Genomic DNA, 57671 nt, shown 5'->3' with positions numbered 1-57671 from the left:
AACCTCGACTCCCGCAACAGCCGCGACATCATGGCGCTTCTGCGCAGCTCGAACAAACAGCTCGGGCAGACGCTCGTGGTAATCACCCACGATGAAGACATCGCCCTGACCGCCGATCGCATCGTTGCCATAGAAGATGGCCGCATCGTGCGCGACGAAAGGATCCGCAAATGAGCGTCATGAGCAATTTCACGCTGCGCTCGCTTGCCAAGAACCGCGTGCGCACCATCGTCTCCGTCATCGGAATCGCGCTTTCCTGCGCGCTCATCACCGCCATCTTTACGACACTGACCAGCCTGAACGCTGGCCTCTACCAACGCACGCTCGAATCCGAGGGCTCGTGGCAAATTTATGCAAGCAACGTATCGGACGATTCGCTGGCCGCACTCGAGCAAAACGACGACGTAGCCGATTTGGCCACAAGTTATGAGCTGGGTTCGGCCGCTTTTAGCGAGCATGAACAAGAGCTGTTCGGCGGATACCTCACCGTGAAGACCGCCCCCTTTGCCGCCAAGGGCTCCTTCGACGCGGGCGGCGCGCCGCTGACCCTCGTGCCTGCCGTCACGGAAGGCCGCGCGGCCGAGACGCCTGATGAAATCGTGCTACCTAGCATGCTCCAAGGCGAAACCCTCGGCGAAACGAACACAGAGAAAGGCTCGAATCCCGGGGATGAACCATTCGACGCACAAGACGAGAACGCATCCGGCCCCTCCGGCGTGCAGGGCAAGAACATCCAAATAGGAAGCACTGTGACCCTAGACCTCGGCGAGCGCGTGCGCGCTGATGCCGAGTCCGGCGAAGACATGCGTCTGGATTGCGGCACTTCGTACACGAGCCCCGATGACGCCCAAAAGATAGGCATCCCGGAAGAGCGCCTTGCGCATACGCAGTCGCGCACCTTCACGGTCGTGGGATTCTATAGCGACCTCGGCTCATTCTACGGCAACGACTTCGTAGCCACCGGTGCCGGGCTCATCGGCATCACCGCGCCCGCCACCGACGCACAAGCCGCCGCATCCGGCACGCAAGAGGCGAACGCCTCGAACGGCACAGGCGCAGCGGGCGCCGCCGCAATCAAATCCGGCCCCACGCCCATCGTAAGCGCCTATCTCGCCACGCAGAACCTCAGCTCGCGCGCCGACCTCGAGGCCCTTGCCGCCAACGCCGGCCTTGGCAACGACCCGCTCCTCCATACCAACTTACTACGCTACCAGGGCATGCCCGAAGATCGCGCCGTGTTCGATTCGCTCTTTATCATCGCCGCCACGCTTGCCGTGGTAGTGGCAGCCGCCGGCGTGTCGCTCATTTACAACTCGTTCTCCATCAGCGTGGCCGAGCGCACGCGCCAATTTGGCATGCTCTCCTCTATCGGCGCATCCAAGCGCCAGCTGCGACGCTCGGTGCTGTTCGAGGCTCTCGCGCTGGGAATCATCGGCATCCCGGTGGGCATCGCGCTGGGCGTTGTAGGCGTGGCCGTCACGCTCCACTTCACCTCCGACGCGCTGGGCAGCGCCATCGCCCTCGAAGGAGGCATCCCCTTCACGGTGAGCCCCGCAGCACTCGTAGGCTGCGCCCTGTTCTCGCTGGTCATCCTGCTGGTGAGCGCCTGGATTCCCGCCCTTCGCGCCTCCCGCGTGAGCGCCGTGGACGCCATCCACCAAACGCAGGACGTGCGCCTGACGCGGCGCGCGTTGCGACGCCAGCGCAAGGAGGTTAACGAGGTGCGCAGCCTTGCGCAACAGCAGGGCATGCAAGCGGCGTACGCCGGTGCCGGCTCGTTCGCCCTACACCGCGGCATCGCAGGACGTCTCTTCGGGCTGCCGGGCGTGCTCGCTAAGCGCAGCCGCGAACGCGCCTCGAGCCGGGGCCGCGTGGTGGTAGCGTCGCTTGCCATGAGCATGCTGCTGCTCATCGTGTGCGGAAGCGTGAAGCTCTACATGGACCCCTTCGTCGGGCAGGCAAAGGCCACCAACGGCTCGGGCAACGATGCCGACATCCTGGCCACCTTCAGCTACAACGGCTCCCCTACCTGGAGTTTGACGCCTGAGGCGTTCGACTCTTATCTCAGCTCTATGGACAATTTCAAGCAGGAAGCCGCCAAGGTGGAAGGCACCGAGCTGGCGGGTGTCGTGAAGCAGGGCGAAGCACAGGGTTTCGTGCCCGCCAGCATGCTGGACCCCGAGGCGCGCGAGGTGTACGACTCCAAATTCGACACCACAAGCGCCAATTGGGTGCCCTCCGCCTACACGAAGGCCGGCGACTACGTGCAGAACCTGACCACCTTCTACCTGGACGATGCGACCTTCGACGCGCTGGCCGAGCGCGTGGGCGTTGACCCCGCTCAGTTCGACGACGCCGAGCATCCGAAAGCCCTGGGGCTTGACGCCTATCGCGGCCAATCCGAGGACGGACGCTACCTTGACATGCGAGCCATTTCCAACACGGGCACGGTCACGCTCTACGATCTGATCGATGATAACCCCGACGACACCTGGAACACCTGGGGTCTCGTGGAAGGCCAAGACGGCGAGCTGGAGACGCTCTACCTCAACACCGAGACGGGCGAGACCGAGGCGCGCGAGCTGCCCGCCGACACGCCCACGCTCCAGGTGGACGTGGTGGGCACGGTAAGCGAGGAGCAGATTCCTTCCAGCATGTACTCCATCAACGCCCTGGCGCACTACCCCGTACTCATCATGCCCGAAAGTGTCTAAGACGCGTCGGCCGCTAACGGCTTGCAGCGCATGCTCGGCTTCACGTTCGCGAACGTGCTGCTCAACGCAAACGACCATGCAACCGCCACGCAGGCACTCCGCAAGATAGCCGCTCAAAAGCAGGGCGAGGATATACGCATTGACGTGTTCGACAGCGCCGCATCGGGCGAAAACATGCGCATGCTCGCCCAGGCCATCCAGCTGTTCGTGCTGCTGTTCAGTCTGATCACCGCGCTCGTAGCCGTGGCCAATGTATTCAACACGCTTACGAACTCAATCATCCTGCGCACGCGCGAATTCGCAGTGCTCAAAAGCGTTGGCATGGGCAAGCGTGACTTCGCGAAGATGCTCGTGTGCGAATGCGCCGGGTTCGCCGTGAAGGGCTTCCTCATCGGGTTCGTGCTGGCGGCTACCGTCACCTACGTGATCTACTACGGCTCGAGCTTCAGCTTCTCGTCGCTCGCGTTCACCATGCCGTGGGCCTACGTAGCGGCAGCGTTCGCGGTCACGCTCACCATCTTGGGGATAAGCGTCGCGTTCGCCCTCCGCAAAGCGCAGGCCGGAAGCATCGTAGACGCCCTGAGAGCCGAAGCCGTGTAGCGAAAGCACGGCCGCGCGCATGACGACCGCTGATTATACGCCGAGGGGCTGGCCGGTTATGGGAGACGGCCAGCCCCTCGGCGAGGCGCCCCGTCAGCGTACACCCATTCTATCGGGGTTGAAGCGCAACAAACGCGTATCCCACCGACCCCTGCTTGAATTGAGCGTCGATTTCATATCGCCACCCCGGTTCGATAGCGAACGACGCACGCCCATCTGCCAGCTGTACATCCACCGATTCGCTTGCGACGGACGCTTCGTCGACGCCCTGCGCCGAGCCAGCTTCCTGGGCCGCCTTCTCGACAGCCACCTCTTCCCATCTGACCACGCTTACGTCCATAGGCGTGATATCGAAGGAGACCGTCGCATTTAAGGACGATTCGATGCGCGCGTCGGGAAGATCATCGACCGCATATTGCACAGGGGTCGCAGCGTCCACGCTGACCGTAGACACCTCGCCGTCTTTCTCATAGCTCCATTCGTAGCCGCACGTCAAAGGGAACAGCGCGACAGCGGCAAGATCGGTCGCGTACTCGAGAGTCGCATGCGCAGGCTCCGTAGGATCGCGCGGCTGCCAGATCTGCGCGATGACTTCATCGTAGCGGTCGGCATCGGAGGGGCTCCCCTCTTCGATGACCTCCACTTTCGTGATGCCCGGGTACTGCCCCGGATAGCTCTCGAGCATGATGCCGTCGCCCGTCACGCGCACGATGTTGCCGGACGTCAAATCCTGCGGGCGCATGGGCGCTCCGTCGAGCCCGATGATTTCAGCGTTTTCGAGACCGGGAGCATAGGGGCCGTCGTTCTCCTGATCGAAGAAGAGCAGATCCCCGTCGCCATACGCGACCACCATGGCCGTGGATTCGAATTCGGTCCCCGACGAGGCGCCGCCGTCGGCGGAGTCAGCGGAAGAAGATTCTTGAGCGGGGGACGACGAGCACGCGGCGAGGGCGCAGCCGCAGGCAAAAACGACGACAAGCAGTAAAACGAGATGCGGGAATGGCTTTTTCATCAAGGTCCTTTCATGGCGGAGCGCAACGCGAGGCCATGGTACCAGACTCGTCGCGAACCTGAAACGAACACCGCGCACGATATTTCCGCCATATCGCAAAAATGCCCGCCCCTCGATTCCAACAGCCTTCTGACCTGGCCTTTGCAACCGCAAGGCGCCTCAAAGTTGCCGATATTGAAGCCTCAAGTTGGTGGATTGGCCTCCGGAGCTACCGCATAATTCAAGCTGCCGGCAGGGAAAACGACCGAGGCAAGCGATGCCGAAGCCAATCAAACGTTGCGATTCGCCAAACCGTTTTCCCGTACAATGACATCCGACCCTTGTCGATCTTTGCACGCCATCGATAAGGCAGCACGAAAGGACCAGCCGTGAGCTTCCGCAACAACCTGCAGCACCTGCGCGCCGAGCGCAATATGACGCAAGAGCAGCTTGCCATGCTTCTGGGCGTATCCCGCCAGTCCGTAACAAAGTGGGAGGCCGAGCGCTCCTACCCCGAGATGGACAAGCTCCTCAAGATGTGCCAGCTCTTCGACTGCACGCTCGACGACCTGGTGCAGGGCGACCTCACAAGCCGCGCTTCGCAGCCCGACTCCCCCGACGGGCCTAGAGACGCCGCCCGCCATGCAGCCATCCCCGTTCCGCCGGGCCCGCCGCAGGATATCTGCGGCTACGACGAGCACCAGCGCAAGCTCGCCTACCGCGTACCCAGCGGCATCGCGCTCATTCTCATCTTCATCGGCATCGGGCTGTTCCTGGAAGGCCAATGGACCGTCTTCGCCGGCAGCGACGCCGGCGCGCTTATGGTCATCTGCGTGTTCATCGGCATTGCCCTAGGGCTCGCGTTCCTCATACCTGCGGGCATGGAGCATTCCGCATTCGTAAAAGCGCATCCCTACATCGAAGACTTCTACACCGAGGAGCAGAAGCGCAAGGCACGCAGCGATTTCTCACGCGGAATCTTGCTGGGCATCTGCGCCATTTTCGTAGGCATCGCCTTCATCGTTCTTTTGGGCGAAACGGAGCACGAAAAGCTCGGCTTGCTCCTGCTCATGGAGTTCATCGCACTGGGCGTGTGGCTCATCGTTCATTTCTGCATGATGCTAGGGCGCACCAACATCGCCGAATACAACAAGGACGCCGCCGATGAGCTGGAGATGGAAGACATCGTGAACGCCCAGCTTGACCAGCGAATCAAAGACACCCTGATAAGCCGCAAAGCCAAGTCCAACAAGGTGGGAGCGCTCTGCGGCGCCATCATGCTCATGGCCACCATCGTCGCACTCGCGTTGCTGTTCATGCCCATGGGGCAAGCAGGCACCTGGGATTGGGGCGAGTTCAACCCCGAAGGAACGAGCGCCATGTGGTTCTGGATCGCCTGGCCCATAGGCGGCCTGCTGTGCGGTGTCGTCGCGCTGATCGTGAACGCATTCGACGACTAGATATCCACGCCGCCCAGGCATTCGCAGTGCACTCCTTGAGGACTTTATTAATCAGGGCTTTTATGGATACCAGCGCCGAACAGACATCCCCATTGCACACAATGGCATAACGAAACGGCCCGACTCTCGCCTTCGCACAACGAAACAGCCTGGTCTCGCCCACGCATAATGAAACAGCCTGACTTTCGCCCACGCATAACGCGGCCCCGCCTTGAGACGGGGTCGCTTCTTTGCGCTATCATGCTCCGGTTGAGCAATAGCCGCACCTAAGACCGCCATGAGATAAGGGGGCATCATGATCCAAGACGACATTCTTGCGTACAACCGTTCGTTCGTCGAACGCGGCGAATACGAGCGCTACCGCACCGACAAGTTCCCCGACAAGAAGCTCGCCATCGTGTCGTGCATGGACACGCGCCTCTCCGAGCTGCTCATAGCGTCGCTCGGACTCAAAAACGGCGATGCGAAGATCATCAAAGTGGCAGGAGCCGAAGTGGCGAGCCCCTTCGGCAGCGTCATGCGCTCAATCATCATCGCGGTGTGCGAGCTGGGCGTGGAAGATGTCATGGTAGTGGCCCACACCAACTGCGGAGCGCAGCACATGAACGGCGCAGAGATGGTGGAGCACATGAAGCGCCTAGGCGTGTCGGAGGCGCGCATTGATTTCGCCCGTCACTGCGGCGTCGATTTCGACCGCTGGCTGGCCGGCTTCGGCGACACCGAAGAGGCTGTGCGCAAAAGCGTGGATACCATCGCGCACCACCCCGTCATGCCGCCGCATGTGCGCATCGGCGGCTACATCATGGACTCCGAGACGGGCGAGCTCAACCGCGTGTGCTAGGCCGTCCGGGGACCGTCGCGAGGGCAGCCAGAACGTCCGTCCGCGCCTTCGCCCTTGAACCACGCAGCAAAAGAGCCTCCGACGCGAACCGCACCCTGCTCCCCGAACATGGGGTTGAGGGCGGTTGGCGAAGGAGGCTCCTGCATGCAGCCTACCGTACGTCCGGCCTCAAGCGCACGAGACGCTATCCTACGATGAACATCACGAGGAATGCGAGCGCGGCCACCCACATGAGGGGCTTGACCTCGCCCGGCTTGCCCTGCACGATCTTGATCACGCAGTAAGAGATGAACCCGAAGCCGATGCCGTTGGTGATGGAGTAGGTCATCGGAATGCCCAGGATAGTGATGAACGCAGGAAACGCGAACTCAATCTTAGACCAATCGACATTCACCACGTCAGAAAGCATCAGGTAGCCCACAACGACCAGCGCGCCGCAGGTGGCAGCGCTCGTCACCATGGCGATGACCGGCGAAAAGAACGCGAACACGAAAAACAGCACGCCCACGACCACGCAGGAAAGGCCGGTGCGTGCGCCAGCCGCAGCACCCGACGTAGATTCCACGAAGCTGGTAATAGAGCTGGCGCCGAAGAAACCGCCTGCGGCGGCCGCCACGGAGTCGACCGTCAGAATGGGCTGGATGTCTTCGACGTTGCCGTCTTTGTCAACGAAATTCGCCTGCTCGCCCACGGCCACCACGGTACCCATGGTATCGAAGAAGTCGCTCATCAGCAGCGAGAACACGAACAGCAGCAGAGCGGGCTGCAAGAACACCTGCACGAGCGCCATGGTGTCGGTGCCGGGAACCGTCTGGAACGGAGCCGCGAACGTGCTGAAGTCGAGACCGAAGCTCCATTCGCTTGGAAGAGCAGTGACGCCCAGCGGAATGCCCGCAATCGTGGCCGCCACGATAGAGATGAGCAGCGCGCCTTTCACGTTCATCACCTGCAGCGCCACGGCCACCAGAATGGCGATGAGCGACACGATCGCCGTGGGCGAAGTAAGATCGCCCAGCGCGAGCATGGTGGATTCATCGGATACGATGATCCCGCCGCCCTTCAGGCCGATAAAGGCAATAAACAGGCCGATGCCGATGCCGATCGCATGGCGCAGGCTGGCAGGAATAGCATCCATGACCGCCTTGCGCAGGCCGCACAGCACCAAGATCAGGATGACGATGCCCTCGAGGAAGATGATCGCCATGGCAACGCGCCAGTCGACCGCCGTTTCTCCCAGGCAGAGCGTGTACGCCACGATGGCGTTGATGCCCATTCCCGAGGCAAGCGCTATGGGGCGGTTCGCGACGAGGCCCATGGCGATGGTCATGACCGCAGCACCCACGCACGTCGCGGTAAGCGCCGCATCGAACGGAATACCCGCCGTTTGCAAAAGCGACGGATTGACCGCGATGATATAGGCCATAGCCAAAAACGTGGTCAGGCCGCCGATCACCTCGTTGCCCACAGTGCTATTGCGGGCCGAGATTTTGAAGAACGAATCCACTTCGTCCCCCTTTCGAATCGAGGTCCGCGCGTCTCGCCGAAGGCATGACTTTCGTGCCTCCCGCGAGACGTGGGACATGAAGCCGTTTCCGGCACAACAGGAGCCGGCGCAAGGCCGACCGATGCATCCTATCATATATATGAGCAAGGGGGCGCAGTGCCCCTAGATAAGTTTGCCTCGATAGAGGCCGACGCGTCGCCTTTTGCGGCCGAGTGCATGCAGTACTCAATTTGCATGACAGCATAATGAGCCCTTTTCCAGGCATTTCATCACTCTGCACGATAGGCGCATGACACGCTCGGACGTATTCTTTCCTTCGTTGCCAAGGGCGAGCAAACCCTAACGCAGCAGTACGCGACACCCGTCGCACGAACCATTCCGACATACATTACGGAGGCGACTCATGAAAATCTTCGGACTCGGCATGCCTGAACTACTGATCATCCTTGGCGTGGCTCTGCTCATCTTCGGCCCCAAGCATCTTCCTAAGCTTGGCGCTTCGTTGGGTAAGACCATCAAGAACCTGCGCGACGGCATCTCTGGCGGCGATTCCTCAAAAGCGGCTGAAGCCGAAGAGGAAGAGGCCGAGCCCGCTCCTAAGCGCAAGAAGAAGCTCGCCGCCGCATCCACCACGTCTTCCACGGAGTCTTCCGTTGAAGAGGCCGCAACGGTTCAGGGCTAATCCTCCCTCCCTTCTGCCCGCCCCGCGGCCACGAAACGCCCCGGCCTGCCACGTGCAAGCCGGGGCGTTTCGCTTTTCACGTCAATCTCGCAAAGCGTCGCTTAGCGTTTGCTATCATTCATCAAGAAGAAAGGAAGCAACGTGAGCGAAGCGCAACACAGCGGCCCCTCCTGGATGAGAATTCTGGGGTTCGCCTGCCATCAAGGATGCATATTCTCCCTGTTCTATATGGGATCGAACCGCGGCCTCGAGCTCGGCGGCGCGCTGTTCGAGCGCATCGATCTATTCTTCGTGCTCGCGTTCATGTGCCTCACCCTCGCGCTAGGACGAACGGCAATCGTTCGCCTGCTGGGGTCGAATGGGGCCGTCCCCGCAATCGTCACCTCAGCAATCCTTCTGGCGCTGGGATCGCTTGCACCGCAGATTCCTCATGATATACAGCTATTCGCCCTGGTCATTGAGGGATTGCTTGTAGGGTGCTCGCTCGCACTGCTCTATCTCGCCTGGGCGACCGTTTTGGGGGCAGGCTCCCCGCGAGCCATCGCCTGCGAGGTGTTCGCGGCCACGGGCTTTGCTGCCGCCATATGTTTCGCCTGCGCATTTCTGCCGTCGGCGGTGGCGCTGGCCATTCCCGCCCTGTGCGCGCTAGCGAGCGCGGGAGTCGCAACTGCGTGCCTTATGGAGCACAGGAAGGCTCATGCCGACGGTCAAGCGAGTCATACGCCCGCTCAGGGGCACATGCGTTTGCGTGCTTCAGGCAAACCCGCTTTCAGCGACGCCGATGCGCACCAGGCCCATGCCCAGGCCCCCGCCCAGGCAAATGCCGACCCGTCGCCGACCCCGCTACGCGACGACCGCAAGGCGGCCAAGCCGTCTCTTTCCTCCGCATTCAAGGCGGCCGGGGTCGGCGCGATGAGCACGCGCATGATCGCCGGCGCCGCCACGTTCGGCATTGCGGCCGGCTTTATGGAAAGCTACCGAAGCGATCCCGGCATGCTCTCCACGCCCGACTTCCCCGCAACGCTGCTTATCCTTGCCCTGTTTTGCATCGCCGTGCTGCAGTCGCTCTTCGTTGAGAAGCCCACCGAGGGAGAATCGCTCGGCAGCATGTACCGTATCGCCATGCTCGTTATCATGTCAGGCTTTCTGTTTTCTCCTCTGTTGCAGAACAGCGGCGTTCCCGGCGAAGCCATCGTGTTGGCAGGATACCTCGGCCTGGTAGCGTCGTTCATGTCGTTTTTCCTGGTCATGGCCCGCTTCTCTCAGACGCCTCCTGCAATCACGTTCGCAGGAGGACTGTTCGCTCTCTATATCGGAGAGGCCTTCGGCATAGCTGCAGCCAACCTCTACGACACCATCATGCCCGACACATCATTCTCGTACGGCATCATGGCATGCGCAGGGCTTGCGATCCTGTTCGCCTACCTGTTTCTGTTCACCGAGCGAGATTTCAGGGCGCTCTCTGAAATCGTTGACACGTCGGACGAACAAGAGCGCGCCTGCGCACAGCTCGTCGAGCGCTTCGGGCTTTCGGCGCGCGAAGCCGAAGTGCTCACGCTCGCCCTCAAGGGCCGCAGCAATGAGCGCATTGCCCAGGAGCTATTCGTGGCAAAGAGCACAGCCGATACCCACATGCGTCGCATCTACGCAAAATGCGGCGTCAAAGGCCGTCAGGAGCTAATCGACCTCGGAGAGCGCACAAAAACCGAGCTTCGAGAAGCGTATCACCGCGCACGCTGATCAACGAACGGCGATTTGCCGCAGCACAAACGTCGTTTCGCAGCCGCGTAAATAGTCACCCAGAACCAAACGCCAGTTTGCTGCCGTATAAGCGTCGTTCCACAAATAAACGCCGATTTGCTGCCGCCAAACGTCGCCCCGCAACCGCGCGAACGTCGTTTCGCAACCGCGTAAAAGTCGCCCACGCAAACAAACGGCAATTTGTTGCATTATAGACGTCGCTCTGCAACCGCGCAAAGGTCGCCCTCGCAAACAAACGCCGATTTGCTGCAGTTTTCGAGGGGTGCCCCAAGTACACTGCCGTTGGGCTCGTCGTTTCCCCATGTCAGAGCGTCGTGCCGATTGGGCTACTCGAAGGGGTGTCCGAAAACTGCAGCAAATCGGCGTTCGTTTCGGAGCAACGGTTGCAATGCAGCAAATCGCCGTTTGTTGCAGCAGAACCGCAAATACAAGCGGTAAAAGCTAACGCATCAATGATTGCAATCATTGATTACGAGGCATCGCTAACGTCGCATCGAATGCAGGAACGACTTCTAGCGCGCGAATACCGCCGATGCGACCATGCGGCCCAACACCACACCAGCCAAACACGCGGCCAGACTTAGCGCCACATTCAGCGCAGCAATACCCCAAGCGCCATCTTGGAACAACGCGACCGTCTCGAGGCTGAAGGTTGAGAACGTGGTGAAACCGCCCATTATGCCTGTGATGGCAAACAGCCGGGCCTGATCCTTGCCCAAAAACGGGCCGTCGAACGCAACCGAGAGAAACCCGATCGCAAAGCATCCGACAACGTTAGCGATAAAAGTAGAGAGCGGAAAGACGCCCCAAAACGTAGCCTCTGCGCCCACGCTTCCAACCAGCACTCCTACGAGATAGCGTCCCACGGCCCCAAGAGCGCCTCCAAGAGCAACGGCAAGAATATTCACAAGCATGGTTGACCCTTTCAAACATTCGACCCAGGAGCGACAACCCTTCAACCCCAGTATGAGCACGACAGCCTCGCCCGTTGGACAGCCGCACACGGCGTGCGCCCGGGCCCAGCACGCATAGGATAGCTGATAGTTCCTCGCAAAGGAGGCATAGGGAGTGCAGCGCTATTCCAAATCCGACATGACGGGAAAGCCGAGACCCCGCATCATCCTGAAACGCAAAAGCTTGCGTTGGACAGAAATCTTACCCCTGCGATAATGCGCTTGCCGCCCAAACGCAGAATTCTTGACCGAACACCATGCCTCTCACGCCACCTGACGCGGTGCGCTACAATGGCCTTTCGAAAAAACGCGCTCGCATGCGTCATGTGTGCGCAATTACGCATCCTACGAAGAAGGCCGCCCTTGAAAGACACTACCTACGAACGCTTCACGCCCCGCATGGCGCTTCAACTTGCGGCGCCCCATACCTGGCCCGCCGCCATCCTTCCCTCTCTGGTCGCGATGTGCGCCGCCGCCGTCATAGCGCCGCCCACATCCGCCTCCATGGCGTGCATTCTGCTCATAATCTGCGTGCTTATGCAGGCCGCGGTCAACACATTCAACGACTACTATGATTTTGTGAAAGGAGCCGACTCCGCAGACGATAACGTGGAAGAGTCGGACGCTACGCTCATCTACAACAACGTGAACCCCAAAAGCGCCCTTCGCCTTGCTATCGGTTTTCTGATCGCGGCATTCGCGCTGGGCGCATACGTCATCTACGTCGCGGGATGGATCCCTTTGGCCATCGGCGTAATAGGCGCTGTATTCGTAGTGCTCTACTCCGCAGGCAAAACCCCCGTCTCCTACCTTCCCATTGGAGAGCTCGTGAGCGGAGTGGTAATGGGCGGACTCATACCGCTCGCCTGCTATCAGGCTCTTTCGGGAATGCTCGACCTACGTGCCCTCCTGTGGGCCATCCCTACCATTATCGGCGTAGGACTCATCATGTTCACCAACAACACGTGCGACGTCGAGAAGGATATACCCGTCGGTCGCAAGACGCTCTCGGTGCTTCTGGGGCGCGACCGCGCGCGCACGCTGTACCATGCGCTCGTCTACCTGTGGGTCATTGCCATAATCGTGCTGGTCGGCCTGTTCTTTACGCCGGGCCTCATCGTGATTCCGTTTATGCTCCTGGCAGCGTACCCTCTGATCAAGGCGCTGCTGTCAAACCCGCTCGCACCCCAGTCGCGTATCGGCGCAATGGCGCAAATCTGCAGCGTCAATGTGGCGCTCGGGGCGTTCTACGCCGCCGCCATCCTTGCGGCTGGAGGCATAACCTTGGTCATATAGTTCGCGGCACTGCAATCCATCGTATTTCTGGCAATGAGATTGCCTGCTGCCTCATACTTCGTGAACCCGTCCGAGCGCTCTCTGAAAGGTTGCCTCGAGAGCAAGGGGGCGGCGCAGATACTCTTATCGCCACAAATGGAGGGCATTGCAAAGCGCCTAGTGCCAACGAATCTGAACCTTATCGGGAAGATGCTTCGCGAACGTATTCAGGTCAAATGACGCAAGGAGCTCCTCGGGCATCACGGGATCGCACGTTGGAGCAATTCCGGTAATTCCGGCGATATGCCCGATGATACCCGCAGGCGATCCGAACCGCGCGAGCAGCGCATCGAGCGCAGCATCGTGGTCGCGCTTCGATAGACGGCGCCCCTCCTCTGCAACAAGCAGCGGCACATGCGCGTACTCCGCATGAGGATAACCCAACAGATTCTGAAGATACATCTGCTGCGGCGTTGAGCAAAGCAGATCGACGCCGCGCACAATGGAATTGACGCCCTGCGCGGCATCATCCACCACGACGGCAAGCTGATACGCGAACGCGCCATCCGAGCGGCGGATGAGAAAATCTCCGCATTCAAAAGCGAGGTTTTGAGAATAGGGGCCTTGAATTGCATCGACCAGCTCGATGCAATCATCGGGCACCATCAAGCGCGATGCAGGAGGACGTGATTTGGCGCGCTCGGCACGCCGCTCTTCCGTAAGACCGCGGCACGTGCCGGCATAGACGAGTTTCTCGCCATGGTGCGGCGCCGAGGCGGCATGCAAATCAGCCCTCGTGCAAAAACACGGATACACGAGCCCGCGCTCGCAAAGCCGCACGTACGCCGCCTCATAGGCATCAGTTCGGTCATGCTGGAAATAAGGGCCTTCGTCCCAGGTAAGACCAAGTGTTTCGAAATCTCGCTGCACCGCATCGATGAACTGCGGCTTAGACCGCTCCGCATCCAAATCTTCGATGCGCAGAACCATCGACCCGCCCTGCGATTTAGCGACCAACCAAGCCACAAGCGCAGAGAAGACGTTGCCCGCGTGCATTCGTCCCGTAGGAGAAGGGGCGAACCTACCTTTTACGCGGCGAGGCTCAAGCGCAGCTTCTTCTTGAGTCACGTCCCCTCCTCCCATGATTCATAGACGGGCGAGCCGAAATAATCAGATAGCCCCGACAGGCGGACGGGGCTAGGCAGCGCGCGACAGCGCGCACTCAAACCTTCGCAAACAAGGCATCGAATACCACGCACAGCGAGGAAAGCAAGCGGCAGAACAAGAGGCGTTGACGCGCCCGGCCGCACGCCTCGTCACCGCACGCAGCTCGACGCTCAACGCGCGCAGCCTTACCGCGCCCGGCCGCCCGTCTCAGCCGGCGGCCGGGCGAACGTAATTACTTCCTGCGCAAATCCTCAACGTGCTTGGTCTTGCCTTCGCTGCGAGCGATGGTGCCGGGCTGCACGAGCTTCACGCGCGGACGCACGAGCAACGTGTTGGTGAGCGTATCGGCGACGCGCTTGGTGAAGGCCTCCATCTTCTCGAAGCTGTCATGCATGCCTTCGGGCAGCAGTTCAACCGATACGGTCATGCGGTCAAGGCCCGTTTCATTGTCCACCACGATATGGTAGTGCGGGCTCACGCCCTCGATGCCCGCGAGCACGTCCTCGATTTCGGACGGGAACACGTTGGTGCCGCGGATGATGAGCATGTCGTCGGTGCGGGTGCGCACCTTATCCATGCGCGCATGGGTGCGCCCGCAGGCGCACGGCTCGGTAGTGATACGCGTGAGATCGTGCGTACGATACCGCAGAACGGGGAACGCCTCCTTGTCGAGGGGCGTGAGCACGAGCTCGCCCTCTTCGCCCTCGGGGAGGGGTTCGCCGGTCTTGGGGTCCACGATCTCCCAGAGGAAATGGTCTTCGGCGATATGCTGCTGATGGCGCGAGCTCAGGCATTCGCCCGAAACGCCAGGACCCATGACCTCGGTGAGACCGTAGTTGTCAGTGCACACGATATGCATGCGGCTTTCGATCTCGCGCTTGAGCGCCGGCGTGCACGGCTCGCCGCCGAACAGGCCCACGCGCAGCGTGCTCTTGGACCAGTCGATGCCGGCCGCCTCGCCCGCTTCGCAGATGTGCATCGCATAGGAAGGCGTGGCGATGAGCACGGTCGATCCGTAATCGTTGATCATCATCAGCTGACGCTCGGTGTTTCCGGAGCTCGCGGGAATCATCATGCAACCCATATGCTCACAGCCGTAGTGAAGGCCAAAGCCGCCTGTGAACATACCGTAGCCGAACGACATCTGCACGCGATCGCGGGAGGTCACCCCTGCCATGCTGGCTATGCGTGCGATGCACTCGGCCCACACGTCCAGATCACCCTTGGTGTACCCTACAACGATAGGCTTGCCGGTGGTGCCGCTCGAGGCATGAAGCCTCACCACATCATCCAGCGGCACAGCAAAAAGGCCATAGGGGTACGTATCGCGAAGCACGGTCTTATCCGTGAACGGGAGCCTGCGCACGTCGTCGAGCGTCTTGATGTCGTCCGGGGCCACGCCCATCTCATCCATCCGCTCACGGTACCAGGCGACGTTGGCATAGGCATGCTTCACCTGGCGCTGGAGCTTTGCCAGCTGTATCTCGCGAATGCGCTCGCGGCTGGCGCATTCGATGTCGGGGTTCAAAATCGTGTCGTTATTCAAAGAAGTCATTATCGTTCACCAATTCGAAAGATTCGCGTTCCAGCAGCTTCTCGACCGCCTCCAGATCGTCCTTGACCTGGAGGCAGATATACGTCCCCACCAACGAATAGGTGTACTCGAGATTGATGCCGGCCCGCGCGACCACGCCCAGCGCGCGGCTCAATTCGCCGGGGTCGTCCTTCAGATGCACGCATATGACTGGCTTGACCTTGGCGGCAAAGCCGGCATCGGTGAGCGCAGTAAGACCTGCATCGGTATTGTCAACCACGAAGCGCACGATGCCGAAATCGCCCGTATCGGAAGCGCTATAGCCGCGAATGTTGGCACCCGCCGCCGCCATGACGTCGAGCGCCTCTTTCAGCATGCCGGGCTTGCTCTCAATGAAAACGCTAATCTGCGAAATGCTCATGAACAACCCTCTCAAAACACGGCTCGCAACCATGTGCGAGCCCTTTTCGGATGATACGCGCGCTACTCTTCTGTCTTGGGCGCGTGCTCCAACGCCCACGTACGGCCGAGATTGAACGCAGAAAGGTTAATATCCTTGAACTTCTCCGGCACGCGGCGCTCGATGGTGGCGCGCCAGAGGTCTTCGGGATACGGAAGCCGAGTAGACAGGGCGCCCAGAAGCACCACGTTGACCGCTTTCGAGCTTCCCGCCTGCTTTGCAAGAATGCCGGCGGGAATAACGAACGCGCCCAGCTCTTGAAGCGTTTTGCGAGGAGCGCGCGGCATCCTCTCCTTACCCGCGAGCACAGGAAGCGGCTCAATGGATTCGTCGCTCACGAACATGCTGCCGCCTAAAGCAAGATAGGGCAGATTGCGCAACGCCTCGGTGGTCTCGAAAGAGACGAGGCAGTCCACGCAGCCCCGGTCGGCCACCATTGAGGCCACCTGGTCGCCAAGGCGAATGATGGTGGTCACGGCGCCGCCGCGCTGGGCCATGCCATGGATTTCGGACAGCTTGACATCCTGCCCGCACGCCATGGCGCAACGCGCGAGAATATCGGCGGCGAGGAGGGCGCCCTGGCCGCCGACGCCGCACAGCATCACGGTCTTGGTGTTATTCATGACGCTCCCCCTTCTCCTGAACGAAACATCCGAACGGGCACGACTGCGCACACTGGCCACAGCCCACGCATAGCGAGGGATCGACCGACGCCTTGCCCGTCTCAGGGTCGCGCCCGATGGCAGGGCAGCCCAAAAGCGAGCACACGCCGCACGCCCGGCAATCCGGCTTAACGGAATATGCGGGCTTGCGCTCCTTGCTCAGAAGCACGCACGGCGATACGAAGACGATCACGCTGAGCGCGTCGGACTTGGTGGCTTGCGTAAGCGCCTCGCGCGTAGCGGCCAGATCCATCGGGTCAACCGTGCGCACATCCTCCACGCCGAGCGCACGCACGAGCGTAGGCAGGTCGAGCTCGCGCGAGGGACGCTTCTGCAGCGTGATGCCGTTTACCGGGTTGCCCTGATGGCCGGTCATGGCCGTAGTGCGGTTGTCGAGGATGCAAACCGTGCCGCTGCCGCAGTTGTACATCGTATTGAGCAGCGACGTTATGCCGGAATGCGCGAATGTCGAATCGCCGATGACGGCCACCACGGGACGATGCTTTTCCTCGGCGAGGCCCAGCTCGAAGCCGTGTGCCATCGAGATGGAGGCGCCCATATCGACGCACGTGTCCATGGCGGAAAGCGGCGGAAGCGCCCCGAGCGTGTAACATCCGATATCGCCCGTGACAATGGCGCGCATACGCGACAGCTCGCGGAACACCAGACGATGCGGGCAGCCGGGGCACAGCGCAGGCGGCCTGCCGGGAACACCGGCGGGAGCCTCGCGCACCTCGGGCGCCGCCCCACCGAACGCCTGGGCGATAAGGGACGGGCTCAGCTCGCCGTACGCGGGCAAACCGGCAGGCGCGCTTTCCAGCGCGACGCCCAGAGCACGCACCTGCGTCGAGAGGTAGTCGGATGCCTCTTCGATAACGTAGAGCTTATCCACCGAATCGGCGAAGCGACGGATGAGGCCCACAGGCAAAGGCCAGGTAATGCCCAGTTTGAGCACGCTGGCCTCGGGCAGACCTTCGCGTACGTGCTGATAGGTGGCCCCGGCGCAGATTACGCCCACTTCGGACGAGCGCCGCTCGACAACGTTATAGGGGCACTCGTCCACGAAGGCTCGCACGCGCGCGATGCGCTCATCGAGATCGATGCGACGCGGCTTGGCGAACGCGGGCATCATGACCCACTTAGCGGGATTCTTCTCGTACGGCACCACGACGGCCTCCGTGCGCTCCCCCAGCGTAACGGGGCATTTGGTGTGCGACACGCGCACGGTGGAACGCAGCATAATGGGCAAGTCGAAACGCTCTGAAAGCTCGAATGCATCGCGGGTGAAAGACAGCGCCTCTGCGCTGTCGGCCGGCTCCATCATGGGAATGTGCGACGCCATCGCATGGAACCGCGAATCCTGCTCATTCTGAGACGAATGCATGCCCGGATCGTCGGCGGCCAAGATGACCATGCCGCCGCCTACGCCGGTATACGCGGCCGTATACAGCGGGTCGGCGGCCACGTTCACGCCCACATGCTTCATCGTGGAAAGCACGCGCCGTCCCGCAGCAGAAGCGCCAAGGCCAACCTCGACGGCCACCTTCTCGTTCGGACACCACTCGGCATAGACCTCGGGATACTTCGCGAACGATTCCATGGTCTCGGTGGAAGGCGTGCCCGGATACGCCACGCCGATGGTCGCCCCAGCCTCCCACGCACCGCGCGCTATGGCCTCGTTGCCCGAGATGAGTTCTCTTTTCTCCGAGTTTTCAGTCATGCAGGCTCCCCCTTTTCCTCGTTTTTCTACATCTGCGGGGTGGCCTGATACACCAAGCAGAACGTGCCAATCTGAATCACATCGCCGTCTTTGAGCACGGCGTCTTTGACGTTGAGGTTGTTCACCCAAAGCCCGTTGAAGGAATCAGCGTCGACGATTTCATATCCCGCAGGCGTGCGGCGCATCGTGGCATGCATGCGGGAAACCGTCATGTCGTTGAGGAAGATGTCGCACTGCGGGCTGCGGCCGATGGTGAGCGTATCCGTCGATAGACGGAACACGTTTCCCACCTGGGGCCCCTTCACAATGGAAAGCGTGGCTTCGCTCAAAAGCTGAGGCGATGCCATATTGGGCGTCGGGTTCATGGTGATAGGCTTGAACGCCTGCGTCTGTCCGATGAGCTTGAAGCCGCACACAGGACAGGCGGTGTCGGTTTCTGCGAGCTGCGCATTGCACACGGGACACGTAGTCATAGTGAATCCTTTCTCCGAAAGGTACGAAATCGATTGGGATGCGAAAGCCGACCTAGCGGTCCGAAAGCTCCGCCGTATTGTTATAGCACTCCGATTGTGCGACGGTAGGCTGGCCCTGCATATTCCTGAACAGCCTATCCCACCACACGCCTATCTTCTGGAAGAAATCGGGAGCCGGGGCATCCTGTGCGGCAACGAGGTCGCATTCTGCCACGGTCTGGCCATCCTGCGTGAAGGTGAGGCTTCCCACCACGTCGCCCGCACGGACATCCCCTTCGAGCGTCTCGAAGGAAACCTCCTGGCTAACCGCGCCCGCCAATGTGAACAGCTCGACGGAAAGCGACGGGTCGCTCACCGTGGCCGGCACCGTGGAGTCGGGCCAGTCGCTCTGCGCGACCGAGGCCGCGAGCGGCGAGTCGCCGCCTTGGTACTCCACCGTGGAAGGCGTGCTGATAAGCGACACGGTACGAATGGCATCGTAGGTCCAGTCGAGCATGGCGGCAGTGTCGGAGAAGCGCTCGTCGCTTGACGGGGCTCCCAGCACCACCGTGTAGAGCTCGCCCTCATCGCGGCTGCATGCGCCGGCGAAACAATATCCCGCGTCGTCGGTCGTGCCGGTTTTCACGCCGCAAAGGCCCTCGTAGCTCCCCATGAGCTCATCGGTCGACTCGAGCGCGATGGTCCGTGCGACCCCGTTTGCCCCGGTCACCGTAACGGTCGTCGACCCGCCGCCCACAACAGAGCGAAACGTTTCGTTCTGCATCGCATAGGCGACCATGATTGCCACATCGCGCGCGATCGAATGAGCATCGCCCGCCCACTGGTCGTAATCGAGGCCGTGAGGGTTGTCGAACACCGTATCGGTGCAACCCAGCTCTTCTGCCTTTGCGTTCATGGCGGCCACGAAAGCCTCCTGCGCACCTTGCCCATCGGATGCCATCGAAGCACCGAGCGTATTTGCGATGGCGATAGCAGCATCGTTGCCCGAAGGCACGAGCAGCGCATAGAGCGCAGTTTCAAGATCCATGGTATCGCCCTCGAGGAGCCCGGCGGAGGACTGCCCCACCGTAGCCGCCTCATTATCCACCGTGATCTGCGTGTCCAACGATGCGTTTTCCAGCGCGACGATGGCGGTCATGATCTTGGTGAGCGAAGCGATCTTGCAGGGCTCATCGGCGGCGCGCTCGAAATACGTCTCGCCATTCGCATCGACCACGATCGCGCGCGGCGTAGAGATGTCCAGGCACTGATCCTGTGCCAGGCCGCGCTCCTCCACCGTCTTGCCGGCCACCACGTCGGTCTGCTGCACGTCGGCGAAGGCCGGAACCCCTATCGACAGCGCGCAGATAAGCGCCACTGCAGCAGAGCCAATGCGCGGGGAAAGATGGCGCGGGCGGGCGTCTTTCTCCAAAGAGGCAGCAGCCTTGCGAGCATAGCCGAGGCGGAACCCCATGATGGAGCCCCGCCTCGTCGATGCACCCATGATTTCATCGGATGCGTTAATCAAGCTGATAGACTTCCTTTGCTTCAACCACGTCGAAGCCGGCCTCGGCCAGTTTCGACTCGATGGAATCGTCTGCCGCCTTGAGCACGTCGATTGCGGTCTCCTCGCCGCGCGAGAAGCAATAGCCGTACTCGATATTCACGCCCTGTTCGTCGATGAACTCCAACAGTTCGGCCAAACCGCCGGGGCGGTTGGGAACACGAACCGCGAGCACCTCGGTCACGATGGCGCGATAGCCTTTGTCGGTGAGCAGCTTTGCGGCGCGCTTGGGCGTGTCGCAGAAGATGCGCACGATGCCAAAGTCCGACGTATCGGCCACGAAGAGGTCGTGCATGTTCACATCAGCATCGGCGAGGTCGCGGCACAGGCCGGAAAGGCGGCCTTTCTTATTCTCCAACAATACGGTCAGCTGTTCAATCATGGCTGTCTCCGTTCTTCCATAATTCCAAGATGAATCACATGGCGGACGCCGCATGCCTTAGCCGCGGCGCAGGGCGCAGCGGAAGTCTCGATGCCCCGCCGCGCATAAGCCGGACCTATTGGTTGCGCAGGTCGAGGATGCGCTTTGCCTTGCCCTCGCTGCGCTCGATGCTCATAGGCTCCACGAACTTGATCTCCACGGCAATCTGGAGGTTGCTCTTGAGTTCGGCGGCCAGGCGCTTCTTGAGGTCTTCCAACGCGCGGATCTCGTCGAACGGGAAATCGGGCGCGGTTTCCACGCGAAGCTCCACGCGGTCGAGCGGACCCTTGGTGGTGAGCACGATCTGGTAGTGGGTCACCAGCTCGGGGAAGCCCGTAACCACCTGCTCGATCTGGGACGGGAACACGTTCACGCCGCGGATGATCATCATGTCGTCGGTGCGGCCAACGATGCGATCGATCTTGCGGTGCGTTCGACCGCACGGGCACTCCTCCGCGATCACACGGGTAACGTCGCGCGTACGGTAACGCACGAGCGGGCAGCATTCGCGCGTGAGCGTAGTGATCACGAGCTCGCCCCATTCCCCATCGGGCACGGGCTCAAGGGTATCGGGATTGACGATCTCGAAGAAGAACTGGTCCTCGGCTACGTGCAGGCCGTGTGCGGCGGAGCACTCCATGGCGACGCCCGGCCCCATAACCTCGGACAGACCGTACACGTCGCAGTATTGCACGCCGAGCTTCTGACGGATCTCTTCGCGCATGCCCTCGCTCGCAGGCTCGGCGCCCAGGATAACGCCCGAAATCGCGAAATCCTCGGCGGGGTTGTAGCCCATCTCGATAGCCGTGTCGGCAATGAGGAGCGCATAGGACGGCGTGCAGGCAAGGATGTCGGTCTTAAGATCGCGCATCATCTGAATCTGGCGCTTGGTGTTGCCGGAGCTGGTGGGAATAACAGTACAGCCCGCCGCCTCGCCGCCCGAGTGGGCGCCCAGACCGCCGGTGAACAGGCCATAGCCGTAGGAAACCTGAATGGTGGAATCAGAGTTGCCTCCCACCATGTAAATGCCGCGGGCGAAGCAATCTCCCCAATTCTTCAGGTCGTTTGCGGTGTGGCCCACCACGGTTGCCTGGCCGGTGGTGCCAGACGACGCATGAATGCGAGCAACTTCGCTATTGGGCACGGCGAACAGACCGAACGGATACGCATCGCGCATATCCTGCTTCACGATAAAGGGAAATCGCTTGATGTCTTCCAGGGATTCGATTGAATAGGGGTCGACGTCCGCCTCGTCGAAACGCTGTTTATACAGCGGAATGCGTTCGTAGGCATAGGCGACCGACTTTCGCAGTCGCTCAAGCTGCAGCGCCTCAAGATCGGCGCGCGGCATGGTCTCGATTTCCTCCTGGTAGTACATCTTGGTTCCTTTCACACTCGAACCTCGCCCGTCATTGCGCTACGCCCGGGTACGATGCCCTTGGAAACCGCTCAGAAGAAACCCGTTCTTATGCTATGCCGAGCGAAACCGTACCACCACGGCGCATCGCGATGCGGGCCTTTCCCTTATCGCGAAGCAAGCGGGAGCCATGCCCTGCGTCCCGCCCGTTTCGGTACTGTCATACTTTAGTGCGTTAAAGTGTATTCGTAAAGAGAGAAATGTTAAATCGAGGTGAATTGATTCGGAAAGGATCGGACCGGTGAACGCGTAAGCACCTAGGCCGCCTCCAAGGCCTGACCGCGCTTGAGAGCGCGCCAGCCCTTGAACGTATAGACGATGGTTGTGATGGTGGCGAGCACGAGACCCACGTACACGAACCAGATGCCCCATGAGACGGGCTGCGCGTTGAAGCCCGGCAGCCACGCGATGTCGCACACAGCAGCGCCCGGCACCTGTGGAAAGTTGAGAAGCAGGCCCGCGAAACCCACGAACAGAAACGTGGTGGCCACTTTGCCCAGATAGACCACCGGCACGCGCTGCTTCCAGCGGAAGATCAGATACGCGCCGCCTGCCAACAAATACGCATCGCGCACGATGACGAATACGATGATCCACAGCGGCAGGCGCCCCACGATGAGCAGACCCACCACGCCGAACACCATGAGCAGGCGGTCGACCGCCGGGTCGAGAATCTGCCCCAGGCGCGAAACCGTATGCGTGCGACGCGCGATCTGACCGTCAAGGAAATCGGTGGAGGCAGCGACGGCAAACAGCAGAGTCGCCAGCAGGTCGTACCCGTTGAGCAGCAGGACGAAGTACGCAGGAATCATGCACAGGCGTATAAACGTGATCACGTTGGAAATCGTGAATATCTTATTGGTGACTTCTTCGTTGTTGTTGGCCATCACTGCATCCCAACTAGCCATAAATGGAGCAAAAACAAGGCCCGCCACCTCCGGCGGGCCTCGGCGATTGTAGCACCTTTTGTTTCCGACGATGCGCTACCTACGCGAATTGAGGAATACCGTCACCGCGACGTTAACAAAACGTGGGAATGACGGGATGATTGAAGCGGTCGCTCTACCCTTCCTGCTCCTTGGCAGCCTCGCGGGCGGCCTTGGCAGCCTTGGCGGCGGCGATGCGGGCCTCGCGCTCGGCGGCCTTGGCGGCCAGCTCCTCTTCGCTCGGCTGCGGCTTGATCTCGGTATGCGTCTGCTTGGTAAGCGCCGGAGCGGTATAGGTGGGCTCCATGGTCAACGAATGCTTGGGGCACTCGCGCACGCATGCACCGCACTGGATGCAGCGGAACCCGTCCACGGTCCACGTGCCGGACTTCTTATCCACCGCAATGGCCTCCGTGGGACAGCGCTTCTGGCAGATGCCGCACAGGATGCACTCCTCGATATTATTCGACACATGACCCTTGAGGCCTTCCGGCATGGGACGCGTCTGCACGGGATACAGAACGGTCTCGGGCTTGCCGAAAAGCGACCGCAGGGTCATCTTTCCTAATTTGAAGCTACCCATGAGTCCTTACCTTTCGCAGCAGCTGATGCAGGGGTCGATGGTCAGAATGATATTGGGCACGTCGGCCAACTCGCAGCCTTCGAGAGCCTTGACCATGCCTGCGAGGTTTTGGCTGGTAGGCGTGCGCATGCGCATGCGATCGAGGTTCTTGGTGCCATTGCCGCGGGCGAAGTAGTAGCACTCGCCGCGCGGCTGCTCGAGCACGTTGGAGGCCATGGCGCCGTCGGGCGGGGTGAGCTTGCTCTTCTCGCCGATGCCGTCGTGCGGAATCTTGCTCACGAGCTCCTTGATGATGTCGATGGACTGCTCGACCTCGGCGGCGCGCACCTTGACGCGCGCATAGCAATCGCCCTCGTCGGAGAGGATGGGCTGGAAGTTCTCAAGGTCGCCGTAGCCGCCGCGTCCGAGCATGCGGCAGTCGTACGCGACGTTGGACGCGCGAGCGAACGGGCCGACCATGCAGAGGGCTTCGGCCTCTTCCTGCGAGAGGTAGCCCACGCCCACCAGACGACTTGCGACAGAGTAATCGTTTACGAACGCGTTGCAGATCTCGCGATATTCGCCGCGAATGCCCTCAAGCTTGTCCACAATCGCGTAAAGCTCGCTATCCTCGATGTCGCGGTTCACGCCGCCGATATTGACTACCGAAAGAATCACGCGACCGCCCGTAGTGGCCTCGAAGATGTCGAGGATGCGCTCGCGCAAGCGCCAGCAATGCATGAACAGCGCCTCGAAGCCGAAGGCATCGGCACCCAGGCCCATCCAAAGCAGATGCGAATGCATGCGCGAAAGCTCGTGCCAAATCACGCGCAGGTATTGCGCGCGCTTGGGCACCTCGACGCCCATCAGGTCTTCGACCGTTTCGGCGTAGCCCATGGAGTGTCCGAAGCTGCAGATGCCGCAGATGCGCTCCGCGACATAGATGAACTGATGGATGTCACGCTTCTCCACGAGCTTCTCGAGGCCGCGGTGGATGAAGCCGATCTGGGGAATGACCTCGATGACGCGCTCATCCTCCACCACCAGGTCGAGATGGAGAGGCTCCGGCAGCACGGGATGCTGCGGGCCAAAGGGAATCACGGTAGCCTTGCCCATGCTACTCACCGCCTTTCTGCGCCGCATCGCGCGCGACCTTGGCTTCGAACGCCGCACGGACCTTTGCGGCCTTCTCGGGGTCCATATCTTTGATGCGCTCTTCCATCTGGGCGCGCTTCGCCTCGATATCATCTGCGGGTGCGGCAGGGGCGGGCGTGACCTCTGCGGTCGTGGCATTCGCCTGCGCCGCCTCCTCCATGCGCTTCTTGAGCTTCACCTCGAAGGCGGCACGCATACGTTCGGCCTTCTCGGGATCGAGACCCGCGATCTTCGCCTCGAACGCAGCGCGTTCAGCCTCGGGGTCGATAGGCGCAGGAGCGGCAGCCGCAGGCTTAGAGGTGCCCTCGCTCTTGGCGGGCTCGCCGGCGGCCTCCCCCGCAGCGGCCTTGGCCTTGGCCTCTTTGGCGGCCTTCGCCGCAGCGATGCGTGCGGCCTTCTCGCGGGCGGCTTTCTGCTCGGGCGAGATAACCGCCATAGGCGCGTCCATGGCCACCTGATAGAAACGACCCGCAAAGTCGATCTTGTTGCCCTCGACCTTCACGCCAAACAGGTCGTGGGCCTCGTTCTCGAACGGAAAAGCCGAGAGGAAATAGCCGGTCACCGAAGGTACGGTCTGAGCCTGAGGGTCGAATCCCGCGATAACGTAGTTTTCAAGCTGCCATGTGCCTTCGTCATCCTGCTTCATGAAGCTATACACCAGATCGACGCCCTCATTGGCCATCGCGCACAGCATCTGTGCGAAGCGGTAGCCCGCGTCGTGCTTGGCGCGCGTCAGGTTCAGAAGGTCGCCGAGCTCGATCGGCGTAAACGTGCTTTGGAACGCCATGCCTTACGCCCCCTTCTTCTTGGCCGCGGCCAACGCGGCGGATTTCTGCTCGAGAATGCCGATGCCCTGCACCACGGCGTCGATGATGGCCTCCGGACGCACCGCGCAGCCGGGCGCGTACACGTCTACGGGAATCGCCTTATCCACGCCACCCACGACGTTATAGCAATCGTGGAAGATGCCGCCGGAGCAGGCGCATACGCCGCACGCCACAACCACCTTGGGCTCTACCATCTGGTCGTAGATCTCTTTGATGACGGCAATGTTCTGCTCGTTCACCGAGCCGGTGACCAGAAAGATATCGGCATGCTTGGGGTTGCCGGTGTTGATGATACCGAATCGCTCCACGTCGTAGAGCGGCGTCAGCGCAGCCAGCACCTCGATGTCGCAGCCGTTGCAGCTGGAGCCATCGTAGTGGATGACCCAGGGAGATTTGGAAACACTGCTCATATTCTCACTCCTACACAAGCACGAGGAAGATATATGCCACCAGGCCGCCAATGTTGGCGATGCCTGCGACGAGCCCCACGATCCAGGACAGCTTCAGGCACGTTTGCCACTTCACGCGCGCAAAGTTGTTGTCGATCCAGATCTCGAGGAAGAACGTCGCCAGCGCCACAATAACCGCGAGCGCGATGGAGACGGGGTTGTTCCACACGAAGAACATGGCGATCCATCCCAGGAACAGAACGCTTTCGCACCAGTGCATGATCTCCACCTTCGCGAGCGTCTTGCCGCTCATCTCGGTAGTGATGCCCTTGACGAGCTCCTGGTGCGCGTGGTGGCTATACGACAGGTCGAACGGCGACTTGCGCAGCTTGATGGTCAGGATGAACAGCAGCCCGAGGAACGCCGGGACGCACGCCACGATCAACGGCAGAGGCGTATTGGCCACGCCCGCCACGTCGAAGGTGGGCAAGCCACCCAAGACGCCCAGACCCAAGAACATGCTCACCGCGACGACGAGAACCATGGGCTCGTAAGCCATAACCTGCAGCGTCTCGCGATCGGCGCCCACCTCGGAATACACCGAGCGCGCGGAGTAGGCAGCCAGAATGAAGAACAGCGCCGAGAGCGTGACCAGGAACACGCACAAAAGGAAGTTGCCGCCCGCGAAGAACACGCCGCCCGCGATGAGGGTGAACACGAGCGCGAAGGTAATGTAGGTTCCCTCCACGGTGTTCACGCTCACGTCGTCTTTGGCGATGAGTTTACGCACGTCGTAGTAGGGCTGAAGAAGCGGCGGACCCACGCGACCCTGCATGCGCGCGGTGATCTTGCGGTCGATGCCGGCGAGCAGGCAGCCCACAATCGGGCCCAAGATCACGAACGCAATGATCCCGATGATAGTGGCGAGCCAGTTCTCATTGAGCGACGTGAGCTGGGCATACATAGGCAACGAGACCTCGCCCGACACGCCGGGGGCAGCAAACGCGCTGATGGCAAGCCCCGCCACCATGACGACGGCCGTGATAACGGTGGCAGGCCCGTCCAGCACCTTCTCGCCGAATACGTTCTCAAGGTACCAGTTGCGCGAGGTGGCCTCGCGCTCTCCGCCCAGGGCGCCCTTGAACACGCGGCGATTGGAATCCACCGTGATGCCCGCCATGTAAGGCGCGACGATCTTCTTCTTGGATTTGCCAAGCGTGCCGAACATGACCACCACGATGAAGGCCACGATGATCGACATCAGAAGCAGATTGTCCATGCCGATGGTGGCACCGAAGCTGCCGAACACGCTGAGGAGGTACGGCTCCACGAACATGCTCGAAATGCTAGGGAAGAACACGCAGCACACCACCACGAGTAGCGCCATGAGCACGATAGCAACCCACTCGGTGCGGTGCACGGTGAGCTCCTCGCTCTCGCGGTGCGCGGCGATGCCCGCCAGCTTGCCCAGCCACTTGCCCCAGAACATGAAGGTGGCAGCGCTGCCAAAGGCCAGCAGAATCAGCAGCACCACTTGGCCGGTGGAGCTAAACGACACGAGCGTCGCCCACTTGGACACGAGCATGCCGAACGGCGCGATGAACATGCACATGATGCCCAGCATCATAAAGCGGGCCAAACGAGGCATGCGCTCGAAGAGCTCGTCCATGTCCTCGATGTTGCGGCTGCCGATATGATGCTCGGCCGTGCCCACGCACAGGAAGAGCAGGCTCTTGGCCACAGCGTGGAAGATGACCAGGAAGATGGCCGCCCATACCGTCTCAGGCGTACCGACGCCGGCGCAGGCGGTGATGAGGCCCAGGTTTGCGATGGTCGAGTACGCAAGCACGCGCTTGGCGTTGCTCTGCGAGATAGCGAGGAACGAGCAGAACGCGAAGGTGAGACCGCCCACCAGCACCACCATGACGCTCGCAGCCGGGAACACAAGGAACAGCGGGGAAAGCTTGACCAGCAAGAACACGCCCGCTTTCACCATGGTGGACGAATGCAGCAGCGCGCTCGTGGGCGTAGGGGCAACCATGGCGCCCAACAGCCAGGTATGGAACGGCATCTGCGCGGCTTTCGTCATGCCGGCGAAAGCGAGCAGCGCAACGGGCACGGCAAAGAGCGCGGCACCCGAGGCCGAGCCCGCCGTGAGAAACTCGCTGAACAGCAGCGGCAGCCCGTTGAGAGCCGCATACACGATGGCGATCTGAAACGCGATGCCGCCGAGCATGTTCATCACGATCTGGCGGAAAGCATTGTTCAGGGCCTCGTCGGTCTTGGTGAAGCCGATGAGCAGGAACGAGCAAAGCGTGGTGACTTCCCATGCGGTGTAGATCCACGCCATATTGTCAGAGAGAACGATGTTGAACATGGCGGAGAGGAACGCGAACATGATGGCGAAAAACCACGGGCGGCGATCCTTCTGCTCTGGATGATGGGCCTGGAAGTCCTTCATATATCCCAGGCCGTATACACAGATGCCCGAGCCAACGATGCCGATGATCAGCGCCATGATGACGGTTAGCTGATCGACGCGCATCTGGCTCTCAAAGTGCACGCCATGCTGCACGGTAAGCTCGAACCACAGGCACACGCCGATTTGGATGAGCGCCAAAACCAGCGGCAACAGACGGCGATAGCGCACCGCATAGCACACGACGAACACGCCCACCGTAAGGTCGATCGCCACATTGACGGCACTGAGGAAGCCGCTCCATTCATGAGGCAATTCGAAATACACGGGGCTTGCGCCTAGATACATGCCGGCGAACACAATAGACAGCAGGCCGATAAGGGCCGCGAAGCCTATTGCGATCGCGTCACGAGCCTTGTCGTTGCGAACCGCGAGCATGAGCAGCGCGGCCACGCAAGGCACCATGATGAGGGCGACGATCATCTCCATTCTGAATGTTCCCCCTTTGCCTTACTCGTTCCGAAACATTCGCATAACAAAAGCGGCGAGGATTACTCGCCAGTGAGCACTTTAGCAAAGTGGATTGCCGTTCGCCGGGAATTGGTACTGAATCACTTGCGTTTCGGGGTAAGCGCTTCGGTGAGCGGAGGCTGACACACGCACAGATAGCTGGCATGCGTTCCGATTTGGACACAAACGCGCACAAGCGCCTCGCGGCCACTTCCTCGATGTAGCAGACGTCAGGGTTGCCGCGCGTTCCCACACAAGCGCCTCGCGGCCACATCGCCAATGAAGCCGTCACAATGCGGCCCGCACCAATGCCGCGGTATAAAAAAGTCATTATTTGCGATGTTTCAGGGGGCGCGGTATAAAAACGGCGTTATTTGTGCGAGCAAACCGAGCCGGATTCGCCGAAGCTCGGTCCCATGCCATGGCCGATTAGTGAAACCCCAGGTCAGAATTCCGCTCCCATCCATGGGCCCTCCCCATGGACCGACGCGCTCCCACACATAACGCCGTTTTTGGAAATGACCTCCAAAAAGTGCGCAGATAACGCGATTTTTATACCCGAGCTCAACCCGACCGCATACTGATGCAGTAGCAATGCCGTCTCCGCCCATTATGGTAGATGCTAACCCGAGTGGGTCGTGAACGAGAAGCCCGACGGATCCAATCTGGCATGCGAGCAGCCGGCCTTTACCCAATAATCGACATGGCCCACAGAGCTGCTGGCCGGCCGCCCATTACGGTTTGAGTCGGCCCTCGGGTCGACTCCTCTTGTTTTCCAATGGAAGAGAAATGTGCTTGGAACCAGCCCCGAGGAGCCACCGAACGGCCGCCCCTACCGGGATTCGATGGTGCGACGTGCTTTGGCTTTCATCGCGAATTACCAGGATAGGGGCTTCAACATGCACGCGAATATGAGCTTTCCGCCAGCTGCGCCGGTCACCTTGGCCGAATTTTCTTGACATCCGGGTAAATACAAGACGCGAACCAATCGAAACGCCACTTCTCGGCACACGTGCGAATACGAAATAGCCAATCGAAATACGGCCTCTCAGCATAGCGTGAACATCCGTCACTCGCCGTCATTCCTGGCTGCGCCCAGCTCGGCTTCTTGGCGGGCACGAATGTCGGACACACGACGATCGAGCAGGTAATCCCTTTGGAGCATGTTTCTTAACTCTATGCCCTTTTGCTCAAAGTCTTTCACGCTCGTCTGGAACTTTCGGTGCACATCAAGACGAATTCGGTGCGCGAACTCGGGAAATTTCAAGGCAGACATCGTGTCGATAGTGGCGACATAATATTTGAACCCTTCGCCCAGCAAGATATTGGCCTTGCGCGCATCTTTCGCCGCGCCTTCGCGCGTGAAATGCCCGCCATCTCCGTGGTATTCGACAATCACCCGCTCGTCGCCCCACACGAGATCACATTCAAAGTATGGCAATCCGCGTGAATCCCAACGCACGCCGCCCGCAAGATTGTCGCATCTCCCAAGATAGACTGAAGCGTTCAGCGTCGGATTCGGGAGAGCAAAGCCTCCGAGCTTGCAGGGCAGACAGAGCGCCATGGTTAACGCCGATTCCATGGGAGAACGGCTTCGATCCACCACAAACGGTAAGGCTCTCGTTGCGGCGCGAATACCTTTCAGGCCCTTTCCGCCAATGTCAGTCAACCTTTCTACGTAATCGCGGAGCTCGCTTGCAGACGTAAGAGCAGCGCGCTTTCGAAGCCGCCTTTTGCGCCATGGGGAAGATGCAGCACGAGGCTCGCCACTTGTTTGGAGAAACTGACGCGGCGAAGACTCGCCATTCGTTTGGCGAGACAAACCCGGTACAGGTTCGCCATTTGCTTGCTGAGGAGGTACAGACACAGGTCTATCGATCGCTTGAGGAGGAAAGTCCGGCGCACACTCACCGCTTGCTTGCCGAGCAAGTTCCGGCGCAAGTTCACCGCTCGCCTGCCAGGGCAGTCTTGACGCGGAGCCGCCGATTGCCTGCCGGAGCGCAAAAGAAGCCGATTGAGCATCCGCCCATTCAAGAGCAACCGGATCGCGGCGATATAGACCGCATAACATCATGCCGAAATGAATGAGATGCTCCAAAGAAAGCCATCGCGCAGCCTGAACGAACGCGAGCTCAGGAGCTGCAACAAAAATATCATCCCCAAGCGCAAAAAACGATCCCAGAGGGAGCTCTTTCGTGCAACAATGGGTCACAAAACCGGGGCATCGACGCCTACCTCGCGAAGACCCGACAAAAAGATGAAGGGGCTCGCAGCTCCCTAACGCAAGCAGACGCCGCGCATGCCCCACCTCATGCGCAGACGGAGAGCCGAAGCTTTGAGGGGACATAACACGACGAGGCGCTTGGGCGCCTTCGAGGGACCAGCACTCCCAAAAGAGCGCCGCGGATATGTCGGAGAGTACAATCGTCATGCCCGTAGGCTAGCAAGCGCAGAGGCGAAAGAGAGCTGCAGAAGCGAAATCCATAGCTCATCACAGAATTGTTACTCTCTTGTAATACCTGTTCAGATGCATATTGTTGCCAGGTGTATCTCCGTATGAAATGCGAATGAAACACAGGTGAAACCAGGGCAAAACCTGAATGAAAATCGGCAAGGTTTCGGTCAGAAACAAAATGAGATACGGAAAGATTCAAGACCATGGGTCACGCCCTCGCGCAGAACACCTCGCGGCTCGCGCAGCGCATGCACTACGGCGCCCTTTTTCGAGTCCTCACGTAGAACGCCTCACGGCTCGCAGCTTCACACGAGATGTGGCAAGATAAAACGCCCCATGAGCTCACCCGCGAGGCGCAATGCGCTTGATGTAGACGGTAAGCTGCGACACGTTGAACAGCTCCCCGTCGCTTTTCCGGTACTGCTCGACCTTCCACACCTGCGTACGCCCACCCTGCCGAATGGGATTCGCGACCGTCCTGATGGTATCACCCACATGCACGGGCAAAAGATGCGTGCTCGTCAGATCAAGACCTACCGCGGTGTGCGTGAGCAAGTCGATGCTCTCACGCGCGCCTTGGCTTGCCGCCTCCTCGGCCAAAAGCGCGCTCAGCCCGCCGTGCAGAATCCCATCCGGCTGGGTAACCTCGGCAGTGACGGGAGTCTCCAGCACGTAGCCATCGGCCGTCATGCCCAAGCGCTTCATTCCGAAAAACTCAAGCATATGCATTCGCACATCACCTCATTACGCAACGAAACAATCCGCTACAAGTGTGACAGTCGGCCACGAATTTACAAGGGACAGAAAGCGGCAAGCTGTGAGAAATCGAGGGAGCCCGGTCGATCGGAGAATCGCGCGAATCGAATACGCGCTTCAGCACCCGGCGGATGCGAACATCCTGCTGGACGATGAGGCGAATCCGTTCTGGAATCTGCTCCATGAATCGCTTCATTTCGCCATCCAGAAGCATCCGATCAATAGAAGGACCCCCTCCGAACGCATTCTAAGCCCATCCCCGATGACGAGAGCTACCTCGTGTGAGCAGGTTTGCCGCCCCAGTAGAATTCGGCGAAGTGTCGTCTGCTCGAGCAATCGCGCGAAACCAGATCAAACGTAGCCGAGGCAACATCGTGGGCGGCGTTGGGCCTGCGCAGCGCCTCGCCGTTCACGAGCATGGCCTTGATGCTCGACGGATATGTGTGCAAGTGGCGCAGGGTTCCCAAGAGCTCGCGTGGCGTGGTGGCGTGCATGCTGGCGCCGAGCGATGTGAGCAGCGTGGTGTTCACCTTCTCCTGGCCGTACGAGCGGCCCAAAAGCACCATAGGAAGCCGCGCGCAAAGGCATTCGGTCACGGTCAGCCCGCCTGACTTGCATATAGCCAAATCGCTTACCGCCATAAGGGCCGGCATGTCATCCACGTACCCCATCACGGTCATGTTCTCGATCGCCATATCGTCCTTCGAACGCCTTAAGTGAAGCGCGTACTCCTCGTCACGCCCCGGAAGAAACACGAAATGCATGTCGGAAAGCCCCTTGAGGTACGGCAGGGTCTGATCCATTGTGGCGCGGAAACGCACATAGGGCTGCGGCAGGTGCGCGCCCGCCATCACCAACACCACCGTCTTATCCTGCGGAAGGCCCAGCCGCTCGCGCACGGCGTCGCGATCGTATTCGACCCCCGCCGCGCCGCGCACAGGAATGCCCGTGATCAGCATTTTTCGCTCGGGAACGCGCCGCGGGCGCAACGTTTCGGCCATGCCCTCGGTGGCAACGCAAAAAAGATCGCACTCCTTATGCGGCCACCAGCCCTCGATCTCGTAATCGGTGGGTACGCACACGATGGGAAACGCCTGACCGGTAAGCATGCGGGCGCCCACTGCGGCGTTGGCGGCGGTGATGTGCGTGCACACGATGGCAAGCGGCGAGCGCTCCTCGACGTACTCGGTAAACTTCTTGAACATGATGCGCGCCCACGACGTGCCGCCGCCCCACAGAAGGCGGCCGGTCAGCGTGAAGCGCCAGGTAATATCGTAGACAGGACGCGTGGGGCCTGTAAAAGCCGAGGCGGTTTTATCGCCGTCGAACTTGATGCGGCCGTAATCGAGGATGTCGAGCACCTGCACTTCGGTATCGGCCGGAACACGCTCATCCCCTGCGGCAATCAGGCGCTCCAGAGCCTCGGCGGCGGCGATGGCCGCGCTTCGATGCCCCGATCCGACCGAAGCGTGCGTCACTATAATACAGGGGCGCTGAGCGGGAATGACCATGGCGCCCTCTTGGGTGGAGTCAATCGCTCGACCCTTATCGGATGCGGCCGCGCACTCGAACGTCGCCTCGCTGCATGCGAGCTCGCATGGCGCATCCGCGTCAGCGCAGGAAACAGGCTGCGACCTTGGGGCGGCATCGGACTCAAGCACGATGTCCTCTTTCGAAATCGCGTCGCTACGCGTGTCGCCCTGGGCAACGGATATCGGTTTGAGCTCTGAAGCCATTGATCCCCCTTGATGTCTTGTCGAACCAGCATAGCCCAAATTGGAACCCTCCGAGTTGGTTCGTTTCCGTTTCGGCGAAAATCCTTCGCATATGCCCCATGAGAACGCACGTCAACGCCCGACTCCCGCCCATCTCCGCCGCCCGTTCGCACCCAAGACGCCCCGCTATGTCATATACTGGCGGGTATGGCTTTTTACGACACCAACATCCATCCCACAGGCAACGCTATGGAGGCTCGACGCAGCGCCCTCGCGAACGCTGCGCTCGAGGCGTGCAATCCGCGCACGGCACAGCGCGCGATCGGCATCGCCCAAACAGGCGGCGCAATCACATCTCGCAAATGCCGCCGCGCAGAAAACAACACCGTGCTCACCGCATTCGTCGAATCGAGCACCGGCTGGGGCGGCTCGTACCGCGTATCGGCAACGGTAGACGAAGCGGCGGCGCGTCTGGTGGATTACGCATGCACATGCCCGGCATCCTACCAGTTCGAAGGGCCGTGCAAGCACTGCGCCGCCCTCACGCTCGCCTTCGCCCAGGACCCAACGTCATTCGAAGGCTATGCGGAAAGCCGTCGCAACGCCACCTCGCCCGCGCTCGCCGACTATCTGCGACGCGCCGAGCGCGCCATGACGCTCACCGAACCCGGCACCGTTGACTTCGAGGTGGAGCTCACGCACGCCTATGGGCAATGGGCCGCCCGCTTCAAGATTGCGGGGCCGCTTGGCTCCTATGTGCTCAAAGACCTTGCGGAATTCCTGCAGCGCATGCAGCAAGGCGTCACGTACTCGTATGGCAAGAAGCTCGCGTTTGCCCATGTAGACGAGGCCTTCTCGCACCGTGGGCGCGCAATTGTCGCGTTTCTCGTCCAGGCGGACGCCGTACGGCGCGAAAGCTCGAAGGCCGTTTGGTACGCCTCGCAGCCCGGCATCAAGGGCCGTGAGCTTCCCCTTGCCGAGGAAGAGGTGGTTGCGCTCATTGCCGCGCTTGACGAGGGCGCCGATCCCGTCGTTTTCGTGGAGGGCGCGGATGTGTCCAGCCGTCGCAGGTCGGTAGCGTCCATCCTCGACGGCAATCCTCCCCTCTCGGTTTCCATGAGCCGCAAAAGCGGCGGGTTCGCCGTTTCCACATCGCATCCGGCTCAGGTGTTCGCCTCCAAAGACGGCATTGTCATCTGGACTGACGAAACGTTCTTCTGCTGCGACGAGAGCCTTGCATCCTGCCTGGACATCCTGCAAGCGCTGTTCGAGTCCAACGCCGAAAGCCTCTTCGTAAGCGATGCGGATATGCCGCTCTTCTGCGCGACCGCACTCCCTCTTCTTGAGGGAAACATCCAGGTGCTGGCCGACCCCGCGATCGACGCCTTCAGGCCCATCCCCTGCGCGCTCGAGTTCTACTTCGACAAAAACGCGCGTTTTGTCACCTGCGACGCATTCGCCGTCTACGGAGAAAGACGATGGCGCATCGTTGACGACGCGCTCGCCGCGCCCCTCTCACGCCCCCGTTCTCCCCGAGCCGAGGACGATAGCCCCGCTCCGCTGAGGGATGCTCGCGCAGAGGCCAAGGGATGCGCCCTCCTGCAGCGTTACTTCACCGTAGAGTACGTCAACGACTCCGAGCGCCTGGATATCGTTGCGCGCATTCCCGCCACGGGCGACGACGCGCTGGCCAACCTTTTATTTGGCGGTCTCGCGAAGTTTCGAGAAGCGGGCGAGGTGTTTACCACACCCGCATTCGACAGGCTGATTTCCGATCGCAAGCCGCGCATCACCATGGGCGTATCCCTTGCCGGCAACCTCATAGACCTCGATGTTTCGGCCGACGACCTCCCCACCGAGGAACTCTCACTGGTGCTGGGAAGCTACCGAAGGCGCCGGCGATACCATCGCCTCAAGAGCGGCGCGTTCATCGACCTGGCCGACATGGACCTCGCCGACCTTGACCGCATCGTATCCGATCTGGATATTTCCGCGTCGCAACTCGCCTCAGGGCACATCGAGCTGCCAGCCTATCGCGCGTTTTATCTAGACGAGACGCTCCATGACGCACGCCGCGAAACTTCGTTCAAACGCTACGTCGACCGATTCGAATCCATCGACCCGGCACGGTATCGGATACCCGACGCCCTCGCAGGCGTGCTCCGCCCGTACCAGGAAGAGGGGTTCCGCTGGCTTTCAACGCTCGCCGACATGGAGTTCGGCGGCATCCTGGCCGACGAGATGGGCCTGGGCAAAACGCTGCAGCTGATGGCGTTTCTGCTCGACCGGCGCGATGAGGCACGCGGCATCGGCCCCAGCCTCATAGTGTGTCCGGCGTCGCTCGTGTACAACTGGGCGGCTGAATTCGAGCGGTTCGCGCCCGACTTGAGCGTCGAGCCCGTCGCAGGCTCCAAGCAGGAACGCATGACCGCCCGCGCTAAAAACGGCATAGACGTATACGTGACCTCGTACGACCTCGCTCGCATCGACGCGGCGGAATGGTCTGCCAAGCGCCTGTATTGCTGCACCCTTGACGAGGCGCAATACATCAAAAACCACGGCACGCTTACCGCTCGCGCCATCAAGCGTCTCGATGCGCGCCATCGATTCGCCCTTACGGGCACGCCGATGGAAAACCGCCTCAGCGAGATCTGGAGCATCTTCGACTTTGTGATGCCGGGATTTCTCGGGTCGTACATGCGCTTCAAAGAGAAATTCGAGCTCGACATCGTGGGCGGCGACCAGGATCGCGCTCAGCGACTTGCCTCGCTCGTAGGTCCGTTCATGCTGCGCCGCCTCAAGCGCGACGTGCTGACCGACCTGCCCGAGAAGCTCGAATCCGTGGTGGCGGTTCGCATGGAGTCGAAGCAGCGCAAGCTTTACGACGCATGCGAGCAGAAGCTTCGAGAGGAGCTCACCGTGCAGCGCAAGGAGCGCAAGAAAAACCGTGAGCTACCGCCCGAGCTGAGGCGCCCCTCGGTGGAGGTGCTCGCCGAGCTCACGCGGCTGCGTCAGGTGTGCTGCGACCCGAGGCTTGCCTATGAGGACTACAAAGGGGCGGGCGCCAAGCTCGATGCCATTTGCGACCTCGTCGAATCAGCTGCCAATGACGGGCAGAAGACGCTCGTTTTTTCTCAGTTCACGAGCTTCTTGGATCTCATCGCCCAGCGGCTCGATGCAAGCGGCATCCTCTACTTCACCATCACGGGATCCACGCCCAAGCGCCGCCGCGTTGCGCTCGCTAAAACGTTCAATTCCGACGACACGCCGGCCTTCCTGATTTCACTCAAAGCGGGCGGAACCGGCCTGAACCTCACAGGCGCATCGGTGGTCGTGCATGCCGACCCATGGTGGAACGCCGCCGCCCAGAATCAGGCGACCGATCGCGCCCACCGCATCGGTCAGGAAAGAGCCGTAAACGTGTATCGCGTCATCGCCGAGGGAACCATTGAGGAGCGCATCGTGCGTTTGCAGGAGCAAAAGTCCCAGCTCGCCGAGACCATCATGGGCGCCGAGGGCATGTCACTCGCCAATCTCACCCAGGATGAGCTGCTGCAATTGCTGGAGGGCTAAGATTTTCAAATTTATGCTTGACTTTCAGGAATTGGCTGGTAATATACTTTCTTGCGTTTGAACGAGAAACGCATCGGGTTGTGGCGCAGTTTGGTAGCGCACTTGACTGGGGGTCAAGGGGCCGCAGGTTCAAATCCTGTCAACCCGACCAGATAACACCAGGCCAGGGCTTGTCCCTGGCCTTTTTGTTTCTGGTCAACCCTGCGTCAGCTTCGTGCGGAATCAGGGTAGAGGCAAAACGTGCACCTTCGGGGATCTCACTAATGGAGGCCCCCATTCCACGGCGATGCCCTTGATAATTCACGGCCGTGCACGAAACCCCTCTGTTTTTGGACAACGATTCAAGTTAGCCGGCTAGCCTCATTCGTACAAAAAGTTACCTAAGGATTTTATCTGGGGAAACAAAATGTGCACGCACGCCATTGAAGGTCGATCGCCACCAAAGACCGCAATCCTGCATCGATTCCCCTCAAATCCATCGTAAATGCGCGACCAACTTGAAATGTTGTCCAAAAAAATCAACTTCCATCCGCAGACCGAAAGTCACCCAGAAAAAACCAATGCAGCAAACGAAGCAACCGGCACGCGAATGGGTTAGATCGGCGCCTTCGAACGGTGAGCGCCCTGGATCGAGCAACCAGCATGCGGGCGTGCTCGAAAATCGCTAGCCGTGCGCGGCCCTATGCGGCAGCGACCCAGCCGACACGCGGGCGTACTCGGCAATCCCTCGGCCGTGCGCGGCCCTATGCAGCAACGGGCTGCTAGACGCTAAAGAACCGCGACAAGGATATATGCGCCGACCGCCCCGCCAAGGATGCCGGCAGCAAAACCCACCACAGCAGCGAGCAAAATGAATTTGACGTTGACGCCCAACGCCTCAACAATGCCAGCGTTCAGCGCCCCAGCCGCACCCGAGCTTGAACCGTCGGCACCGCAGGCGCCCGATGCATCGTCGGCGATGGCGCTCCTCCCGTCTTGCGCAGAAGAGACCCCCGATTCGGACTCGATCGTCTCAAAAGCGATCTCCCCCACTCCGTCCTGCTGCCACAGCGAGCGCTCGCCGCCTTCTTCGGTTTCCAGCTCGCGCTTCTCTACATAGGAACGACCGAACGGCGTGAGCGCGCTGAAATAGAACGCCTCCCCGTCCGACTCGCCGTCTACGAATCCTCCCGCATGAAGCGCACGGTACACGTCGCACATCGAGCCGTCGAATGCGCCCTCTTCACCCGTGGGACACAGCGCAGAGAACGCCGCATACTGCACATCTTCGCCTGCGCGTTCGGCCGCAACAAGACGCGCAAGCTCGGCATATTCGTGATCCTTCAGTTCCAACGTGTCCATCATCGCGCCTTTCCTTGTGCCCTTTGGCACCCATGTTGGTTCGCACATCCGTTCGATTATACTTATATATGCGATATTCACAAGGTTCTTTTCGCATACATTACCCGTTGATGTCTAGTATTATGAAGCGGTATGACTTGGCGCACCGCATGGCAAAAGGCCAGAGGCACCCTCTGGCATGCCTGGCCTTCAGCCCGGAACGCGACCCGTCCGCATGACACCTTTCTGAGCGCACAGCAATCAGAAACTGCAGAAAGAGAAAGGACCGACAATGGAGGATTACAAGAAGGAATTCATCGAGTTCATGGTGGAATCCGACGTGCTCAAGTTCGGCGAGTTCACGCTGAAAAGCGGGCGCAAAAGCCCGTTTTTCATGAATGCAGGCGCCTATGTGACGGGATACCAGCTCAAAAAGCTCGGCGAGTATTACGCTCGCGCGATTCATGACAACTTCGGACTGGATTTCGACGTGCTTTTCGGACCCGCCTACAAGGGCATCCCCCTTTCCGTGGTCACCGCCATCGCCATGCATGACCTCTACGGCAAAGAGGTGCGCTACTGCTCCAACCGCAAGGAGGTCAAAGACCACGGCGCCGATGCGGGCAACCTGTTGGGTGCCGAGCTGCACGACGGAGACCGCGTGGTAATGGTGGAAGACGTGACCACCTCTGGCAAGTCCATCGACGAGACCTACCCCATCGTCACCGGTGCCGCGAACGTAGAAATCAAGGGGCTCATCGTAAGCCTCAACCGCATGGAGGTAGGAAAAGGCGGCAAAGTGACCGCTCAGCAGGAGGTCCAAGAGAAGTACGGCTTCCCCGTAGCCTCCATCGTGAGCATGGCGGAAGTGACCGAGCATCTGCACAACCATGAATGCCAGGGCAAAGTGGTCATCGACGACGCAATCAAGGCCGCCATCGACGCCTACTACGAGCAGTACGGAGTGAAGTAAGAACGCCCGGCTGCAAAACAGCCAACGGGTGCAATAGGCCAAAACGAAGGGGCAGCTTGCGGGCTGCCCCTTCTGCGATACGCATCAATAGAACTCAGGCTTGAGGGAGCGGCCAAGAAGCTCGCTCACCACATCCGCGGGAGGAACGTCATCCCATACGATTGAACGCACCTTGTCGGCAATGGGAAGATCCACGCCGTGCTTTGTCGCGAGCGTATGCAGCGTACGGCACGCGTAGGCTCCTTCTACCACCATATGCGTCTCGGCGCGGTACTCGTCCAACGTGGTGCCCTGCGCCAAGCGATGGCCAAACGTACGGTTACGGGAATGCTCGCTCATGCATGTAACGATCATGTCTCCCATGCCCGCGAGCCCCATGCACGTCATAGCCTGGCCGCCGCACGCCTCAACCAACCGGCTCATTTCGGCCGACCCGCGCGTCATGAGAAGCGCTGCCGTGTTGTCGCCGAATCCCATGCCGTAGGATGCGCCCACCGCAATGGCGACCACGTTCTTGAATGCCGCGCAGATTTCTGCGCCAATGATGTCGTCGCTCACATACGTACGGAACCATTCGGCGGCAAAGAGCTCCTGGAACACGCGCGCGGTTTCGGCGCCCTGAGATGCCACCACCGTGCCCGAGGGCACGCGTTTTATGACCTCTTCCGCATGGTTGGGCCCGGTCATGGCAGCGATGCGCTCGATGCCGCCAAGCACCTCGGCAAATACCTCCGCAGGAAGAAGCCCTGTGCCTTCCTCCACGCCCTTCGAGCAGATGGCGATGGGGGTCTCGGGCGTTATGAACGGCTGGATGGCCACCGCGGTCTCGCGCATCGTGTTCGAAGGCGTCACTATCACCACGGCCTCGGCGCCCTCGAGCACCTCGGCATGGCTTGTGGACGCCCTCACGTTCTCACTGATCGGGGAATCCACGAGATAGCGAGGGTTTCGATGCCCCTCGTTAATACCCTCGCACACCTCGGGCTTTCGCGCCCACAGCATGACCCGATTGCCAGCGCTTCCCAGAAGATGCGCGATGGCGGTTCCCCATGAGCCTGCGCCAATAACTGAAACCTTCATGACCAACCTCCGCACTCAGATACATGACGGCCGCCCGATTATGATCGAGCGGCCAAGGTAAAGCCTTCAAAACACGGAACGAAGAGCGCGGCGAACACCCCGAACGAATGCTGCCGAACGCACGCACGCCTCATCCTCGAACGGCCGAACACGCAACTTCCCGATTCGACGCGCGACGAAAGACGAATCGTGCGCTACGCCTCTTCTTTCTTGTCGCCGATACGGCGTTCGTTGCCATCGCGCAAACGTTCTATATTGCCTCGATGCGCCCAGATGACCACCAGGGCGGTCAAGGTGAAGCACGCGATAGCAGGCCAATCGCCCCAATAAATCACGCATGCGATGAACGGGCAGGCGCCGGCTGCGGCGATGGAGCCCACCGACACATACCGGGTGGCAATGACGAGCACCGCGAATATCGCGAGCTCGACGCAAGCGCCCATAACCCCAAACGACATGAACAGGCAGCCGACGGCAACGGCGATGCCCTTACCGCCCTTAAACCCAAGCCAGGGGCTGAAGATATGCCCCAACGTGCAGCCGGTGGTGGCCGCCGCAAGCATGAACGCATACGATACGCCCGACTCGGGCACGAGCCCCCCGCCCGGAACCAAGAACCACAGGGAGAGCATCGCCACCACGCCGGAAAGCAGGCCCTTGCCGAAATCCAGCAGGAACACGGCGCCCCCGCCAACCTTGCCCATGGTGCGCATGGCGTTAGTGGTGCCAATATTGCCGGAGCCATGTTCGCGGATGTCCGTGTGATAGAACACGCGCGAAATGATAAGACCCCACGGGATAGACCCCAAAAGAAACGAGATGATGAAAACCCCGATCAGAACAAGCACGGAGGACATGAACTAGTCCCTCCTCTTAAACTTGAGCCTGATGGGCGTGCCGGCGAAATCGAACTCCTGACGCAGGCGGTTCTCGAGATAGCGCTCGAAGTTGTCGTTGACGATCTCGGGGTGATTGCAGAAGAACGTGAACTCGGGCGGGCACGTGCGCGTCTGGGTGGCGTATTTCAGGCGCAGGACCTTTTTGCCCTTGGTCACCGTGTGCCCGAACTCGCGCAAGCCCTCCAGCCAAATGTTGAGCTTGCTCGTGGACACGCGCTTGGAATAGTTCTCGAAGGCAGTATCCACCGCGCCCCAAATGCGGGAGACGCCCTTGCCCGTAAGCGCAGAGATGCTGATCACAGGAGCAAATCCTACGAACATCATGCGGTCGCCGATGCGGTCTCGCAAGTCCTCCAGCACCTCTCCGCTCTCCACCGCGTCACGCTTGTTGAGCAGCACCACTATCGCGCAATTGCGCTCGGCGGCATAGCCCGCCACGCGTTGGTCCTGGTCGGTAAGGCCTAGCGTGGCATCGATCACCAGCAGCGCCACATCGGCGCGATCGATGGCGCGCATCGCGCGCACGAAGCCGTAGTATTCCACATCCTCGTCGATCTGGCTTTTGCGGCGAAGGCCCGCGGTGTCCACGATGCGATAGCGCTTGCCCTCGTGCTCCACCACGGTATCGATGGCGTCGCGCGTGGTGCCCGCCACATCGCTCACGATGGAGCGATCCTGGCCGATCAGACGATTGGTGAGCGAGCTTTTTCCCGCGTTAGGACGACCGATGATGGCCACGTTGATCGCGTCATCGGGCTCGGGCTCTTCGTGCTCGATGCCGCGCAGGTGGTCGACGACGGCATCGAGCAAATCGCCCGTACCGTTGCCATGCACCGCGGAGACCGGGAAAGGGTCGCCCAAGCCAAGCTGGTAGAACTCCCAAATGGGATCTTCCACGCCCGGGGTATCAAGCTTGTTCACCGCCAGCAAGACCGGAGCCTTCCCGCGCTTGAGAATACGAGCGACCTCCACGTCATCGGGAACGATGCCGGTGCGACCGTCCACGAGAAAGACGACCACATCGGCCTCCTCCGCGCCCATGAACGCCTGCTTGCGGATAGAGCCCTGAAACGCGTCGTCATCGCTCATCTCGATGCCGCCGGTGTCGATGAGGGTGAAATGGATGCCGTTCCATTCCGCCTCATGGTAAGAACGGTCGCGCGTCACGCCGCGCATCTCGTGCACGATGGCGTCCTGCGCCTGCGCGATACGGTTGACCAGGGTGGACTTGCCCACATTAGGGCGCCCCACCACTGCAACGATTGGTAATGCCATAGTCTTTTTCCTTACATGTCTATCCACAAGAGCCCGGCCTGCCCCATAGGCGCTGCACGGCGGGCGCTACCCTGCCACAAGCTCTTCGATTTCGGCCAGGTATTCTGCCGCGCTACAGGATACCACGCAAACGGGCATTCCCGCCGTATCCCTGATATCGTCCACGGTCATATCATCGAGCGTCACGCCATCGGAATTGAACATGATGCGCGGCACCACGACGAAATCATGAGCCGACACGCCCCGGATTGCCCGCGCCACATCGGAGCCGCACAGAAGCCCGGTCACGTCCACGTTGCCGCCGAAGTGCTCGTTCTTTACGAACAGCGGCACCAGAAGGCCATCGAGCGGGGAATCCTTCAGAAGCGCATCGGTCACGCCGCGCTGCGCCTCCCCCAGCACATAGTACACGAGAGCATTCTCCTCCGTAAGCGTGGACGCAAGCCGATGCTGCGCCTCCACGCACGCCGCCCATTCGTCCATCTGCGTGCGCACGATTCCGATGCCGTCCTCGAACATCGAGAAATCGCCGTAATGCTCGGTAGGGGGAACATGCGCCAGCACGCCTTCTGGGTAGGCGTTGCAATAGAATTCGTCGGCGAGATACACCCACGGATATCCGCGCTCAGCCTGAGCGTGCTTCTGGAACGGCTCGACGGCCTCGATGACCGCAAGCGCGTCCTCCGGCGCATCGAAGCTCTTCTCGAACCGTGTTTGATGCTTGGTGAAGCCCAGCGGCACGATGCCCACATTGCGAATGCCTTCGCGCAGGTACGCCCAGGCGAGCGTGCGCGCCAACTCTGCCCCGTCGTTCATGCCGGGCACCAGCACGATCTGCGCATGGAGCTCAATGCCGCCCGCAAGCAGCCTCTCCATCATCTCGATGCCGTGCGGGGCATGCTTGCCGATCATCTTCTGACGCACCTCGGGCGTAACCGCATGCAAAGATACGCGCAGAGGCGAAATCTGACGCTCTATGATCAGCTCGGCGTCTTCGTCGGAGAGATTGGTGAGCGTGACGAAGTTGCCCTGCAGAAAGCTCAGACGCCAGTCGTCGTCGCGAAGAACCAAGGAATCGCGCACCTCTTTGGGCAGCTGGCGCATGAAGCAAAACACGCAGGCGTTCCTGCACGTGCGAATCCCGTCGAACAGCGCCCCGTCGAACGTGATGCCCCAGCTTTCGCCCTCTTCTCGATACAGCTCCACCTCGCCGGAATCGCCCTCGGTATCGATATAGGAAAGCGAGATCTCGTCGCCATCGGAGTACCATTGCCAATCAAGGATGTCGCGAAGCGGATTGCCGTCTACGGCCGTGATGACACAACCGGGCGTGAATCCCGCGTCATCGGCGGGCGAGCCTTCCTCTACCGCCAGGATACGCGCGGCGGGGCGGGCGGGTTTACCCGGATATTCATGTATGCACGTCGCGGTCATAGTGGCCTCTCTCAAACCGAAATCGAAACGCATGAATCCTCGTCATGCAGCAAAAAGGCGGCCCGCATGCGAGCCGCCCGAAATTCGAATCTGCCCCTACCAGCTGAAATAGGTGGTGGGATTCACGGCGGTGCCGTTGATGCCGTTCGAGCACCCCACATTGATTTGGAAGTGCAGGTGGGCGCCGGTGGAAAAGCCCGTATTGCCCGACACGGAAATCTGCTGGCCGGCCGACACCTGCTGCCCAACGCTCACGAGCAGCTGGCTGTTGTGCAGGTACCACGACACGATGCCGCCGCCGTGGTCCACCGTGACCGCCATACCGCCTGTGCCGAACCACCCCGACGTGGTCACGGTGCCGTCGGCCATGCAGTACACCGGCTCATAGCTGCAGCTCAAGTCGACGCCCTGATGGTAGTCGCCGATGGACGGGCGCCATCCGAAGCCGCTGGTGATGTACGTGCCAGGCGCCGGGTTCACCCAGCCGTCCACCGAAGTGGAGGGAGTGTTGGAGGTGGATCCGCCCGAAGACGAACCACCGCTCGACCCACTCGATCCGCTTGAGGAAGACTGCGCCGCAGCGAGCGCCTCCTGGGCGGCACGCTTGGCCTCTTCCTCCTTCTGGCGAGCCTCCTCCGCGCTCATGCGCGTCTGCTCGGCCTCGGCGCGAATGGCTGCCACCTCATCGCTCATGGAGTTATATTCCTCCTGCAAGCTCGCCTGAGCGGCCTCGAGCTCCTCCTTGGCGATACGCGCGTTCTCGAGCTCCTCGGCAGCGAGCTTCTCCTGCTTGGAGTATTCCTCGTAAGCGGCATCAGCCTCGGCCTTGGCGTCCTTGCTCTCCTGAACCAAGGCGGCGTCTTGCTCGCCGATCTTATGCATAGCATCCAAGTTGGTGACGAAGGCATCGAAAGACTGGGAGCCAAAGAGCACGTCGAGCATCGTGGGATTGCCCTCGCGATACATATTGACGGCGCGGTTGCTCAGCTGATCCTGAGTCTCGGCGATACGCACCTTGGCGGCATCGATGCGCTCTTGCGCATCATCCATCGCGGCAAGCGCGGCCTCATGGGCATCGTTTGCTTCGTTGTAGCGCGCAAGGGCCTCGTTGAACTGCTGCTCGAGAGCGTCGAGCTTTGCGGACAGTTCATCCATTTGCGCCTGGGCGGCCTCGGCTTGGGCATCAAGCTCGTCGGCCTTCGCCTCGAGGTCGTCCGCCTCGCTCGCGTAGGCGAGCCAGGGGAACAGCATAAGCGCTCCTGCGGCACCGCACGCCTTCAAAAAGTTGCGGCGCGTCCAGCCGCAAGGTAGAGAGCCTGTTTCGATCATAGTGTATTCGCTCCTGCTTCTTCTCTTGCCGCGTCGTGCAAAACGGCGCAGTCAAAGCAACGCACTCGATAATACCAAGACCGGAGCAGGATGCAAAAGGGTTTTACAAGGTTTCCAGATAATCAACCACTTCGTCAATCTGGTCTTCGGGGGTAGAGGCGCCGGCCGTCACGCCTACCGTCTCGCAGCCGTCGAACCACGCTGCATCCAGCTCATCGACGGATTCCACGAAAAACGAGCGCGGGCAGTGCGCCTTGCAGATCTCGAAAAGATGCGTGGTGTTAGAGGAGTTCTTGCCTCCGATCACCACGATGGCGTCGACCTCTTCGGCGAGCATCGCGGCAGAATCCTGACGCTGGCGCGTGGCGAAGCACACGGTGTTCTTCACGACCGGCTCGATGCCGCGCGACCGAAGCGCCTCCACCACGGCGCCGAGCTTCTCCTTGCTCTCGGTGGTCTGCACCACGATTCCCACGGGCTCCGAAAGCTCGGCGGGAATCTCCTCCACGCCCGCCACCACCACGGCGGCATTGCCCGCATGCCCGCAAAGGCCCCTCACCTCGGGATGTTCGGCGCGTCCGATCACGAGCACGGTACCCCCCAAATCGCGCAGCTCGGCCGCCGCGCGCTGGGCCTTGGCCACATGGGGGCACGTGGCATCGATAACCGTGAGGCCCTTCGCGTTCAGACAATCAAGCACCGAGGGCTCCACGCCGTGGCTGCGGATGACCACGATGCCGCTATCGATATCGTCCACGTCGTTTGCCACCTGAACGCCATGAGCAGAGAGCTTCTCCACCACCTTGGGATTATGAATGAGCGGCCCCAAGGTATATGTGGTCTCGTCGTCCATCATCGCGGCCTGCGCCATATCCAGGGCGCGCTCGACCCCATAGCATACGCCGGCATGCTTCGCTCGAATCACCTTCATGGAACCCTCCTAGAGGCTTGCCGCATCGCGGGAGAGCTTGCGTCCGGCAAGCTCGTTCGAAAAATCGCGCGCGTCGGGAAACAGCTCCGCCATATCCACCTGCTCGCGAGGCACGTCGCGCAAAAGCGCGTAGCATTCCCTCATCACATACCACATGGCAGCATCAAGGCGATCCTCCTTGGGGAGGAAATCGAAATCCTCCAGATACACCGGATCGCCAAACACCGTGGTCACCTGAGGAAAATGCACGCGTTCGCCCTTATGCTTGATGGCATCCACGTTGCGCACCGTGCAAGGAAGGATAGGAGCTTTGCCCATGCGCGCGATGAATGCCGCACCGCCGTGGAGCTCGGGATTCGCCGTGCCGCGACCGCGACGCGTGCCCTCGGGGAAGATGCCCACGCACTCGCCGCGTTTGAGCATGGTGGCCGCACGCTTGATAGCCACGCGATCGGCGCTTGCGCGCTTGATGGGAAACGCCCCCACGCGCGAGATTATCTGACCCGCCAAGCCGCCTGCGTTTGCGAACATGTTGTCGCGCGCCATGAAACGAATCCAATGCTTCGGCCTTCCTGCGATCCATAGAAACGCCGGGTCGAGATAGGAGGCGTGATTGCCCACAACGAGGCAGCCGCCGCGTGAGGCCACCGCGTCAAGCTTTTCCTTGCCGATGGTCTTGGTGCGAAACGCCACCTTGAGCACGAATGCGACCACCGCGTAAACGATATTGCCCACCCAGTGCGTGATGGATTTGACGGGTGCGCCGTCGCGATCGACCACGGGCTTGATGGGCATATCCCACATCTTCTCATAGGGCATGAACACGGGGTTCTCCTTGTCGTTAAAGAGCACGCGCCTCTTTGGCGAGCGAAACGATCCTCTCGATGATCTCGTCGGCGGTATAGCCGGTCGAATCGAGCTTCACCGCGTCTTCGGCAGCGACCAGAGGCGATGCCGCGCGGCTCGAATCGGCCTCATCGCGGCGACGCAGGTCGGCAAGCACCTCGTCGAAATCGACGGAGCCCACCCCGCGCCTTTCGTTCTGGCGCACGCGGCGCATCGCGCGCTCCTCGTCGCTCGCCGTGAGAAACACCTTGACGGAGGCCTGCGGAAACACCACGGTTCCGATGTCGCGGCCCTCCACGACGTAATCGCCCGCGTTGCCGATACGGCGCTGCTGGTCAACGAGCGCCTCGCGCACGCTGGGATGGGCGGAAACGGAGCTTACCGCACGATCGACCTGAGCGGTACGGATGGCGTCGGTCACCTCCGTGCCGTCGATGAACACGCGGCGCGGCGTAGGATCGCCGGCCACGTGCCCGAACGAAATCTCCTTGACACGCGCCACCTCGCCCAGAGCCGGTTCGTCGTCGAGCGACAGACCGTGCTCGAGGGCATACCAGGCGACGGCGCGGTACATCGCGCCCGTATCAAGGCAGTTGAAGCCGAGCTGTTTCGCCGCCGCTTTGGCGACCGTGGACTTTCCCGCCCCCGAAGGGCCGTCGATAGCGATAATCATGGCAAGCCTTTCATGCGCGCCAGGCGCGCGTCTTCCTGCTTCAAATGGAACGTGAGTGCAGGCGTTTCGAGACGATCCCAAAAACGCTCCGACGCGCTTGGGGCGCGCCGGAGTGGGAATTATACCGTATGCATGCAATGCGCCATGCGATGACAAAGCGGCATCACGGAGCCTCTACGAAGCGTTTAACGCACAAGCCCGCGCACGTCTTCGAGGAAGCGCGGATAGCTGATAGCCACCGACTCGAAACCGGACACCTCGACGGGAACGCCGCACACCATACCGGCAAGCGCCCAGGTCATCGCCAAACGATGATCGTCATGCGCATCGAATACAGTACCCGGCGAAGGAGCCGCCTCGGGATTGCCTTCGATGAAAAGATCGCTGCCCTCGATCCACGCGTCAACGCCCATAAGCTCCAGGCCCTCGACGATGGCGGCGGCGCGATCGGTCTCTTTCACACGCAGCTCATCGACGCCGCGGAACACCGTCACGCCTCGCGCCCGGGACGCCACGAGCGAAAGCACCGGGATCTCATCGATCAGCGTGGCGATCTTGTCCGCCGGCACCTCGCAGCCATGGAGCCGGTCGCAGTACTCGACCGAGATGATGCCCGTGAGCTCGCGGCCGAGCGACGACACGCTGCGCCGCGATGCATCCACGCCCATCTGCTCGAGCGTGCGCAGGAATCCGATGCGCGTGGGGTTGAGCGACACGCCCTCGATCTGCACGGCGCTCTCCGGAATGAGCGCGGCGGCGCAGGCTATGAACGCGGCAGACGACGGGTCGCCCGGCACAGGAATCTCGCACGCCTTGAGGGTCACAGGCCCCTCCACCTCTGCCACGCCCGCAGCAGAGGTAGCCTGGGCGCCAAACCCGGGGAGCATGAGCTCGGTGTGGTTGCGCGAAGCGGCGGGCTCGGTCACGCGCGTGGTGCCGTTGGCCGAGAGGCCGGCGAGCAGAATGGCGGTTTTCACCTGGGCCGACGCGACCGGAGTGGCGTAGTCGATCGGACGCAGCTTGCGCGTGCCGTGAATGGTGATGGGCAGCGTCTCGTTGTCCTCGGGCTCGAATCGCGCGCCCATGCGCACAAGCGGCATGCACACGCGACGCATCGGGCGGCGGCGAAGCGAATCATCGCCGGTAAGCTCCACGCTGATGTCCCATGGAGCGAGCACGCCCATCAAAAGTCGCACCGTGGTGCCAGAGTTGCCGCAATCGATGGGGCCATCGGGCTGATGGGGGCCTGCGCTGCCCCACCCCACCACGCCACCTTCGAGGCTTCCGTCGGCGGTCTTGGAGAGGCTCACCTGCGCACCGAGCGAACGCACTGCCCCGATGGTGGAACGCACATCGGCGGAATCGAGCACGCCGGACAAGCGAGACGTGCCCTCGGCCATGGCGGCGAGCAGCACGGCTCGGTGCGAGATGCTTTTATCGCCCGGAACCCTGATGCTTCCCAGAAGCGAGCCGTTCAACGGCTCGATAACCGTAGTTTTGCGCAACGCGTCCATGACGCCCTCCTTCAATCCAGTCCATGGGTTGATTCTAGCACCACTTACGGCATTGCGGCGCGTCGCAGGGATTCCACCTCCGCCTCGCTGAGCAATCGCCACTCTCCCTCGGGCAAATCGCCCAGCGTGAGCGGTCCGAACCTGCAGCGATGCAGTTCGCGCACGGGATGGCCCACGTATTCGCACATGCGCCTCACCTGGCGCTTGCGACCCTCGTGGATGGTGATGGCCAGCTCGCTTGCGCGAGAAGAAGCGCGCAAGACCTCCACCTCGGCAGGAAGCGTCATGCCGTCCTCCAGCATCACGCCGTCGCGCAGGGCTTGCGCCTGCTGCGCCGTGATGCGCCCTTCCACGTGGGCAATATAGGATTTATCCACATGGCGGCGCGGATGCAAAAGCCCGTTTCCCAGCTCGCCGTCGGTCGAGAACAGCAGGATGCCCGTAGTGTCGAAGTCGAGCCGACCGATGGGGAAAAGCCCCGGATAGCGCGATACCGGCACCAAATCGGCCACGGTCGGCCTGTCGAACGGGTCGGACATGGTGGTCAGGTAGCCCGTGGGCTTATGCAGCATGAGCGTAACCGCGGCGTCGGCCAGATGCACCTCGCGGCCGTCTACGGTAACCACATCCACGCGCGGGTCGACCTTGCTGCCCAGCTCGGATACCACCTGGCCGTTCACGCGCACACGGCCAGCGGTCATCAGGTTCTCGCTGCCGCGGCGACTCGCCACACCTGCGCGCGCAAGGAATTTCTGAAGGCGCATGGGCACGATGCGCTCCTCGCCTTCGCCAGCCTGGCCGCGGACGTTATCCCTGGTCGCCATCGCGCTCCTCCTCCCGCCGTCCATCGGCCTCGTCACGGGAGCCGGGTATCTCCCACACGCTTTCGGGAGGCATGAATCCGTCAAGCGCATCCCCTCCATCGGGCACCGCCTGCGCCTCCGAATCCTCGGCAGGCTCCAGGTCGAGCGCCAAATCAAGCGTGAGGTCGTCGTCGAAGAGCGTCTCGGCTTCGCGCGCCTCAGAGCGCGTGACGCCCAGGCGCTCGCGGATAAGACGACGGCTCTCCTCGTCGGGGACGAACTCCTCAAGATCGGGCAAGTCGGCCGTCGAAGCCAGCCCGAACTTCTCTAAGAACGAACGCGTTGTCGCATAGAGGATGGGCTGACCGGGAGTCTGCTCGCGGCCGGCCTCGCGAACCAGGCCCTTCTCCATAAGCGAATTGATGGGGCTGTCGGAGTTCACGCCGCGGATGGACACCACCCCCGCACGCGTGATGGGCTGATTGTATGCGATCACGGCCAACGTTTCGAGCGCCGCCTGGGAGAGGCGTCGCGTATCCCACGAGATCACGTATTTCTCGATGAGCTCGTGGTAGCGCGGATGCGTGTACAGACGCCACCCGCCTGCAACCTCGCGCAGCTGAACGCCCGCATCGCTTGACTCAAGACGATGAGCGAGCGCATCGAGCGCCTCCTGGGTGGCGGAAAGGTCAATCTCGAGCATGTCGGCGAGGGTCATGGCGCTCACCGGCTCGTCGCTCACGAAAAGCAGCGCCTCGATGGCGCCGGGGATGCTCTCCTGGGGCATATCGGCAAAGCTCATCGCTGCCCCCCTTCCTCTTCGTCGGAATCAAAGATCAGCTCGCCCGAGCCCTCGATGTAGTCGATGCCTATGTCGTCGAAGGGGGCGGCTTGATGCATATCGATCATCGTGCGCTTATAGAGCTCGAGCACCGCAAGGAAGCTCACCACGCGCAAAGGCACGCTGGGCGCCTCGGCCAAAAGCTCGCTGAACATCATGTGCTTGCGTATGCTGATACGGCGATGAATGGCGCGCACGTGCGTCTCGACCGGAATGGGCTTGGCGGCGATGTGCTCGCTCTCAAGCAGGAACACGTCGCGACGCGCCATGGCCTCCGCCGCCAGAAGGGCGAGCGAATCGAGCGTGACGTCTTGCAGATAATCGGGCATAAGGCCCAAGAACTCCTGATCGGGGCCGGCAAGACGAGGATGCATGCGCCCCTCGAGCTCGAAACGCGCGCCCAGAGCGCCCGCGGCGTTTTTGTACTGCTTATAAGCAAGGAGGCGCTCTACCAAGATATCGCGCGCCTCGTTGGGCGAGAGCTCCTCTATCTCCTCATCCACCTCGTCGCGCACGCTGGGGATGAGCGAGGCGGCCTTGATTTCGAGCAGCGTGGAGGCTACCAGCAAGAAATCGCTCGCCACATCGAGGTCGAGCTCTCGCATGCGGTCGATGTAGGCAAGGTATTGGTCGACGATCTGGGTGATGGAGATGGATCCGATATCCACCCGCTGCCTGTTCACGAGGTAGAGCAGCAGGTCGAACGGCCCCTCGAAGGTGTCTATGCGAACGCGATACGACATGGCGGTCCTAGAAGTAGAACGGGGCGATGAGCGAGGCCAGGTTGCCCGCCGTCGCGTTCAGGTAGATGCCGATGGGATTGAAATGGAAGATGTAGGGCACGAGCACCACCACGGCCATGAACACGGGCAGCGCATACTGCTGGATGCGGTAATACTTGTGCAGCATGCGATCGTTCAGGAACAGCGCGATCACGCTCGAGCCATCCAGCGGCGGGATGGGAATGAGGTTGAAGAACATCAGGTACAGGTTGATCAAGATGAACTGGGGCAGAAACAGCACGTAGAAGTAGTAGAACAAATCCGAATTGAGCACGGGCGAAGACGTCGACGACGCAAGCATGGGAACGAATGCCCAGGCCACAGCCGCCCCCACAAGCGCCATCGCAAGATTGGCGGCAGGACCTGCCAGGCCGACGATCGCCTCGCCCTGACGCACGTTCTTGAAGTACATCGGATTATAGGGCACGGGCTTCGCGTAGCCGAACACCGGCCCACCCATGAGCATGAGCAGCATGGGCAGAATAACGGTGCCGAACGGATCGACATGCTTGAGCGGGTTAAGGCTCAGGCGCCCGCGCGATTTGGCCGTGGGGTCGCCCAGCCGAGCGGCCGCGAACCCATGCGCAACCTCGTGCAGCACGATGGCGGGCACGAAGCACAGGATGCTTATGATGACGTAGATGACATAGGTGCTGGAAAACATGGGGTAAGCTACCTCAATTCTTGCCACTGGCGCACGACCTCATACGCGCCGACGGCAACCGCGTTGGACAGGTTCAGGCTACGCAGGCCATCCCGCATGGGAATGCGCACGCAGGCGTCTTGATGAGCGTCAAGGATAGAGGGGTCGATGCCGCGGCTCTCCCTGCCGAACACCAGATAGGCATCGGCGCCGCCGGCGCCGTACTCGACATCGGTGTAAAGACGCTGCGTATGCCCCGTGAAAAAATGGAGCTCGCATCCCGCATGGCGTTCGAGAAACTCCTCGGCGCAGGAGTGCCGCACCACGTCCACCTCGTCCCAGTAGTCGCAGCCTGCACGCTTGAGGTTGCGCTCGGTCAGGCGAAATCCCATGGGTTCCACCAGATGGAGCGTGGCGCCGACCACGGCACAGGTGCGTGCGATGTTGCCCGTGTTCTGGGGAATCTCGGGCTCAAAAAGCACGATATGAAGACGCCTGCCCTCCTGAGGCGCATCGCCTGTGAAAAACGCCGAAGATGCGGGCATGTCGGTGTGCGCGAACCCGTTAGGCATCGGCGGCCTGCTTCGCCATCTCGGCCTCCAGCTCTTCGGTAAGCGTGAGCCATTCCTCCTCCGACGCCGCGAGACGCTTCTTTATGACGGCGTGCTCCGCTATCGCATCGCTCGAGGCATCTTCGTTGATGTAGAAATCAGGGTCGGCCATGAGCTCAAGGAGCTCGGTCATACGCGCGTTGTCGCGATCCATCTGCGCCTCGAGCTCGGCGATACGCTTGCGATGGTGCTTGAGCGCGGCATAGGCGCGGTTGCGGGCCTCGGCCTCGCGACGCTTCTGCTCCTTGCTCTTGGGCGCGCTTTGCTTGGGCGCGGTAAGCTCGACCCTGCCCGACGCCTGCTCCGACGCCGCAGTCCGAGCGGGCGAGGAGGTCTGCGCGGCCTTCGCCTTGGCCGCCTTGCGCTCGCGCGCCTGAGCGCGACCCGAGCTCGTTTTGGACTCCCCTTCCGGCTGGTCGAGAAAATCGTCAAGCGAAGCCGCGGAAAGGTCGCGCCCTTCGGCGAGCTGCCCCGACTTGAACAGGTAGTAGTCATAATCGCCGTCGTAAACCGTCACCTTTCCGGGCGTCACTTCGATGATGCGGTTGGCAACGTTGCGAATCAGGTGGCGGTCGTGCGTAATCAGGAGGATGGTTCCCTCGAAGCGCTTGAGCGCCTGCTCAAGAATGTCGGCGCTGGCGATGTCCAGATGGTTCGTGGGCTCGTCAAGACACAGCAGAGGGGCTGGAGCCACGAGCATCTTGGCGAGCGCCAATCGGCACTTCTCGCCGCCGGAGAGCACGCCCACGCGCTTTTCTACCGCATCGCCCTGGAAGAGAAAGGCGCCCAGGAGCGTGCGCACCTGGCTGATGGTCCAGCCGGGAGCAACGCGGTCGAGCTCCTCGAACACGGTATTGCCCGCATAGAGCTCCTCGAGCTGATGCTGCGCGAAGTACGACACCTCCACATGCGCGCCATAGGTGACAGATCCGGCATCGGGCTCAAGCACGCCGGCAACCATCTTGAGCAGCGTGGATTTTCCGGCGCCGTTTGGACCCACAAGCGCCACCTTCTCGCCGCGATAGAGCGTGAGATCGAGTCCGTCGTAGACGTGCTTCTCGCCGAAATGCTTCGTGATGCCAGCCAGGCTTGCCACCGCATCGCCCGTGCGCGGGGGCTGCACGAAGTTGAAGTGCACGGTCTTCTTCTCCTGCGGCACCTGGATGATTTCCATCTTCTCAAGCTTTTTCACGCGGTCTTGGACCTGCTTGGCCTTGGTGGGCTTATAGCGGAACCGCTCGATAAACGCCTGCATGTGGGCTATTTCCTCGCGCTGCTTTTCCGCCGCGAGCTTCAGGCGCTCGATGTTTTCTTCGCGCTGCTTGAGGTAGGCGGAGTAATTGCCCTTGTACAGGGTCAGATGCCCCGCATCGATCTCGGCGACGCGATCGACCATGTTGTCCATGAACGCGCGGTCATGAGACACCACCATCACCGCGCCGTCATAGCCGCGCAGAAAGCCCTCGAGCCACTTGACGCTTTCCAGGTCGAGATGGTTGGTGGGCTCGTCGAGCAGCAGCAATTCGGGCTTGCGGATGAGCAGCTTGGCAAGCGCGATGCGCATCTGCCAGCCACCCGAGAATTCCGTAGTGGAACGCTGCATATCCTCCTCTTTGAACCCCAGGCCAAAAAGCACGCTGCGCACCTGCGATTCCAGCACGTAGCCGCCCATGGATTCGTACAGGTCGCGCGCGCGTCCGCAGGCTGCGAGCTGCTGCGGCGTAGGGTTGTCGCCCAGCCCCTCTTCAAGCTTTGACAGGCGCCGTTCGGCCTCCAGGATCTCGGACTGGCTGGCGATGACCTCCTCGAACACCGAGCGGTCCTCCATCTCAATGGCCTCTTGCTCGAGGTAGCCCGCCTGCGCGCCGCGGGCGAACACGATGCGGCCCTCATCGGCATCCTCATGGCCGGTGATGATATTGAGCATCGTGGTCTTGCCCGCGCCGTTGGGGCCCACCAGCGCCAGGCGATCGTGGGCCTCGAGACGAAAGCTCGCGTCGCTGAACAGCACGCGCCCGCCGAAGCTTTTTGAGATATGTTCGACTTGCATGATCATGATATGTTACCTATACATCATCGAGCGCGAAGGCCCTAGGGCCCCGCGCGCGAACTGAACGGATATGCGTTTGCCTCTTGAGCAGGCCGCCACACGCCATATGCTTGCAGCCAGGCGAAGACCTGCGGCCAACCTCGCATCGGGCAGCGCCATAGGGCAACGTGCGTTCTCCGCCACGAACCCGCCCCATGCAGCATGCGCTACCAATGGACAATGACCGGATCGCCGATCTGGATGATATCGAACAGCTGCGCCGCCTTCTTGGTGGGCAGGTTCACGCACCCGTGGCTGCCGTAGGTCTTGTAGGCGCTCGCGTCGCTGAACACCCATGAGGGCTGCCAGCTCGCATCGTGCAGGCCCACGAGATTGTCTACAAACGGCATCCAGTAATCAACCGGCGAATCCCACTCGGGCTTATTGGTCTTGGGGTCGATCGGGCCTTTGAGAGAGACGTCTTGCTGCAGGTTCTTAAGCCAATAGATGCCCGTGGGCGTGGAGTTCTCCGCATCGGGCACGCCGGATACAATGCCGGATTCCCACAAAAGATCGCCGGAAGCGTCGTAGTAGTAGGCATGCTGCTCGGTCAGGTCAACGTCGCAGTAGGCGCCCCAGTCCATGCCCGCCTTCGTGTAGCCATTGCCAGTAGAGGTGAACGAAACCTCCAGGTCGCCCTGGGTACCGTTGTCGATGGCATCCTTCACCGCAGACTTGAGCGTCTCCGAATCCACCGACCAGCCGTAATCGCCTCCCTCGGCGGTAACCTCCTTGCCGTCGCCGCGCGTATAGGTGCGCGTGGTGCCGATGGTGTTGTAGGCGCTCGACAAGTCATCGATCCAGGCGCCCATTGCCTCTTCGTCAAGCGTAGGCTGGAAATCCTCCCCAAACGAGATCCATTGCGAAATAACGTCGCCATTGACCTCGCCGGCCTGCACGCCCGTATCGCTCGATTTGAGCGTCACGTCGCACTTGATCATAGCGTTGGCGGCATCGCGGCCGTTTGCAAGACGCTCGTCGTCGGAGAGCACCCGAGGCTTGACCAGCATGTCCTCGGTCACCTGAACCGTATCCTGCATGGTGGCAATGGCCGTGGCAACCGCAGACGCCACCTGATCGGCCGCAACCTGCGTGCCGTAAACCTCCTGCTTGATCTCATAGGCGCCCGAATTTGAGGAGTACACGATCGAGGCGTCTTCGGACGGCTCCGCGTCGGCATTGAACTCATCCACCTGGGCGCGAACGAAATCGGCAAGCGCGCCTTCGTCGCTCGAGGCGGCAAGATGCGAGGTCTCGTCGTGCGTGCCCCACATCTGAATGAACCACAGCCATGGGTTGACGTCGCTGGCCGCAGAGGAAATGACCGCATCCGCGTCGATGGATACGCCTCCATCTTCTGCGCTCACAACGAAATCGAGCCCTTCGCCCGATACGGCAACCTCATAGTTGGACTCCACCGCGGTAATCTGCTCCGCTGCCTCCTCGCGCGTATTCATGGAGATGTCGAGCGAACCGAGCGTAGTCTGCGGATAGAAGCGCTCGTGGAACACGAAAACGCCCGCGCCGTACGCGATCGCAAGAATGGCAATGAAGATCCCAAGCGCGATGAATACGGCCTTGTGGGGCATTTTGGTAGATGCATGAGAGCTTTTGCCGCCGCCTGCGCCTTTGCCGCCAGATCCAGCGCCAGGCATCGCAGGCATATAGGCGGTCTGGTCGGGCATTGCCATGCCGTGAGCACCCGTCGCCCCCGGAGCGGCCTTGCCGCGCGCCCCCTGAGGAGCAGCCCGATGGGCGCCCTGGGCGGAATACCCATAGCGAGCCGCCGGCGCCTGCTGGCCCGATGCGCGCTTGCCGCCGGCAAGGCCTCCAGCGTCTTGTCTACCTGCGGCACGGCCCTCGAACCCTTGCTGGCCGGCATGGTCAAACCGATTGTCGCGTTGTCCCTTCACGAAAGTAGATTCTCCTATCGAACGGGGATACCCCCGGATGAGTTATGCATATCAGAGGCAGTATAGCAGCCATACACGAATCCATAACGAAAATGACGTGTATCATCGGGGAGTTCACGGATGGGGACTGCGGACGAAAAGTTGGACGCGATTCACGCGTCCGGAAGGGGGTCCGCATGTATGATAGGGACGTGGTGGAGCTTGCGCTGCTCGCCCTGGAGGAGGGCATGACGCACGCCGAGGCCGCCGA

The 57671-nt window shown here is 61.1% G+C and carries 49 protein-coding genes and 1 tRNA gene (1 of these 50 running past the window's edge); 12 read left to right on the top strand and 38 right to left on the bottom strand.

Translation table 11 applies throughout. From position 1 onward, the window contains the following. The 3 genes in view from DMP06_RS08905 to DMP06_RS08895 are tightly spaced (at most 30 nt apart) and all read left to right on the top strand, a layout consistent with a single transcriptional unit that may run on beyond the window. On the top strand, positions 1-174 hold the 3' end of the coding sequence (locus DMP06_RS08905; protein ID WP_123209390.1) for an ABC transporter ATP-binding protein. The gene continues 510 nt to the left of window position 1, outside the view; the window shows 174 of its 684 coding nt (coding positions 511-684); the start codon falls outside the window, past its left edge; its stop codon occupies positions 172-174. After that, positions 171-2714, top strand: coding sequence for an ABC transporter permease (locus DMP06_RS08900; protein WP_123209389.1), 2544 nt, complete (start codon positions 171-173; stop codon positions 2712-2714). Before DMP06_RS08905 ends, DMP06_RS08900 begins: the two co-directional genes overlap by 4 nt. A gap of 30 nt (positions 2715-2744) precedes the next feature. Next, positions 2745-3314 carry an ABC transporter permease gene (locus DMP06_RS08895; protein ID WP_123209388.1) on the top strand — a complete coding sequence of 190 codons (570 nt, stop codon included), beginning with the start codon at positions 2745-2747 and terminating at the stop codon, positions 3312-3314. Positions 3315-3423: 109 nt separating this feature from the next. Here the strand turns inward: DMP06_RS08895 and DMP06_RS08890 are convergent, their stop codons facing one another. Then, positions 3424-4326 carry a hypothetical protein gene (locus DMP06_RS08890; protein ID WP_123209387.1) on the bottom strand — a complete coding sequence of 301 codons (903 nt, stop codon included), beginning with the start codon at positions 4324-4326 and terminating at the stop codon, positions 3424-3426. 368 nt (positions 4327-4694) lie between these two features. On the opposite strand from DMP06_RS08890, the gene DMP06_RS08885 reads away from it, so the two are divergent. Both DMP06_RS08885 and DMP06_RS08880 read left to right on the top strand, forming a co-directional pair. Beyond that, complete coding sequence (locus DMP06_RS08885; protein ID WP_123209386.1) at positions 4695-5765, top strand: helix-turn-helix transcriptional regulator; 1071 nt, start codon at positions 4695-4697, stop codon at positions 5763-5765. A 295-nt stretch (positions 5766-6060) separates the two neighbouring features. Beyond that, positions 6061-6606, top strand: a complete 546-nt coding sequence (locus tag DMP06_RS08880) for a beta-class carbonic anhydrase (RefSeq protein ID WP_181443045.1) — start codon at positions 6061-6063, stop codon at positions 6604-6606. Positions 6607-6790: 184 nt separating this feature from the next. On the opposite strand, the gene DMP06_RS08875 is transcribed toward DMP06_RS08880, so the two are convergent. Next, positions 6791-8110, bottom strand: coding sequence for an NCS2 family permease (locus DMP06_RS08875; RefSeq protein WP_181443044.1), 1320 nt, complete (start codon positions 8108-8110; stop codon positions 6791-6793). A 403-nt stretch (positions 8111-8513) separates the two neighbouring features. Between DMP06_RS08875 and tatA the strand changes: the two genes are divergently transcribed. Together tatA and DMP06_RS08865 are read left to right on the top strand one after the other, a co-directional pair. Beyond that, positions 8514-8792: a twin-arginine translocase TatA/TatE family subunit gene (tatA, locus tag DMP06_RS08870; RefSeq protein ID WP_123209384.1), complete on the top strand. Its 279-nt coding sequence runs from the start codon at positions 8514-8516 to the stop codon at positions 8790-8792. Between the two features lie 141 nt (positions 8793-8933). Continuing rightward, positions 8934-10532, top strand: coding sequence for a helix-turn-helix transcriptional regulator (locus DMP06_RS08865; RefSeq protein WP_123209383.1), 1599 nt, complete (start codon positions 8934-8936; stop codon positions 10530-10532). Positions 10533-11065: 533 nt separating this feature from the next. Here DMP06_RS08865 and crcB read toward each other — a convergent pair. Further along, positions 11066-11467 carry a fluoride efflux transporter CrcB gene (gene crcB, locus DMP06_RS08860; RefSeq protein ID WP_123209382.1) on the bottom strand — a complete coding sequence of 134 codons (402 nt, stop codon included), beginning with the start codon at positions 11465-11467 and terminating at the stop codon, positions 11066-11068. A gap of 438 nt (positions 11468-11905) precedes the next feature. On the opposite strand from crcB, the gene DMP06_RS08855 reads away from it, so the two are divergent. Next, positions 11906-12802 (top strand): prenyltransferase, encoded by an 897-nt coding sequence (locus DMP06_RS08855; protein WP_181443047.1) that lies wholly within the window; start codon positions 11906-11908, stop codon positions 12800-12802. A 156-nt stretch (positions 12803-12958) separates the two neighbouring features. On the opposite strand, the gene gluQRS is transcribed toward DMP06_RS08855, so the two are convergent. The 18 genes from gluQRS to DMP06_RS08760 all read right to left on the bottom strand — a co-directional run bounded on the left by gluQRS (position 12959) and on the right by DMP06_RS08760 (position 33913). Continuing rightward, positions 12959-13909 carry a tRNA glutamyl-Q(34) synthetase GluQRS gene (gene gluQRS, locus DMP06_RS08850; protein ID WP_245962451.1) on the bottom strand — a complete coding sequence of 317 codons (951 nt, stop codon included), beginning with the start codon at positions 13907-13909 and terminating at the stop codon, positions 12959-12961. Between the two features lie 271 nt (positions 13910-14180). Then, positions 14181-15494 carry a phenylacetate--CoA ligase family protein gene (locus DMP06_RS08845; protein WP_245962450.1) on the bottom strand — a complete coding sequence of 438 codons (1314 nt, stop codon included), beginning with the start codon at positions 15492-15494 and terminating at the stop codon, positions 14181-14183. Further along, positions 15487-15903 (bottom strand): amino acid-binding protein, encoded by a 417-nt coding sequence (locus DMP06_RS08840; protein WP_123209378.1) that lies wholly within the window; start codon positions 15901-15903, stop codon positions 15487-15489. Before DMP06_RS08840 ends, DMP06_RS08845 begins: the two co-directional genes overlap by 8 nt. Before the next feature lie 62 nt (positions 15904-15965). Then, positions 15966-16565 carry an indolepyruvate oxidoreductase subunit beta gene (locus DMP06_RS08835; protein WP_123209377.1) on the bottom strand — a complete coding sequence of 200 codons (600 nt, stop codon included), beginning with the start codon at positions 16563-16565 and terminating at the stop codon, positions 15966-15968. Next, complete coding sequence (locus DMP06_RS08830; protein WP_123209376.1) at positions 16558-18324, bottom strand: thiamine pyrophosphate-dependent enzyme; 1767 nt, start codon at positions 18322-18324, stop codon at positions 16558-16560. The genes DMP06_RS08835 and DMP06_RS08830 overlap by 8 nt, the downstream gene beginning before the upstream one ends. 26 nt (positions 18325-18350) lie before the next feature. Beyond that, on the bottom strand, positions 18351-18797 hold the full coding sequence (locus DMP06_RS08825) for an FHA domain-containing protein (protein WP_123209375.1): 447 nt from the start codon (positions 18795-18797) through the stop codon (positions 18351-18353). A gap of 52 nt (positions 18798-18849) precedes the next feature. Continuing rightward, positions 18850-20304 carry a D-alanyl-D-alanine carboxypeptidase family protein gene (locus DMP06_RS08820; RefSeq protein ID WP_245962449.1) on the bottom strand — a complete coding sequence of 485 codons (1455 nt, stop codon included), beginning with the start codon at positions 20302-20304 and terminating at the stop codon, positions 18850-18852. Further along, positions 20297-20722: an ACT domain-containing protein gene (locus tag DMP06_RS08815; RefSeq protein WP_123209374.1), complete on the bottom strand. Its 426-nt coding sequence runs from the start codon at positions 20720-20722 to the stop codon at positions 20297-20299. Before DMP06_RS08815 ends, DMP06_RS08820 begins: the two co-directional genes overlap by 8 nt. 115 nt (positions 20723-20837) lie before the next feature. Continuing rightward, a complete protein-coding gene (locus DMP06_RS08810; RefSeq protein WP_123209373.1) occupies positions 20838-22139 on the bottom strand; it encodes a phenylacetate--CoA ligase family protein in 1302 nt (433 codons plus the stop codon). A gap of 296 nt (positions 22140-22435) precedes the next feature. Further along, complete coding sequence (locus DMP06_RS08805; protein WP_123209372.1) at positions 22436-23065, bottom strand: CDP-alcohol phosphatidyltransferase family protein; 630 nt, start codon at positions 23063-23065, stop codon at positions 22436-22438. A gap of 175 nt (positions 23066-23240) precedes the next feature. Next, positions 23241-23687, bottom strand: coding sequence for a 4Fe-4S binding protein (locus DMP06_RS08800; protein ID WP_123209371.1), 447 nt, complete (start codon positions 23685-23687; stop codon positions 23241-23243). Between the two features lie 6 nt (positions 23688-23693). Beyond that, complete coding sequence (locus tag DMP06_RS08795; RefSeq protein WP_123209370.1) at positions 23694-24782, bottom strand: hydrogenase large subunit; 1089 nt, start codon at positions 24780-24782, stop codon at positions 23694-23696. Position 24783: 1 nt separating this feature from the next. Further along, positions 24784-25608, bottom strand: coding sequence for an NADH-quinone oxidoreductase subunit C (locus tag DMP06_RS08790; RefSeq protein ID WP_123209369.1), 825 nt, complete (start codon positions 25606-25608; stop codon positions 24784-24786). 3 nt (positions 25609-25611) lie between these two features. Next, complete coding sequence (locus DMP06_RS08785) at positions 25612-26058, bottom strand: NADH-quinone oxidoreductase subunit B family protein (RefSeq protein ID WP_123209368.1); 447 nt, start codon at positions 26056-26058, stop codon at positions 25612-25614. Positions 26059-26068: 10 nt separating this feature from the next. Then, the gene (locus tag DMP06_RS08780; protein ID WP_123209367.1) at positions 26069-28945 is read right to left on the bottom strand and encodes a proton-conducting transporter transmembrane domain-containing protein; all 2877 of its coding nucleotides are present in this window, start codon (positions 28943-28945) and stop codon (positions 26069-26071) included. A 1090-nt stretch (positions 28946-30035) separates the two neighbouring features. Then, entirely contained in the window at positions 30036-31064 is a 1029-nt protein-coding gene (locus DMP06_RS11355; RefSeq protein ID WP_148042521.1) for a hypothetical protein, read from the bottom strand. Between the two features lie 699 nt (positions 31065-31763). Further along, on the bottom strand, positions 31764-32150 hold the full coding sequence (locus tag DMP06_RS08765) for a PaaI family thioesterase (RefSeq protein WP_123209364.1): 387 nt from the start codon (positions 32148-32150) through the stop codon (positions 31764-31766). 299 nt (positions 32151-32449) lie between these two features. Further along, positions 32450-33913, bottom strand: coding sequence for an MGDG synthase family glycosyltransferase (locus DMP06_RS08760; protein WP_245962448.1), 1464 nt, complete (start codon positions 33911-33913; stop codon positions 32450-32452). Positions 33914-34099: 186 nt separating this feature from the next. Here DMP06_RS08760 and DMP06_RS08755 point away from each other — a divergent pair, with 186 nt between their 5' ends. Beyond that, the gene (locus DMP06_RS08755; protein ID WP_245962447.1) at positions 34100-37465 is read left to right on the top strand and encodes a DEAD/DEAH box helicase; all 3366 of its coding nucleotides are present in this window, start codon (positions 34100-34102) and stop codon (positions 37463-37465) included. 74 nt (positions 37466-37539) lie between these two features. Then, positions 37540-37616: transfer RNA gene (locus DMP06_RS08750), tRNA-Pro, on the top strand. Between the two features lie 617 nt (positions 37617-38233). Here the strand turns inward: DMP06_RS08750 and DMP06_RS08745 are convergent. Beyond that, positions 38234-38806: a hypothetical protein gene (locus tag DMP06_RS08745; RefSeq protein WP_123209363.1), complete on the bottom strand. Its 573-nt coding sequence runs from the start codon at positions 38804-38806 to the stop codon at positions 38234-38236. Positions 38807-39077: 271 nt separating this feature from the next. On the opposite strand from DMP06_RS08745, the gene pyrE reads away from it, so the two are divergent. After that, positions 39078-39758, top strand: coding sequence for an orotate phosphoribosyltransferase (gene pyrE, locus DMP06_RS08740; protein WP_123209362.1), 681 nt, complete (start codon positions 39078-39080; stop codon positions 39756-39758). Positions 39759-39842: 84 nt separating this feature from the next. Here pyrE and DMP06_RS08735 read toward each other — a convergent pair whose 3' ends face one another. The 16 genes from DMP06_RS08735 to DMP06_RS08660 all read right to left on the bottom strand — a co-directional run bounded on the left by DMP06_RS08735 (position 39843) and on the right by DMP06_RS08660 (position 57421). Beyond that, a complete protein-coding gene (locus DMP06_RS08735) occupies positions 39843-40838 on the bottom strand; it encodes an NAD(P)H-dependent glycerol-3-phosphate dehydrogenase (protein WP_123209361.1) in 996 nt (331 codons plus the stop codon). 194 nt (positions 40839-41032) lie between these two features. Next, positions 41033-41695, bottom strand: coding sequence for a glycerol-3-phosphate 1-O-acyltransferase PlsY (gene plsY, locus DMP06_RS08730; protein WP_123209360.1), 663 nt, complete (start codon positions 41693-41695; stop codon positions 41033-41035). Between the two features lie 3 nt (positions 41696-41698). Continuing rightward, positions 41699-43012: a ribosome biogenesis GTPase Der gene (gene der / locus DMP06_RS08725; protein ID WP_123209359.1), complete on the bottom strand. Its 1314-nt coding sequence runs from the start codon at positions 43010-43012 to the stop codon at positions 41699-41701. A 66-nt stretch (positions 43013-43078) separates the two neighbouring features. Continuing rightward, positions 43079-44446, bottom strand: a complete 1368-nt coding sequence (locus tag DMP06_RS08720) for a DUF512 domain-containing protein (protein ID WP_123209358.1) — start codon at positions 44444-44446, stop codon at positions 43079-43081. 96 nt (positions 44447-44542) lie between these two features. Next, positions 44543-45775, bottom strand: coding sequence for a murein hydrolase activator EnvC family protein (locus DMP06_RS08715; protein ID WP_123209357.1), 1233 nt, complete (start codon positions 45773-45775; stop codon positions 44543-44545). Between the two features lie 103 nt (positions 45776-45878). Further along, the gene (gene ispH, locus DMP06_RS08710) at positions 45879-46706 is read right to left on the bottom strand and encodes a 4-hydroxy-3-methylbut-2-enyl diphosphate reductase (protein ID WP_123209356.1); all 828 of its coding nucleotides are present in this window, start codon (positions 46704-46706) and stop codon (positions 45879-45881) included. A gap of 9 nt (positions 46707-46715) precedes the next feature. After that, positions 46716-47558, bottom strand: a complete 843-nt coding sequence (locus tag DMP06_RS08705; RefSeq protein ID WP_338056818.1) for a lysophospholipid acyltransferase family protein — start codon at positions 47556-47558, stop codon at positions 46716-46718. Further along, complete coding sequence (gene cmk, locus DMP06_RS08700) at positions 47548-48225, bottom strand: (d)CMP kinase (protein WP_123209355.1); 678 nt, start codon at positions 48223-48225, stop codon at positions 47548-47550. Before cmk ends, DMP06_RS08705 begins: the two co-directional genes overlap by 11 nt. Positions 48226-48410: 185 nt before the next feature. After that, positions 48411-49739 (bottom strand): 3-phosphoshikimate 1-carboxyvinyltransferase, encoded by a 1329-nt coding sequence (aroA, locus tag DMP06_RS08695; RefSeq protein WP_123209354.1) that lies wholly within the window; start codon positions 49737-49739, stop codon positions 48411-48413. Between the two features lie 44 nt (positions 49740-49783). After that, complete coding sequence (locus tag DMP06_RS08690; protein ID WP_123209353.1) at positions 49784-50563, bottom strand: pseudouridine synthase; 780 nt, start codon at positions 50561-50563, stop codon at positions 49784-49786. Further along, complete coding sequence (gene scpB / locus DMP06_RS08685; RefSeq protein ID WP_123209352.1) at positions 50547-51344, bottom strand: SMC-Scp complex subunit ScpB; 798 nt, start codon at positions 51342-51344, stop codon at positions 50547-50549. The genes DMP06_RS08690 and scpB overlap by 17 nt, the downstream gene beginning before the upstream one ends. Next, entirely contained in the window at positions 51341-52126 is a 786-nt protein-coding gene (locus tag DMP06_RS08680) for a segregation and condensation protein A (protein WP_123209351.1), read from the bottom strand. Before DMP06_RS08680 ends, scpB begins: the two co-directional genes overlap by 4 nt. A 7-nt stretch (positions 52127-52133) precedes the next feature. Beyond that, complete coding sequence (locus DMP06_RS08675; RefSeq protein WP_123209350.1) at positions 52134-52829, bottom strand: site-2 protease family protein; 696 nt, start codon at positions 52827-52829, stop codon at positions 52134-52136. 8 nt (positions 52830-52837) lie between these two features. Further along, positions 52838-53380, bottom strand: coding sequence for a tRNA (cytidine(34)-2'-O)-methyltransferase (locus DMP06_RS08670; protein ID WP_245962446.1), 543 nt, complete (start codon positions 53378-53380; stop codon positions 52838-52840). After that, entirely contained in the window at positions 53373-55475 is a 2103-nt protein-coding gene (locus DMP06_RS08665) for an ABC-F family ATP-binding cassette domain-containing protein (protein WP_123209349.1), read from the bottom strand. Before DMP06_RS08665 ends, DMP06_RS08670 begins: the two co-directional genes overlap by 8 nt. 200 nt (positions 55476-55675) lie before the next feature. After that, positions 55676-57421 (bottom strand): L,D-transpeptidase family protein, encoded by a 1746-nt coding sequence (locus DMP06_RS08660; RefSeq protein WP_123209348.1) that lies wholly within the window; start codon positions 57419-57421, stop codon positions 55676-55678. Between the two features lie 44 nt (positions 57422-57465). On the opposite strand from DMP06_RS08660, the gene DMP06_RS11590 reads away from it, so the two are divergent. Next, positions 57466-57671: hypothetical protein (locus DMP06_RS11590; RefSeq protein ID WP_220092554.1), on the top strand; the 206-nt coding region annotated here is incomplete at its 3' end.

Origin of the sequence: Slackia equolifaciens (assembly GCF_003725995.1) — a bacterium.
In the GTDB taxonomy this organism is placed as follows: Bacteria; Actinomycetota; Coriobacteriia; order Coriobacteriales; family Eggerthellaceae; genus Slackia; species Slackia equolifaciens.
Note: the sequence above shows the minus strand (reverse complement) of the source record. Positions and strands in the feature narration are given on the sequence as shown.

Bases quoted from the DNA above. Each gene is read 5' to 3' on its own strand.
- DMP06_RS08855 (WP_181443047.1), top strand. From the start codon at position 11,906: ATGGCGCTTCAACTTGCGGCGCCCCATACCTGGCCCGCCGCCATCCTT.
- crcB (WP_123209382.1), bottom strand. From the start codon at position 11,467: ATGCTTGTGAATATTCTTGCCGTTGCTCTTGGAGGCGCTCTTGGGGCC.
- scpB (WP_123209352.1), bottom strand. From the start codon at position 51,344: ATGAGCTTTGCCGATATGCCCCAGGAGAGCATCCCCGGCGCCATCGAG.
- aroA (WP_123209354.1), bottom strand. From the start codon at position 49,739: ATGGACGCGTTGCGCAAAACTACGGTTATCGAGCCGTTGAACGGCTCG.
- tatA (WP_123209384.1), top strand. From the start codon at position 8,514: ATGAAAATCTTCGGACTCGGCATGCCTGAACTACTGATCATCCTTGGC.
- DMP06_RS08675 (WP_123209350.1), bottom strand. From the start codon at position 52,829: ATGTTTTCCAGCACCTATGTCATCTACGTCATCATAAGCATCCTGTGC.
- DMP06_RS08745 (WP_123209363.1), bottom strand. From the start codon at position 38,806: ATGGACACGTTGGAACTGAAGGATCACGAATATGCCGAGCTTGCGCGT.
- DMP06_RS08815 (WP_123209374.1), bottom strand. From the start codon at position 20,722: ATGATTGAACAGCTGACCGTATTGTTGGAGAATAAGAAAGGCCGCCTT.
- DMP06_RS08830 (WP_123209376.1), bottom strand. From the start codon at position 18,324: ATGACTGAAAACTCGGAGAAAAGAGAACTCATCTCGGGCAACGAGGCC.
- DMP06_RS08715 (WP_123209357.1), bottom strand. From the start codon at position 45,775: ATGATCGAAACAGGCTCTCTACCTTGCGGCTGGACGCGCCGCAACTTT.
- DMP06_RS08900 (WP_123209389.1), top strand. From the start codon at position 171: ATGAGCGTCATGAGCAATTTCACGCTGCGCTCGCTTGCCAAGAACCGC.
- DMP06_RS08690 (WP_123209353.1), bottom strand. From the start codon at position 50,563: ATGGCGACCAGGGATAACGTCCGCGGCCAGGCTGGCGAAGGCGAGGAG.
- DMP06_RS08780 (WP_123209367.1), bottom strand. From the start codon at position 28,945: ATGGAGATGATCGTCGCCCTCATCATGGTGCCTTGCGTGGCCGCGCTG.
- DMP06_RS08880 (WP_181443045.1), top strand. From the start codon at position 6,061: ATGATCCAAGACGACATTCTTGCGTACAACCGTTCGTTCGTCGAACGC.
- DMP06_RS08760 (WP_245962448.1), bottom strand. From the start codon at position 33,913: ATGGCTTCAGAGCTCAAACCGATATCCGTTGCCCAGGGCGACACGCGT.
- DMP06_RS08755 (WP_245962447.1), top strand. From the start codon at position 34,100: ATGGCTTTTTACGACACCAACATCCATCCCACAGGCAACGCTATGGAG.
- DMP06_RS08680 (WP_123209351.1), bottom strand. From the start codon at position 52,126: ATGTCGTATCGCGTTCGCATAGACACCTTCGAGGGGCCGTTCGACCTG.
- DMP06_RS08765 (WP_123209364.1), bottom strand. From the start codon at position 32,150: ATGCATATGCTTGAGTTTTTCGGAATGAAGCGCTTGGGCATGACGGCC.
- der (WP_123209359.1), bottom strand. From the start codon at position 43,012: ATGGCATTACCAATCGTTGCAGTGGTGGGGCGCCCTAATGTGGGCAAG.
- DMP06_RS08840 (WP_123209378.1), bottom strand. From the start codon at position 15,903: ATGAGCATTTCGCAGATTAGCGTTTTCATTGAGAGCAAGCCCGGCATG.
- DMP06_RS08795 (WP_123209370.1), bottom strand. From the start codon at position 24,782: ATGGGCAAGGCTACCGTGATTCCCTTTGGCCCGCAGCATCCCGTGCTG.
- DMP06_RS08825 (WP_123209375.1), bottom strand. From the start codon at position 18,797: ATGACTACGTGTCCCGTGTGCAATGCGCAGCTCGCAGAAACCGACACC.
- cmk (WP_123209355.1), bottom strand. From the start codon at position 48,225: ATGATTATCGCTATCGACGGCCCTTCGGGGGCGGGAAAGTCCACGGTC.
- DMP06_RS08785 (WP_123209368.1), bottom strand. From the start codon at position 26,058: ATGAGCAGTGTTTCCAAATCTCCCTGGGTCATCCACTACGATGGCTCC.
- DMP06_RS08895 (WP_123209388.1), top strand. From the start codon at position 2,745: ATGCTCGGCTTCACGTTCGCGAACGTGCTGCTCAACGCAAACGACCAT.
- ispH (WP_123209356.1), bottom strand. From the start codon at position 46,706: ATGAAGGTGATTCGAGCGAAGCATGCCGGCGTATGCTATGGGGTCGAG.
- plsY (WP_123209360.1), bottom strand. From the start codon at position 41,695: ATGTCCTCCGTGCTTGTTCTGATCGGGGTTTTCATCATCTCGTTTCTT.
- pyrE (WP_123209362.1), top strand. From the start codon at position 39,078: ATGGAGGATTACAAGAAGGAATTCATCGAGTTCATGGTGGAATCCGAC.
- DMP06_RS08890 (WP_123209387.1), bottom strand. From the start codon at position 4,326: ATGAAAAAGCCATTCCCGCATCTCGTTTTACTGCTTGTCGTCGTTTTT.
- DMP06_RS08800 (WP_123209371.1), bottom strand. From the start codon at position 23,687: ATGGGTAGCTTCAAATTAGGAAAGATGACCCTGCGGTCGCTTTTCGGC.
- DMP06_RS08670 (WP_245962446.1), bottom strand. From the start codon at position 53,380: ATGCCTAACGGGTTCGCGCACACCGACATGCCCGCATCTTCGGCGTTT.
- DMP06_RS08735 (WP_123209361.1), bottom strand. From the start codon at position 40,838: ATGAAGGTTTCAGTTATTGGCGCAGGCTCATGGGGAACCGCCATCGCG.
- DMP06_RS08790 (WP_123209369.1), bottom strand. From the start codon at position 25,608: ATGGCGTTCCAAAGCACGTTTACGCCGATCGAGCTCGGCGACCTTCTG.
- DMP06_RS08805 (WP_123209372.1), bottom strand. From the start codon at position 23,065: ATGGCCAACAACAACGAAGAAGTCACCAATAAGATATTCACGATTTCC.
- DMP06_RS08835 (WP_123209377.1), bottom strand. From the start codon at position 16,565: ATGAATAACACCAAGACCGTGATGCTGTGCGGCGTCGGCGGCCAGGGC.
- DMP06_RS08720 (WP_123209358.1), bottom strand. From the start codon at position 44,446: ATGACCGCGACGTGCATACATGAATATCCGGGTAAACCCGCCCGCCCC.
- DMP06_RS08665 (WP_123209349.1), bottom strand. From the start codon at position 55,475: ATGATCATGCAAGTCGAACATATCTCAAAAAGCTTCGGCGGGCGCGTG.
- DMP06_RS08810 (WP_123209373.1), bottom strand. From the start codon at position 22,139: ATGTACTACCAGGAGGAAATCGAGACCATGCCGCGCGCCGATCTTGAG.